This window comes from Limisphaera sp. VF-2, assembly GCF_049537125.1.
Lineage (GTDB): Bacteria > Verrucomicrobiota > Verrucomicrobiia > Limisphaerales > Limisphaeraceae > Limisphaera.
The window spans coordinates 1-57671 of sequence record NZ_JBMVQY010000003.1 but is presented as its reverse complement, the minus strand read 5'-3'; the positions used below and the strand labels follow the sequence as shown (position 1 = coordinate 57671).

40 protein-coding genes and 1 tRNA gene (1 of these 41 running past the window's edge) are annotated in these 57671 nt (G+C 65.5%); 22 read left to right on the top strand and 19 right to left on the bottom strand.

Translation table 11 applies throughout. The annotated features are described in order from the left end of the window. From mgtA to ACPDIT_RS10430, 3 genes are all read left to right on the top strand, one after another. Positions 1 to 2235 carry the 3' portion of a magnesium-translocating P-type ATPase gene (gene mgtA, locus ACPDIT_RS10440; protein WP_423443242.1) on the top strand. It extends 429 nt beyond the left edge of the window, so the window shows 2235 of its 2664 coding nt (coding positions 430-2664); the start codon falls outside the window, past its left edge; it ends in the stop codon at positions 2233 to 2235. Between the two features lie 1576 nt (positions 2236 to 3811). Further along, the gene (locus ACPDIT_RS10435; protein WP_423443240.1) at positions 3812 to 4783 is read left to right on the top strand and encodes a phosphotriesterase family protein; all 972 of its coding nucleotides are present in this window, start codon (positions 3812 to 3814) and stop codon (positions 4781 to 4783) included. A gap of 783 nt (positions 4784 to 5566) precedes the next feature. Continuing rightward, positions 5567 to 6133, top strand: a complete 567-nt coding sequence (locus ACPDIT_RS10430) for a GNAT family N-acetyltransferase (RefSeq protein ID WP_423443239.1) — start codon at positions 5567 to 5569, stop codon at positions 6131 to 6133. A gap of 264 nt (positions 6134 to 6397) precedes the next feature. Here the strand turns inward: ACPDIT_RS10430 and ACPDIT_RS10425 are convergent, their stop codons facing one another. Further along, positions 6398 to 7576 carry a class I SAM-dependent RNA methyltransferase gene (locus tag ACPDIT_RS10425; RefSeq protein ID WP_423443237.1) on the bottom strand — a complete coding sequence of 393 codons (1179 nt, stop codon included), beginning with the start codon at positions 7574 to 7576 and terminating at the stop codon, positions 6398 to 6400. 346 nt (positions 7577 to 7922) lie between these two features. After that, entirely contained in the window at positions 7923 to 9233 is a 1311-nt protein-coding gene (locus tag ACPDIT_RS10420) for an ATP-dependent 6-phosphofructokinase (protein ID WP_423443235.1), read from the bottom strand. Positions 9234 to 9632: 399 nt separating this feature from the next. On the opposite strand from ACPDIT_RS10420, the gene ACPDIT_RS10415 reads away from it, so the two are divergent. Next, complete coding sequence (locus ACPDIT_RS10415; protein WP_423443233.1) at positions 9633 to 10109, top strand: hypothetical protein; 477 nt, start codon at positions 9633 to 9635, stop codon at positions 10107 to 10109. Beyond that, the gene (locus ACPDIT_RS10410) at positions 10106 to 10936 is read left to right on the top strand and encodes a type II secretion system protein (protein ID WP_423443231.1); all 831 of its coding nucleotides are present in this window, start codon (positions 10106 to 10108) and stop codon (positions 10934 to 10936) included. Before ACPDIT_RS10415 ends, ACPDIT_RS10410 begins: the two co-directional genes overlap by 4 nt. Positions 10937 to 11584: 648 nt before the next feature. Here the strand turns inward: ACPDIT_RS10410 and ACPDIT_RS10405 are convergent. The 3 genes from ACPDIT_RS10405 to ACPDIT_RS10395 all read right to left on the bottom strand — a co-directional run bounded on the left by ACPDIT_RS10405 (position 11585) and on the right by ACPDIT_RS10395 (position 14548). Further along, on the bottom strand, positions 11585 to 13024 hold the full coding sequence (locus ACPDIT_RS10405) for a glycoside hydrolase family 71/99-like protein (protein ID WP_423443229.1): 1440 nt from the start codon (positions 13022 to 13024) through the stop codon (positions 11585 to 11587). Between the two features lie 125 nt (positions 13025 to 13149). Beyond that, the gene (locus ACPDIT_RS10400; RefSeq protein ID WP_423443228.1) at positions 13150 to 13911 is read right to left on the bottom strand and encodes a hypothetical protein; all 762 of its coding nucleotides are present in this window, start codon (positions 13909 to 13911) and stop codon (positions 13150 to 13152) included. Positions 13912 to 13966: 55 nt separating this feature from the next. Further along, positions 13967 to 14548 (bottom strand): PEP-CTERM sorting domain-containing protein, encoded by a 582-nt coding sequence (locus tag ACPDIT_RS10395; RefSeq protein ID WP_423443226.1) that lies wholly within the window; start codon positions 14546 to 14548, stop codon positions 13967 to 13969. A 217-nt stretch (positions 14549 to 14765) separates the two neighbouring features. Here ACPDIT_RS10395 and ACPDIT_RS10390 point away from each other — a divergent pair, with 217 nt between their 5' ends. The 3 genes from ACPDIT_RS10390 to ACPDIT_RS10380 are packed head-to-tail and all read left to right on the top strand — an operon-like array spanning position 14766 to position 18116. Beyond that, positions 14766 to 14933 (top strand): hypothetical protein, encoded by a 168-nt coding sequence (locus ACPDIT_RS10390; protein ID WP_423443224.1) that lies wholly within the window; start codon positions 14766 to 14768, stop codon positions 14931 to 14933. A 17-nt stretch (positions 14934 to 14950) separates the two neighbouring features. Further along, on the top strand, positions 14951 to 15577 hold the full coding sequence (locus ACPDIT_RS10385; protein ID WP_423443223.1) for a 6,7-dimethyl-8-ribityllumazine synthase: 627 nt from the start codon (positions 14951 to 14953) through the stop codon (positions 15575 to 15577). Then, positions 15522 to 18116, top strand: coding sequence for a TIGR03790 family protein (locus tag ACPDIT_RS10380; protein ID WP_423443221.1), 2595 nt, complete (start codon positions 15522 to 15524; stop codon positions 18114 to 18116). The genes ACPDIT_RS10385 and ACPDIT_RS10380 overlap by 56 nt, the downstream gene beginning before the upstream one ends. A 65-nt stretch (positions 18117 to 18181) precedes the next feature. On the opposite strand, the gene ACPDIT_RS10375 is transcribed toward ACPDIT_RS10380, so the two are convergent. Continuing rightward, entirely contained in the window at positions 18182 to 19150 is a 969-nt protein-coding gene (locus ACPDIT_RS10375) for a DUF7088 domain-containing protein (RefSeq protein ID WP_423443219.1), read from the bottom strand. A gap of 1460 nt (positions 19151 to 20610) precedes the next feature. On the opposite strand from ACPDIT_RS10375, the gene ACPDIT_RS10370 reads away from it, so the two are divergent. The 4 genes from ACPDIT_RS10370 (at position 20611) to sufU (ending at position 25475) form a co-directional block, all read left to right on the top strand. Beyond that, the gene (locus ACPDIT_RS10370; RefSeq protein ID WP_423443217.1) at positions 20611 to 21408 is read left to right on the top strand and encodes an NIPSNAP family protein; all 798 of its coding nucleotides are present in this window, start codon (positions 20611 to 20613) and stop codon (positions 21406 to 21408) included. 692 nt (positions 21409 to 22100) lie between these two features. Then, complete coding sequence (hflX, locus tag ACPDIT_RS10365) at positions 22101 to 23432, top strand: GTPase HflX (RefSeq protein ID WP_423443215.1); 1332 nt, start codon at positions 22101 to 22103, stop codon at positions 23430 to 23432. Between the two features lie 207 nt (positions 23433 to 23639). Further along, a complete protein-coding gene (gene sufD, locus ACPDIT_RS10360) occupies positions 23640 to 24989 on the top strand; it encodes a Fe-S cluster assembly protein SufD (protein WP_423443213.1) in 1350 nt (449 codons plus the stop codon). A gap of 30 nt (positions 24990 to 25019) precedes the next feature. Next, positions 25020 to 25475, top strand: coding sequence for a Fe-S cluster assembly sulfur transfer protein SufU (gene sufU / locus ACPDIT_RS10355; protein WP_423443211.1), 456 nt, complete (start codon positions 25020 to 25022; stop codon positions 25473 to 25475). Positions 25476 to 25528: 53 nt separating this feature from the next. On the opposite strand, the gene ACPDIT_RS10350 is transcribed toward sufU, so the two are convergent. Then, complete coding sequence (locus tag ACPDIT_RS10350; RefSeq protein ID WP_423443209.1) at positions 25529 to 26581, bottom strand: carbohydrate kinase family protein; 1053 nt, start codon at positions 26579 to 26581, stop codon at positions 25529 to 25531. 595 nt (positions 26582 to 27176) lie between these two features. Here ACPDIT_RS10350 and ACPDIT_RS10345 point away from each other — a divergent pair. Continuing rightward, complete coding sequence (locus ACPDIT_RS10345; protein WP_423443207.1) at positions 27177 to 27845, top strand: 3-keto-disaccharide hydrolase; 669 nt, start codon at positions 27177 to 27179, stop codon at positions 27843 to 27845. A 177-nt stretch (positions 27846 to 28022) separates the two neighbouring features. On the opposite strand, the gene ACPDIT_RS10340 is transcribed toward ACPDIT_RS10345, so the two are convergent. Further along, complete coding sequence (locus ACPDIT_RS10340; RefSeq protein ID WP_423443205.1) at positions 28023 to 28955, bottom strand: helix-turn-helix domain-containing protein; 933 nt, start codon at positions 28953 to 28955, stop codon at positions 28023 to 28025. A 128-nt stretch (positions 28956 to 29083) separates the two neighbouring features. On the opposite strand from ACPDIT_RS10340, the gene ACPDIT_RS10335 reads away from it, so the two are divergent. Further along, positions 29084 to 29893 (top strand): alpha/beta fold hydrolase, encoded by an 810-nt coding sequence (locus tag ACPDIT_RS10335; protein ID WP_423443204.1) that lies wholly within the window; start codon positions 29084 to 29086, stop codon positions 29891 to 29893. Here the strand turns inward: ACPDIT_RS10335 and deoC are convergent. Further along, entirely contained in the window at positions 29887 to 30597 is a 711-nt protein-coding gene (gene deoC, locus ACPDIT_RS10330) for a deoxyribose-phosphate aldolase (protein ID WP_423443202.1), read from the bottom strand. The genes ACPDIT_RS10335 and deoC overlap by 7 nt on opposite strands. A 725-nt stretch (positions 30598 to 31322) precedes the next feature. On the opposite strand from deoC, the gene ACPDIT_RS10325 reads away from it, so the two are divergent. Together ACPDIT_RS10325 and ACPDIT_RS10320 are read left to right on the top strand one after the other, a co-directional pair. Continuing rightward, positions 31323 to 31398 (top strand) — tRNA-Glu (locus ACPDIT_RS10325). Positions 31399 to 31414: 16 nt separating this feature from the next. Beyond that, positions 31415 to 31783, top strand: a complete 369-nt coding sequence (locus tag ACPDIT_RS10320) for a type II toxin-antitoxin system RelE family toxin (protein ID WP_423443200.1) — start codon at positions 31415 to 31417, stop codon at positions 31781 to 31783. Between the two features lie 366 nt (positions 31784 to 32149). Here the strand turns inward: ACPDIT_RS10320 and ACPDIT_RS10315 are convergent, their stop codons facing one another. Further along, the gene (locus ACPDIT_RS10315) at positions 32150 to 32770 is read right to left on the bottom strand and encodes an HNH endonuclease (protein ID WP_423443198.1); all 621 of its coding nucleotides are present in this window, start codon (positions 32768 to 32770) and stop codon (positions 32150 to 32152) included. 789 nt (positions 32771 to 33559) lie between these two features. Between ACPDIT_RS10315 and ACPDIT_RS10310 the strand changes: the two genes are divergently transcribed. Beyond that, a complete protein-coding gene (locus tag ACPDIT_RS10310; RefSeq protein ID WP_423443196.1) occupies positions 33560 to 34411 on the top strand; it encodes a hypothetical protein in 852 nt (283 codons plus the stop codon). 221 nt (positions 34412 to 34632) lie between these two features. On the opposite strand, the gene ACPDIT_RS10305 is transcribed toward ACPDIT_RS10310, so the two are convergent. Continuing rightward, a complete protein-coding gene (locus ACPDIT_RS10305; protein ID WP_423443194.1) occupies positions 34633 to 35502 on the bottom strand; it encodes an alpha/beta hydrolase in 870 nt (289 codons plus the stop codon). 457 nt (positions 35503 to 35959) lie between these two features. On the opposite strand from ACPDIT_RS10305, the gene ACPDIT_RS10300 reads away from it, so the two are divergent. The 3 genes from ACPDIT_RS10300 to ACPDIT_RS10290 all read left to right on the top strand — a co-directional run bounded on the left by ACPDIT_RS10300 (position 35960) and on the right by ACPDIT_RS10290 (position 40785). Continuing rightward, positions 35960 to 37336, top strand: coding sequence for an FAD-binding oxidoreductase (locus ACPDIT_RS10300; protein WP_423443192.1), 1377 nt, complete (start codon positions 35960 to 35962; stop codon positions 37334 to 37336). A 160-nt stretch (positions 37337 to 37496) separates the two neighbouring features. Continuing rightward, the gene (gene lpxD / locus ACPDIT_RS10295; protein ID WP_423443190.1) at positions 37497 to 38582 is read left to right on the top strand and encodes a UDP-3-O-(3-hydroxymyristoyl)glucosamine N-acyltransferase; all 1086 of its coding nucleotides are present in this window, start codon (positions 37497 to 37499) and stop codon (positions 38580 to 38582) included. Positions 38583 to 38640: 58 nt separating this feature from the next. Next, a complete protein-coding gene (locus tag ACPDIT_RS10290) occupies positions 38641 to 40785 on the top strand; it encodes an ATP-dependent DNA helicase (RefSeq protein WP_423443188.1) in 2145 nt (714 codons plus the stop codon). Positions 40786 to 41260: 475 nt separating this feature from the next. Here the strand turns inward: ACPDIT_RS10290 and ACPDIT_RS10285 are convergent, their stop codons facing one another. Both ACPDIT_RS10285 and ACPDIT_RS10280 read right to left on the bottom strand, forming a co-directional pair. Beyond that, on the bottom strand, positions 41261 to 43063 hold the full coding sequence (locus ACPDIT_RS10285; RefSeq protein ID WP_423443186.1) for an SLC13 family permease: 1803 nt from the start codon (positions 43061 to 43063) through the stop codon (positions 41261 to 41263). A gap of 696 nt (positions 43064 to 43759) precedes the next feature. Further along, complete coding sequence (locus ACPDIT_RS10280) at positions 43760 to 45151, bottom strand: MBL fold metallo-hydrolase RNA specificity domain-containing protein (protein ID WP_423443185.1); 1392 nt, start codon at positions 45149 to 45151, stop codon at positions 43760 to 43762. Between the two features lie 475 nt (positions 45152 to 45626). On the opposite strand from ACPDIT_RS10280, the gene ACPDIT_RS10275 reads away from it, so the two are divergent. Beyond that, a complete protein-coding gene (locus tag ACPDIT_RS10275) occupies positions 45627 to 46535 on the top strand; it encodes a glycerophosphodiester phosphodiesterase (protein WP_423443183.1) in 909 nt (302 codons plus the stop codon). A gap of 183 nt (positions 46536 to 46718) precedes the next feature. Here ACPDIT_RS10275 and hypE read toward each other — a convergent pair whose 3' ends face one another. From hypE to ACPDIT_RS10245, 6 genes are all read right to left on the bottom strand, one after another. Further along, complete coding sequence (hypE, locus tag ACPDIT_RS10270; RefSeq protein WP_423443181.1) at positions 46719 to 47771, bottom strand: hydrogenase expression/formation protein HypE; 1053 nt, start codon at positions 47769 to 47771, stop codon at positions 46719 to 46721. A 71-nt stretch (positions 47772 to 47842) separates the two neighbouring features. Further along, positions 47843 to 48946, bottom strand: coding sequence for a hydrogenase formation protein HypD (hypD, locus tag ACPDIT_RS10265; protein WP_423443180.1), 1104 nt, complete (start codon positions 48944 to 48946; stop codon positions 47843 to 47845). Beyond that, positions 48943 to 49206 (bottom strand): HypC/HybG/HupF family hydrogenase formation chaperone, encoded by a 264-nt coding sequence (locus ACPDIT_RS10260; RefSeq protein ID WP_423443178.1) that lies wholly within the window; start codon positions 49204 to 49206, stop codon positions 48943 to 48945. Before ACPDIT_RS10260 ends, hypD begins: the two co-directional genes overlap by 4 nt. A gap of 238 nt (positions 49207 to 49444) precedes the next feature. Next, complete coding sequence (gene trpB / locus ACPDIT_RS10255) at positions 49445 to 50683, bottom strand: tryptophan synthase subunit beta (RefSeq protein ID WP_423443176.1); 1239 nt, start codon at positions 50681 to 50683, stop codon at positions 49445 to 49447. A gap of 977 nt (positions 50684 to 51660) precedes the next feature. Continuing rightward, the gene (locus ACPDIT_RS10250) at positions 51661 to 52761 is read right to left on the bottom strand and encodes a tyrosine recombinase XerC (RefSeq protein WP_423443174.1); all 1101 of its coding nucleotides are present in this window, start codon (positions 52759 to 52761) and stop codon (positions 51661 to 51663) included. A gap of 30 nt (positions 52762 to 52791) precedes the next feature. Beyond that, positions 52792 to 55650 carry a DNA topoisomerase III gene (locus tag ACPDIT_RS10245; protein ID WP_423443172.1) on the bottom strand — a complete coding sequence of 953 codons (2859 nt, stop codon included), beginning with the start codon at positions 55648 to 55650 and terminating at the stop codon, positions 52792 to 52794. A gap of 240 nt (positions 55651 to 55890) precedes the next feature. Between ACPDIT_RS10245 and ACPDIT_RS10240 the strand changes: the two genes are divergently transcribed. Further along, positions 55891 to 57420 (top strand): SLC13 family permease, encoded by a 1530-nt coding sequence (locus tag ACPDIT_RS10240; protein ID WP_423443170.1) that lies wholly within the window; start codon positions 55891 to 55893, stop codon positions 57418 to 57420. Positions 57421 to 57671: the final 251 nt, after the last annotated feature.

Genomic DNA, 57671 nt, shown 5'->3' with positions numbered 1-57671 from the left:
CCCAACGCGCTGGATCCGCTGGCATCGGACATTCCGACATCCGAACTGGTGCCCGGCGACATTGTAAAGCTTTCGGCAGGGGATTTAGTGGCGGCGGATTTGCGGCTGTTGGAATCCCGCGATCTGTTTGTGACGCAGTCGGCCCTGACCGGCGAGGCAATGCCGGTGGAGAAGTACGAGCCGGAACGCAATCGGTCGCGCCCCGGGCCCGCCGACGAAGCGCCGCCAGCCGAGGTGTTGGATTCACCGCATCTGTTGTTCATGGGCAGCAGCGTGGTCAGCGGCACCGGAAAAGCCGTCGTGCTGGCCACCGGTGCGCGGACCTGGTTTGGGGCGATGGCGGCCGGGCTGTCGGCGCGTCGGCCGCCGACCGCCTTCGACCGCGGGGTGCAGCAGGTGACCTGGTTGCTGATCCGGTTCATGCTGGTGATGGCCCCGACGGTGTTTCTGATCAACGGTCTGCTGAAGCAGGATTGGCTGGATGCGTTTTTGTTTGCGGTGGCCGTGGCGGTGGGGCTCACCCCGGAGATGCTGCCCATGATCGTCAACGCCAATCTGGCGCGCGGTGCAATCGCGCTGGCGCGGCAGAAGACCATCGTCAAGCAATTGCAGGCGATTCAGAACCTGGGGGCGATGGATGTGCTGTGCACGGACAAGACCGGCACGCTGACGCAGGACAAGGTGGTGTTGATTCGACACGTGGATTTGTGGGGGGCTGACAGCCTTCGGGTTCTGGAGCATGCGTATCTCAACAGTCTGTTTCAAACGGGGCTGAAGAACCTGCTGGACCGGGCTGTGATCGAACGGGCCGAGGCGCTGGGTATGCGGGAGGTGGCCAAAAGTTGGTGGAAGCTGGACGAGCTTCCGTTCGATTTTGTGCGGCGCCGAATGTCGGTGGTGTTGTGGCGTTCGAAGCGGGAGCGGGTCTTGTTCTGCAAGGGGGCGGTCGAAGAGATGCTGGACATCTGCACCTGTGTGGAAGACCGCGGCCGCCGGGTCGAATTGACCGACGAGCTGCGCACGCAACTGAAACAATTGCGCGACCGGTTGAACGAGGATGGCTTGCGGGTCATCGCGGTGGGCTACAAACCGCTCGGCTCATGCCCGGAGCGCGTGCGCGTCGAAGACGAACGGGAGCTGGTATTCTCGGGGTTTGTCGCGTTCCTCGATCCGCCCAAGGAGACGACCGCCGGGGCATTGCGCGCACTGCGGCAACACGGGGTGCGCGTGAAGATTCTCACCGGGGACAATGGCGTGGTGGCGCGGAAGATTTGTCGGGACGTGGGTCTGGAGGTCGAACAGGTGCTGACCGGCGCGGAGATCGAGGCGCTGGACGAGGCGGAGCTGGCCGGGCGGGCCGAGCGGACGACCATCTTTGCCAAGGTCTCGCCCTTGCAGAAGGCGCGCATCGTGCGCGTGCTCAAGAGCCGGGGGCACACGGTGGGATTCCTGGGCGACGGCATCAACGACGCCACCGCCCTGCGGGAAGCGGATGTGGGCATCTCAGTGGACACGGCCGTGGAGGTAGCCAAGGAGGCAGCCGATATCATTTTGCTGGAAAAGAGCCTGCTGGTACTGGAGCAGGGCATTCAGGAGGGACGGCGCACCTACGGCAACGTGATCAAGTACATCAAAATGACGGTGAGCTCGAACTTCGGCAACGTGCTGAGCGTGTTGGTGGCCAGCGCATTTCTGCCGTTCTTGCCGATGCTGCCGGTGCAACTGCTGGTGCAAAACCTCCTGTACGATTTGTCGCAGATGGCGATCCCGTGGGATGTGATGGATGCCGAATTTCTGGCCGTGCCGCGCACCTGGGAAACGGACAGCATCGCCAGCTTCATGCTCTGGATCGGCCCAATCAGTTCGTTGTTCGACATCGTGACGTTTTGGGTGATGTGGCATCTGTTCGGCGCGAACACCGTGGCGAAGCAATCGCTCTTTCAATCCGGCTGGTTCGTGGTCGGATTGCTGACGCAGACGTTGATCGTGCACATGATACGGACCGAGAAAATCCCCTTCGTGCAAAGCACCGCCGCGCCGCTCGTGCTCGCGACGACGTCCATCATCATGGCGGTGGGCGTGGCCCTGCCTTTCTCTCCGCTGGCGGCGGGATTGCATTTGCAGCCGCTGCCCGGCGCGTATTTTCTTTATCTGCCGAGCGTTTTGCTCGCCTACTGCCTGGTGACCCAACTGGCCAAGGCGCTCTACATTCGCCGCTTCGGTCGCTGGCTTTGAACCCAGATCGCCGCTGAGCCAAGAGGGATCCGGGCCGGGGTTGAGGCCTTGAAATCCCCATGAAACGGCCTGCCGACTTTGGACACTGAGGCAGGGTCGCCAGCCGCTCCGGCTGACCATGGGGAGAAGGCCAGGCGGAGCGAACCTGAGACGGGGAAAGCAGCGTCGCTTGTTGCGTTCCGTTGGCGGGCAACTGGCATTACGGTGCAGTGGGAATGGGAGGTACTGCGCGTCCAAATCGGCAACACGGTTGCCACACCGAGGTGAGAGATTGTCCACGGGAGGCCCCCGCGAGGACGTGAGGATGGTGTTGCTGGAGCTGTTGTTCCCACCGGTCGGTTGGGGTTGTAGGTGCCATGCGGCACAGCCGACGAGCCGGGTCGCATGTTTGCCGCCTATCGACCGTGCAGAGGTTCCGGAGGCGCGATTGTTCCGGTTCATCCACCGGCCGAGGAAGTTTCTAGCCACAATTCCCCCTGAGGACCGGCGGTGGTGGATGCAGATCATGACCCAATCAAGGCGCGGGCGGGCGAGCTCCTGGGAACCGAGGATGAAAACATCTTTCTCCCGGTCCCACTCAGCGACATGCCAGTGCGTGGAATCGTTTGTGTGACAGAGTGTTGGAAAGGTCATTCTCAGCCGGGAAAACACCCGAGCATCCCGAGGTTTTCAAGGATCAGTGTTACGAAACGGCCTTTCTCGATACCCTGACGCAGACCAAGGACCGGGGCGCCCAAATCACCTGCGTTGCCGCTCCTTGTAAAGCTGGTCCCTTGTCGACACCCTGTCGGTCGGCCGATCACCTCCACATTTGGCCGAGATTGTTTGTGGACGAAGGACAAAGGCTGCAGCTGTCCGGTGGCTGCTGCAGGAATGCGGCAGGTGGCCTTCATGGTCGACGAGAACCTCCCCAATTCAATGGGCCTTTTGTTAAAGCTTTGCTGCCGGCCAGCCCTCGGCTGCGGTCTGGCGGGGAACTGCAGAGATCCTATTCCCAAGCGCTGCAAACGTCACATTCCCCAGGCAAAACTGAGCACGGCGTCGCTTCGGAAAAACCGTTTTGGGAAGGACCTGATTCTTAGCCTGCGAAACAGCATGTGAACTTCAGTGACGCGCGACGGACGGCGTTCGGGGCCCTGGCCGTTTTACCCGGTGCGGGTGGGGCCCACAACGTGGGAGATCGCATCGCAGCCGGGGGCGAGCCGGGCCGGCCCTCGCCATTTGAGAGGGTGACCGCCGGGGGTTGCGGCTCTCAGAAGCTTGTCAAGGGCGGGTTCGCAAGGGAGGATGCCGCTGGATTCGCGGTGTGGAATGTCGCATGTCAGGGAAGCTCTGGAGTCGGTTTGGACGGGATGGCGCCCTCTGCGAGCGCTTGTCGGGCACGCAAAGAAGCGGGGCGCCGGCGAGGGCGGGGGCACGGGTGCGGGAACTTGCGCCGGGGCACGGGGACAAACCCGGGGCGGCGTGGACACGTCGCGATTTCCTGCAGGCGTGCGTTCTGACGGCCGCATCAGGCGTTTTCAAGTTGCACTCGCAACGTGCGGCTGCGGCTGAGCCGGCCGGGGACGCTTCCGTCATGACCGTTCGCGGACCGGTGCCGGTCTCTCAATTGGGCCGGGCCCTGACCCATGAGCACATCGTGACCGATTTCCTCGGAGCGGCGCGGTGGGCCGGGCCGAGGTACGATCTGGAAGCAGCGGTGACCACGGTTCGCCCCCACCTCGAGGCGCTGAAGGAGCGGGGAGTGAGTGCGCTGTTCGAATGCACGCCGCAATACATTGGCCGGGGCGTGCGGCTGTTGCGGCAGCTGGCCGAGGCCACCGGCGTGCACCTGGTCACCAACACCGGCTACTACGGGGCGGCAGGCTACAAGTACATCCCGCAGCATGCGTACGAGGAAAGTGCAGAGGAGCTGGCCGAACGATGGCTGCGCGAATGGCGGGAGGGAATTGATGGCACCGGAATCCGGCCGGGATTCATCAAGCTCGGCACGGATCGCGGTGCGTTATCGCCGTTGCACGAAAAGCTGCTGCGTGCGGCTGCCCGGGTGCATCGAAGGACCGGGCTGACCATCTGTGGACACACCGGGGACGGGGTGGCCGCGATGGATCAGCTCCGGATCCTGGCCTCGGAAGAAGTGGCGCCGGAGGCCTTTGTCTGGGTGCATGCGCAGAACGGCACAGACGCCGACCGGATCGAAGCGGCACGGCGCGGGGCGTGGATCAGCCTGGACGGCTACAGTCTCGCCCCTGGCGTGCCGGAGCGGTATCTCGAGGCGTTGCTTGCGCTGAAGTCGGCGGGTTGTTGGTCGCGGGTGCTGGTTTCGCATGACGACGGCTGGGCCGTGGAGGGGGAATCGCCCCGGCAGGCGCCCTTGAGGTTGTTTGGCAACGGCAATCCGCAGCCGTATCGCTCGTTGTTCGAGAGGCTGCTGCCCGATCTGCGAAAGGCCGGTTGCACGGAAGCGGACCTGGATCAACTGTTGCGGGCGAATCCGGCCCGGGCATTCGGCATTCGGGTGCGGAAGTTGCATGCCAACTCCACCTGAGAGAGCGGGGAGCGAGTGCGGCAGACAGCCGGACTCGACAACCAAAGAGGTCGGCCACCCGACGGATCGCCCGGGGAATGCGCAAAACCTCCACCCCCACCCGTGAGCCTCCTTTGGCGGCATCCGGGAGGTTTTCGACCGTGGGGCCCTCCGCGTCTTTCAAGCTTCTCTGGGGGGCGTCCCGACCTGTGGGTTCACCCCGTGTGATCGGCAGCAGCGTGTTGCAAAAGGGCCATGCCTCCTCGAATCTGGCGCGCAAGTCGTTGACCGGGAAGGAGATCCTTTGAGGAAACGCGTTTTTCTCAACCCTGTGACCCGCGGCACGTGTCTGCGGCCTTTGCGGGGCGGGTCGGGCTCGGGCCGTGCCACTTGCGGTGCGTGAGGGAGTGCCTGTCTTGTGCCAAGATCCTTGAAATCAACCTGTTAGCAGCGGCCCTGGGGATCGTTCCCCGAGTCTGGAAACGGTGGGTCGGCCCCGGAGCATTCCGGGTTTGGGACACGGCCGAGGTTCGTCTGGAACGATTGCATCTTCTTGATGCCGAATGCGTTGTGGAGGATCCGCCCGGCCATTCCTTGACACCCTGTTCGTTCTGTTCGTAGCTTATCGGCGTGAATGACGATGCAACAGACGATGGTCCGAACCTTTCGTTCGGGGTAAGGGCCCGATTGTTGCTTCGCCTTCCTGCCCCGCGTTCAGGGCGGATCGTACCCTGAGCCGGCGGCCTTCTCCATGAACTTCGGTTTTCGAGATTCGTCGAAGCGTTTGCTTTTCCTTGGCTGGTTATGAAGAGCTCGACCGTGTCCCCGTCTGCCAAGCCGCGTCGGCGTCGGCGCCGTGCCGACTCCCCGGCCATTGAAATCCGCCAGATGCGCCTGGAGGACCTGCCGGCGGTCTATGCCCTGGGTCAGAAGCTGTTCACTGCGGAGAAATTGCCCACCTTGTATCGGTCCTGGGATGAGGACGAGGTGATGAAGCTGTTCAGCACGGAGCAGGAGACCTGTTTGGTGGCCGTGGCGGGGGAAAAGGTGGTCGGATTCGCTCTGGGCAGCCTGATGCAGAAGCGCGGCAGTGCCTGGCGGTACGGATGGCTCGAGTGGCTGGGGGTGGACCCGGAATGGAGCCGTCGCGGCGTGGCGACGCGCCTGATTCGGCAGTTGACCAGCCTCTTCATCGAGCGCGATGCCCGGATCATGCTGGTGGACACCGACGAGGCGAACGAACCTGCCCTGGCGTTCTTCCGGAAGATCGGGTTCGGACAGGAACTGAGGCACGTGTACCTTTCGCAAAACCTGGACACCCACCCGGAAGCCATTCAGCGTCGCGAACGCCTGTGGACCGAGGAGGAGTAAGCCGCGGCGTGGGTTTGGTTTTACAGGGACCGGACCTCCGACAGTGGGAGCCTGACGTGCGGGCCGAGATGGGTTGGGGTGCCGCGCAGGGCGGCTTGTCTGGTGGAACGCGGGTTCCGTCCCGGCTCTGCGTCATATCCGCAGGCACTGCAGCATCGCAGGATCGGCGACAAGCGGCATCTTCCCGGGCTGTTTGAGCTCCTCGAGTAGTTCCGCCGGCGGAAGCACTGCTCAGCCGCACGCTCTTCGAGGGGTGGGCGGGTTTCAGGCTTCGGGCTTCTCGGACTCCAACGGCGGCGTTCCCGGGTGGGTCACTCGGTTCGTAAGTTCCGCCACGCACTCCACGTGTTGAGTTTGCGGAAACATGTCGAGGGGCGTGACCCGTTCCAGGGTGAATCGCCCTTCCTGACAGAGGGCCCGCAGATCCCGAGCCAGGGTGGCGGGATGACAGGAGACATAAACGACTGCCGCGGGCGCGGCCGATCGCAACGCGTCAACCGCTTCGCCCGTAAGCCCTTTGCGCGGAGGATCGACCAGGACGGCCACGGAGTTCGGGGCGAACCGCTGCAGCAGCCCGGGCAGAAGTTCTTCCGCCTTGCCGGCCAGGAACTCCCCGTTCCGGATATTGCGCCGCGCCGCGTTCTCTTGCGCGGCCCGGATGGCTCTTCGGTCGTACTCCACGCCGACAAACGACTCGACGGCGTCTGCGAGTTCGATGCCGAAAAAGCCCACCCCGCAGTACAAGTCGATCAGGTGACGGGCCCCGCTGCGTTGCACGGCCTCACGGACCACTCGGACCAACTCGGGCAACAAATGAAAGTTGTTTTGGAAAAAAGAGTCCGGGGGCACGATCCAATCTTGCGGCGGCAGGCGCAGGACGACTTTCAAGCCGCTCTTGGGGGGTGGATGAGCCCGCACTTTTTGCAGTTCCTCGTTCAGGGCCGGCTCGGCAATCTTGCACTCCACCACGTCCTCGACCAACCCGCAGTCCCAACGCAGGAATCCCACGTTCATCCGACGTTCCGGCTTGTTCCACTGGCTGCGCACCATGATGCGGTTTCGATACCCGTACGGTCGAGGGCAACCGATCACCGGCTGGACCACGGAGGGATCGAAACCCCCGATGCGTTGGATCAGGTCGGCCACTTGTTTGTGTTTGATGCGCAACTGGGTTTCGTAACGCAGGTGTTGGTACTGGCAGCCCCCACAGCGACCGAAGTGCGGGCAGGCGGGCGGGACACGCTCCGGGGAGGGCTCCAGCACCCGCAGGAGCCGCGCGCGGGCAAAGTTGGCCTTGCACTCGGTGATCTCCACCTCCACCGTTTCGCCCACCGCGACGAACGGCACGAAAATCACCAAACCGTCCGCGCGGGCCACCCCTTCGCCCCCGAACGCCACATCCTCGATTCGCACGGACAACTGCTGTCCCACCGTAACCTTCACAAGCTCCAAGGTATGCGCCGGAGCGTGGGGAGCAATGCCGTCTCCGGGAGCAAAGGGGCCGCACTTGCCCACGGGTCCGGAGGCCGCTGACATCCGGAGGAAATGGGGAACGCCGCCCTGGGCCACCGACTCTCGTAGCCCCCTGGGCCGACACAAGTGCCCGGCGGCAGAATCAGGCGAATCCGGGGCGGGCAAAAGCTTCGGGATCTGAGCCGCGGGTAAGAATCGGACTTTCCCCGTCCACGGGGCCGGAACAAACGGGCTCGAATGCTGCGAACCCGCTGAAGGCGTGGTCTGAATTCCGGGCCGGATGACGAACACCCCGGCAGCGCTCCCGGTCCGGCTTCTATTCCCAGACTGCGGGTTGGCCGGTGCACGCCAGGACGCTTTTCCACAAAGCCCCGGCCGGATCCACTTGTTTCTTCCCGGAAACAGCCAGCGGGATGGGCACGTGGGTGAAAACGCCGTGCCACAACCCGATGACCACGTTGGTCTTGCCCGCCATGCCCGCATGGACGGCGTGCCGGGCCAGCGCATCGCAAAAGATGGCGTCTTCGCTGTTGGCGGGCACGCTGCGGATGAGGTAACTGGGGTCGAAGTACTTGACGTCCACCGGCACGCCGGCCTGACGCATGTGTCGCACAATGTGGTTGCGCAGGAACGGGCCGATGTCGGGCGGGCGGGGATTGCCGGAGGCGTCCGTCTCCGTGGGTTCGTCCCGTAACAGTTCTCGTCCCACGCCTTCGGCCACCACGACCACCGCATGATGACGCGCCATCAGTCGTCGCCGCAGGGTTTCCAAGAACCCCCGGGGTCCGTCGAGTCGCAATGGCACTTCCGGGATCAGCGTGAAGTTGACCTCCTGACTGGCCAGGGTGGCCATGGCGGCGATGAATCCGGCATCGCGGCCCATGACCTTGACCAGACCCACCCCGTTGTACGCGCTTTTGGCCTCGTTGTGCGCGGCATCCAGAACCTCGCGCGCCTTGTCCACGGCGGTTTGTACACCGAAGGTCCGTTCCACGTAGAGAATGTCATTGTCGATGGTTTTGGGCACTCCCACCACCGCAATGGAGAGCCCGCGCCGCAAGATTTCCTCGGCAATGGCCCGGGCACCGCGCAAGGTGCCGTCGCCGCCCACACACAACAAGAGGTGGATGCCGCGGCTGACCAGGAAATCCACCATCACATCCACCGGCTGGGGGCCGCGCGAAGTCCCCAGCATGGTCCCGCCCTCCTCGTGGATGGTGTCTACCAATTCCGGGCTCAAGCGCAATGGCGGCTCGCCCACCGCCGGGTTCAACCCTGCATATCCGTAGCGCAAGCCCAGTACTTCCGGCACGCCGTAGTTGTAGTGCAGTTCCAGAAACGCGGAACGGATCACGTTGTTCAAACCGGGACACAATCCGCCGCAGGTCACGATCGCCGCCCGGGTCTGGCGCGGATCGAAGAAGAGCTTTTCCCGCGGTCCCGCCTTTTCGAAACACACTTCGGCAGCCGGCTGGCCTTCCGCCTCCCATTCGACCTGAAACCGCACGCGGGCCCCATCCGGCACGAACCGTGGGAGTGCGGTGTCCGCCCGGCCCCCGAGACGCAGGGGCGAGGGAAAGGTGCACGGTCCGAGGGACGCAATGGCAGTGTCGTGAGGCGCAAGCATGGCACGGGTAGGGGTAGCTCCGCGACCATGGGCGGGTCAATCCCCGCTTTTGCCTGCGCCGTCGGGACGGACAGGAGTCTCCGGGTACACGCCTTACGAGGAGCGGGGGTGGGACTGGAAACCCGGCGTTCCGGTGGGCTCTGGGGAGCCGGGAGATGGAGGCCGCAAAGGCGGCGGGGGACGCTTGCGGTTTCTCGGGGCGGTCCCGGCTCGTCGCCGGTCGCAGGCTCAACTGGCAGGCATCCCCGGTTTCACAGGTCGCCCAAGCCCTCCCGGCCCGCTCGGGCGTGGCTGCGGCTTCGCGCACGGCGGGTCAGCGTCCCCGGCCAGAACTGGCCATGGCCCGGTTCCCGGTCCGAGATTACATTGCCATGCGGCATGGTGATGGACGAGGATGCCATGGACACGCAAGGAACGCGGTTGCAACCACGGGATGGTTGCCGGTCGGATATTCTGCGCTCGGCAGGGTGGTTGAGCTTGTGGCTCAGCGTGACGCTCGTGGCGTGCAGCCGGTCCGGCCCGAGTCCCGGGGCACTGGAAGAGAACGCGGCTGGCTCTTCTGCCCCCGGCCCCGCAGCGGAGATGGTCACTCCCGCCGACCCGGGACCAGCCTCCCGCGCTGCGCCGCCCCAAGACACGCTGGTCGATGAGGCCAAACTTCGTCAGGCATTTGCCGGCGCCTCCTCCGCGCACCAGCTTTTTCTGGAGGAAGCCCTGGCAGTCAGTCGGCTCGGGCACGGGCAGGATGCCCTGGAGCATTTTCAGAAGCTTCTCAAACATCCGGGGCTCACCCCCGAACAGCGGGCCGTTATCCAGGAGGCGATTGGCCGGTTGCAGGCACGCACCCGTCAGCGGCGAAGCCGCCAAAACTTATGAGGCTCGACGTCCTGATCCCTCGCACAAGCCAAACCGCGGGTCCCCGACCCCCCGAGGGCAGGGACCCGGCCCGGTTGGCAAACGGATTCACCCTCATCGAGTTGCTGGTGGTCATTGCCATTATCGCCATTCTGGCGGGCCTGTTGCTGCCCGCCCTCTCCAAAGCCAAGGCTCGCGCGCAGCGGATGGCCTGCGTCAGCAACCTCCGCCAGTTGGGCCAGGGCACCATGATGTACGTCCAGGACTTTCAGGGTCGGCTGCCCCCCTGGCGGGTGGGCCTGCCCAACGAGGATGATCTGAGTGCATCGCATTACAGTCGTTATGTGGTCAACGGCCCGCCCAGCTCGAAGGCACCTCAAAACATCCCGGTGCCCGGTTGGACCTGGCAGAACGGCGGGTATCTCTATCCCCTGAAATACACCGGCGATGGCACCATCTTCTTCTGTCCGGCCGTAAAAGAGGGACCTTTCAGCACGAGTTACTACGCGCCGCTCCTGACAACGGATGCGGGCGGCGACGTGCGGTCGAGTTATCTCTACAATCCGCGGACGATCAACGCGGGGAACCGACCCGGCCCCATCGACACGCATCGACGGTACCGACGCGAGAGCCAGCTGGAACCTCACAAGCTGTTTGCGGTGGATGTGATTCAGGGCGTCAGCTTCTGGGCGCACTATCGGGAGGGCGGCTTCAATGTGCTGTTCACCGACGGGGCGGTCAAATGGTCCAAGCATCCGGATGTGACCCGCTGGAACACGGACAACAGTTACCTGCAGGCCCGGATTCTGGACCTGATGTTCGATCGGCTCGAAGCCGCGGCGCGGTGAAGCGGCGACGGCCGGGCGCACGGGTGCAACGTGCGGTTTTTTCCGGTGGAAGGGGTTCTGAGGGTTTCTTCTCGAGAAGCATCAGCGTGAACTCAGGGCCTCTCCTGGTCAGCACACCTCTGCAGCGGGGCGTTTGCCCGCCGCAGCGCCGCAGCGGTCATTGGACTGCTGCCGCGGGGACGCAATGGTTACTCCACCGGGAAACTTTCCGCCGGCCTCCGCCGGCGGTTACGGAACTGGAAAGTTGGCAGCCGCCGCTGTGAGGCGGCGGATCCGGGATCTGAAAACGGACTCCCGCGCCCGATGTTAGTTGGCGCGGAGACGCGTTGGCCCCCGGGTGGATCCGTCCCAAGAGCGGATATGACTACTGCGGAGATGCGGCGGTTACTCCGTGGATGGACTTTCCGCCGACTTGCGTGGGCGGCTACCCTATTGAGTTGCTCAAGTTGCACTGATCCTCGCCCGGGGCTCCCGGCCGCCAAACCACTCGGCTGCGGCTTCGCCGGGAGCCGCGCCGATCGAATTCGCGGGGAGTTGTCAAAGGCCACGTTGATCACCAGCGCCTGCGGAAGTCGGTGATTTGAACCCGCGATTGTCCGAGGAAAAAGTTTGGTTCACGGCCCCAACATCGCTTCGACCGGGAACGGCTCAGCGGTTACGGGCGCGATAGAACCGGGGCGGGCCGGCCCGATCGATCGCGGCTCGGAAGATGGCCCTGTTTGTCCCCGCGGGCAACACTGCCACGGTTTCCCAGGGCCCGGTATAGGGATTGGTGCTGCACTGGATCTCCAGCCCCGCAGGGCCACGCCACCCCCCCACTTGGAATTCCAGGGATTCCCCCGCCAACGTCCAGCCATGAAGGACCGGCCGCTGAACCTCCATGGCTTCCAACAAACGTCCGGCACTGGGCAGTTCCCCATCCTTGACCAGCGAAAAAACATGATCCAACTCGACTTCGGCCAGCGGCTGTCCGGCAAATCGGCGTCGGAGTTGATAAAGCCGCCACGCCAGGGTCAGGTCGCCGGAGGTTCTCGAAAAAGCCGGGTCCAGATAACTCCGCCGGGCGTCCTGGATGATTTCCAAATCCCGGAAGCCGAACTCCCTGGTGGGCTCCAGGATGGTGCCTTCGCCATAATCGTTCCAGGTGACCAATTGGACATAGGTGGAGCGGTTGGTCAGGGCCCGGTGGAGGGTGGCACGGAAGACTTCCCCATCCGCGTCCTCCAGGCGACCGTAGGAAGGTCCCACGCCGGCCTCGGCATAGATGTCGTGGAACCGGGGGAAGGCACTGCTGATGTAGAGGGACCACGACAGGGCCTTTTGTTCGAAACCGTCCAAGTACGACTGCAAGGTCGCCATGGAGAGGCGTCCGTCATTGGTGCTGCTGGCCCACATGGGCGGCCAACTGAACGCACCGACGGCGCCCGTGACACGTCGGTCCAGTGTGAAAAAGACCGGCTGGTTGGTCGGCTGGAGCCCGGCAAAGATGGCCGGCCACTGGTCTGCGGTGAAATACACCGGGCCAAAATTCAGCAGGACGGGCCGCCCGTTCCAGCGGAGATAACCGGGATCGCTGAAGAAGAGGCGTTCCGCCTCCCGCAGCGTTTCCCGGGCGTGGGTGACGGCCTGGCTCGAAGGAAGAAACCCGGCTCCGATCATCCGCGCGATGGTGCGGTCCTCGTAGCAGAGGCAAAAGACGAGCCCCGCCCGTCGGGTCCATTCGAAGAGTCGGAGGGTGCGCTGATGAATGAGACCGTAGTCCAGGAAATCGTCTTTCCCATACCAGTCGGCGATGACACCGTCGATGCCGGCCAGTTTCATCAACAGGACCTGGTACTCGAGCACGACCGGATCGGCCGAGTCATAGGGCCCGGTCAGCGGATAATACCAGGAGGCGATCTGTCGTCGTCCCTCGGCGTCCTGTTGGTCGGGATTGAAATGCCCCATGGTCCAGTGCCAGCCCCATTGACTGCTGATCGGGGGAGCCGTGTACCAGGGCATGTAATGGGCCAGGAGGAGTTTCTCGCCCGCGGAGAGGGGGCTGACGTGAAGCAGCATCGAGGCCAGTCCGCAACGAAAAATACGCATGCACCAGGTTTTGCCGGGGCGCCGTCGCGGCTCTGGAAAAGGAAACCGGCGACGTGCGAGGCCGCCGGTTTCCATCGGTGTGGACGAGGTCACAGAGCGGTCTGGGACGCGAAAGGCCCGTTGGCTCAGGGCTGCTGCAGTACGCGGAGATAACCGGAGGCACCCGAGGGGAGCATCACGGTGTAGGTCACCTCGGTGCCTTCGGCGTAGATGTCGCTCACCAGGGGAGTGAGGGGCGAGGCCAGGTCGGGTGTGTAGAGCAGAGTGTAGAGTTTCCCGGCCTTGGCCTGCCACGTCAGTGTGAATTCGGAGGAGGCCGGGTCGTAACGCCAGGCGACGATCTGGGGACCGGGCGCACCCACCAGTCGAAAGTCATGCCAGATGACCGTGTACGCGCCCCCGCAGCCAAAGAATCCCGGGTCCAGCTGCAGGTGGAAAAAGTCGAGCTTCGCCAAATCCAGGCCCGGCACGGTGCCTGCACCGGACACAAAGGTCGGCTGCTGCACGTCCATGGTGAGTACATGACGACCCCGTCTCTGCCCGAACCAGGCGTAGTTGTAGAAGGTGCCATCGGCGTCCACGAGCGAAACAATCGGGCCCAGGTGGCCCTCCGCCTCGGGAGGGCCATCGAGGGTTACCGTGACCATCACCGTGGTCTCTCCGGATGCGTCCACGTTGATGTCTTTGTACCCGCTGCCGTAGCAGACGTCCGTAATGGAATAGCCTGTGTCGGTGGCGACGACGGTGGCGTCCGCCCACGCAAACAGGCCGTCCATGGTGAAAAGCGAGTCGAAGTTGGCGATGACCGTGTCCGCCCGACCCAGCGGGGCTGCAACCAGCAAACCGACGCAGGCGACCAGGTTCCACCAAGGACCGCACGGTTTCATAGAGACAGAAAACGAAGAGGCAGAAAACGACCGGGGAGAAACGACCCCATGAAGTTCACCGCTGCCGGCGGAGCCAGCCCAGGCTCAATCCTCCCCACAGGAGCAGGGCGAGCGCCGAAGGTTCCGGGATCAGACGCAGATCCTCGAAGGCCACGGTGTAGGTTCCGGCATAGCCACCCGGGTCCAACTGGAGGTGCAAATGGGTAAGGGTGGCCAGATCGAGCCCGGGAATGGATCCCGCCTCGGTCCATGTGGGCTGCTGGACGGGTTTGGTGAGCACGTGCGATCCCAGGGTTTGACCGTACCAAGCGTAATGATAGGCGGTCCCGTCGGCGTCCTTCAGCGTGACAATCGGACCCAGGAAACCATCACCGCCGCCGCTCAGGGTTACGGTCAGTTGGACCGTGTCGTAGCCGGTACCGTCAATGGTTCCCAGGTACTTCCAGTTACTTCCGTAGCCGGAAGCCGTAATGGTGTAGGCCGTGGGGCCCGAGACAATCGTGGCCGTGGTCCACGAAGCGTACAGCGCGTCGGAGGTGAAGTTGTCAAACGTACTGATGACGACGTCGGCGCGGGCGGGGCCTGTCAGTGCAAGTCCCATGGCAGCCGCCAGCCACATTGCATGCGAGGTTTTCATGGTTAGTCTGCAGTTCTGTTTCACCGTCTCCAGCCATCAGAAGACCAGAGGCCGCGGCAGGCGGCCAAGTCGCATGAAGTGGGGACACGGGGCAGACACGCAGTGGGCGCTGCATGGGGTCCGGCCTCCTCGGGATCAGAATACCTTGGGGTCTCCATGCACCCCGCCCGCAGCCCCGGGGCTGTATGGCAACGGTTCTACGGGGAGGCACGGCGGTATGTCGAGGGGATTGGTACGGGCGCTGCGGGCGTTGTTGGAGGCGGGGGGGGGCGGAAGTGGCGGTGGTACGGGTGGGCGGGCCCATGAGATTGTGTTGGGGGCGGAGCTGGTGGCGCGGAGCGGGTTTTGGGTCGGCGGCCGGCAGCCATTGTGTGTTTGGGGGTGATTTTGCGGGGCGAGACCATGCATGCGGAGCTGATCGGCCGGGCGGTCATGGACGGGTTGATGCAGGTGGGGTTGCGGCACGGGCTGGCGGTGATTCACGAGGTGTTGTTGCCGGAGAACGAGGCGCAGGCGCAGCGCCGGTGCCCGGACCGGCGTTACAACCAAGGTCTGGAAGCCGCCCAAACCGCCCTTCAAATGGCCCGCTGGGTTCAACGACTGACCCGGCAGCCAAAGCGTCCGCCGAACGACACGGCGGGCCCCACCTCGTCCGAGTCCCGCTCCGGACAGTGCTCGCAGGACGTGGTCCGCCCTGTGCACCCGGCGTTCCTGGAAGGTTCGCGATGCGTTGTTCCGCCCGGCTTCGAGCCACGGAGATTCACAGGGGTGGGAAGCCGCGAGGCTGCTGTCGCAGGCAGTGGCGGTCCTGCGGAACGAGCGAGCTCCCCGACCTGCGATGCCAGGAGGCGCTCGTTCGAAGGGCGCTTTGCGGTGAGACGCGCGAGGGGCGCATCGGAACCCGTTCGTGGAGGCTGGCCCGGAGGCGGCTTTACACTTGCCGCTCGGAATCCGGACAGGGAGATTCCCGCGGATGCGTGGAAGGCTTTGTGCTTTGTGGACCGCGGCGTTGTGGCTGGCCGGCCCTGATTTGGCGCGGGCCGGTGGCAGCGGCCTGAACGTGGTGGTGGTGGTCAACGAGGCCAGCGCACAGTCGGTGGAGCTGGGAAACTACTACTGCGAGCGGCGCATGGTGCCGCCGGAGCAGTTGTTCCGAATCCATTGGACCGGCAGCGCGGTGGAGTGGACACGGTCAGAGTTCGAGTCGGTCCTTTTGCGACCGTTGGCGACGTGGGTTCAAGCGCGGCAGCTCACCAACCAGATCGAGTATCTGGTCCTTTCGATGGACATTCCCTATCGCGTGGTTGAGAGCAACGGCACCAACGGGCTGGTGCGCAACAGCACCACCTCGGTGCTGTTTTACGGGTGGCAGCCGGACACGAATGCGCCGGGGAATCTCCCCCGATCCTGCAGTTTGCCTCCGGCCGTCCTGCACGCGTATGCCGGGAGCGAAATGCCGTTCCGTGCGGTGGCGAGCGGGTCTGCGTGGTCCAACTGGCTGGTCACCATGATCACAGCCTCCAATCTTGCCCAGGCGAAAGCCGTCGTGGACCGCGGTGTGGCGGCGGATGAATCGTGGCCAACGCAATCGGTGTACCTGCTCAAAAGCACGGATTCGGCGCGGAATGTCCGACATTGGTGGTTTGACGACGCCATTTTCGAGCAACGCGTGCTGGGTCGGGTGAGCATGGTTCCGACCAACGCCAATTCGCCCGCCGGTTTGGGATTGCAACTGGGCTGCCAAAGCGGGTTTTACGGCTTTTCCCTGCCAGCGAATCTGTTCGTGCCCGGGGCGATGGCGGACAACCTCACCTCCTTTGGCGGTTGGTTGTTCGAGGATGCGGCGGGCATGACGCGCGTGCCGGACTTTCTGGCTGCGGGAGCCACGGCCAGTTACGGGACGGTGGTGGAACCTTGCAACTGGACCGAAAAGTTTCCGGGGCCGAGGAACTATTTCTATCAGGCGCGGGGCTTCAACATCGCGGAATGCTACTACCAAAGCATCGCGGCGCCGTATCAGGGGGTGGTCGTCGGAGAACCCTTGGCGGCGCCGTTTGCGCGGCGTCCGCGGGGCGACTGGATTGCGCCGGCCCCGGAAGCCACCGTGTCGGGCCCGGTCCTCTTGGAATGGCACTTTCAGGCGGCGGATCCGGCGCGGCCCATTGGCCGGGTGGATCTTTTTGTGGACGGCCGTTTTCATGGGACGCCCTGGGAAAGCCGGCCGGCAGTCGGAAACCGGATTCGGTTGCAATTGGCCGGACACGAGGTGGCGTTTGAAGTGACCGAAGAACTCGGTCTTGGCGAGGTGGCGCAGCGCCTGGCCGATGTGCTCAACCGACCCGAACAGACCAACGCCACCGGGGTGGTGGCCGAGGCGATTGGCGACCGCTTGTTGCTGCGATCCACGGTTCCGGGCCGCCCCGGGGCCGCCACCCCGGCGCACGTCGAAACGCTGTCAGGAACCAACGCCGTCCTCAACCTGTACGCCAGGCTCGCCCAACCCGCCTTTGTGGACTCCACTGCGTTGGGGTTCCGCGGGTTTACCCTCCGCCGCGCGCCGGGTCCTGCCGACTGGCTGCAGCTGATCGTCACCAAAAGCAATGGCGTGCCGATCTCGATTGCCGTGACCAACGAAGCGGGCACCAACACTGCAGGTCTGGCGCACCAGCTTGTGGCGGCTGTCAATGCCCACCCGCAATTGCTGGGACCGGACGGACTGTCCGCCGGAGACCTTTCCGCGGACGGCGATGGAACGAATGTCAGCTTTGTGCTTCGGGCACGAACCCCGGGATGGACAGCCGCGGCCCTTTTGCAAGCGGAGCTGACGGCTTCCGAGGCTCTGACCGTGGAACCCACGGGCCCGCAAACGCTCGAGGAGAATCTCGAGGACCTGCAACCGCGGAACCATTTATACCTGGCCTGCGGCGCCCGCGAGCTCCCGCTGCAGTATGAGTTGGACACCACAACCTTGGCCGACGGGTGGCATGAATGCGTCGCGGTGGCGTACGAAGGTACGCATGTCGCCACGCAGGGGCATGTCACACGCCGGATCCGCGTGGCCAACACGACCCGCCAGGCCGCCCTGCGACCCTTGCTGGGTGGATCGCTGACCCGTGTGAGCCTGACGCTGCGTTGGCAGGTTTCGGCGGAGCCGACCGGGACCCTCCGCGTCGAGCTTTTCACTACGGGCGGTTCCTGGGACGTGGTGACCAATGCACCCCCGGTCGAGTTCGAGGTGCCCGGACCTCGATTGGGCCCGGGGTTGCATCCGTTTTACGCCGTGGTGACATGGCCGGACGGGTCCCGCTACCGAACGGAAACGCACTGGGTTCGGTTGGTACCGGACGATGCCTCTGCGGCGCCGCTCTGGGTGGAAGTCCAGGGGCCACCCTGGCAGTTGCGGTGGCCGGTGGTGGTGGGGCGCACCTACGCCGTGTGGAGCACGACGGAGCTGGACCAGCCGTTTCAGTTGCGGGCCGCGTGGACCGTAACCAATGCACCGGGAACCTGGGTGGAGCCGGATCCGACGGCCCCGGCCCGCTATTACCGTGTGAGCGAGCTGCCGTGACCAAATCGCCGGGCCGCCCCGGAGCCGGCCCTTGCCCGGGGGAATCGGATCGGGGTGGACCGACCTCAGCGATGCGGGCGGCCCGGAGCAGGTGTTGATTCGGGCCCGGTGGCCGACGGCGCACCCTCGGGGGACGGGGCGGACTTCAGACGTTGCCAGGCTTGGAGGTCGGACTGAAGGCGCTCGGCCAGGCGCTGGAGTTGGGCGGTTTGTTCGGCCTGGAGTTGACGCAGCTCTCGCAGCAGGGCTTGCTGCGCTCCGGCATCACCCTGCTGCTCCGCCTGCTGGAACCGGCGGCGCAGCTCGTCCTGCCGAGCCTGAAACGACTGCGCCAGCTGCTTGAATTCTTCGAGAGCCGCTTCCCGCAACCGACGGGCGCCTTCCTCGGGACTCAGGGCGTCCGGGGGACCCAGGGCTTCCCGGACCCGGCTCAGGGCAGCCTGCTCTGCCTCCGTGGGCGCAGGTTGCGCAGCGAGGAGCGGCCGGCTCACCTCTTGCGCCGCCCTCGCCACATCGAACTCCAGTGCCTCTTTCCACGCCGGATCGAGTCTGGGCAGTGTCTGCCGGCGATTGCCGCTTTCCAGCACCAATCCCAACCAGGCCGCAGCGCCGCGTTCCAGATGAAACGGTTCAATGCCGGCCTCGGCTGCGGCTTGCTGTTCTTCAGCAGTTCGCACCTCGTGCCGTTGGACCCGGAAGTTCGGGCCGGCCACGGTTGCAAACGCCCGGAGCAACTCCTCCACATGGCCGGCAAAGGCACGGTCTTCCTCGGGCACGCCGGCCTCGTGCAACCCAATGTACAGGTGTGCCACCACGGGTTGGGACAAATGCTCCAGGGCGGCGCGGGTCGGTGCCGAGAGCGAAATCGGGACTGTCCGGGACGGTTCGGTCCCGACCTGTTGGTAGAGCCAGAAGCCGGCCGCCCCCAGCACCACGCCCACGGCCAGCCCGTAACCCATCCCCGCCAGTCCCGTGCGACCCGAGCGGTCGGGTTCCTTGGACCGGTCCGAACTCTCCCTCGATGGTGCCTGCATGTTCACGACCAAACTCTAGGGGTTCGGCAGCGGGGCACAAGCGGCTTTCGATCATGGCAGAGAGTCAACCGCCGGTCAGCGTGGTGAGTCCTTTACGGGGCGCGGGGTCAGGCCCGCCTGAACCCCCGCGATCCCTCTCGCATCTGGTAGCGCGATCAGCATCACGGCCGGAGGCGCGACGACCGCCGGGCAACCAGACGAGGGCCTGTTGGCAAGTGCCGGGGGCGTCTGCGACCCAATTCCGGGCCTTTGTGTTGAAGCCGGCCGCTGCAGAACTTCCGACCATGCTCGCCCGGGCGGTTGTGTCCAGCCGGGCCCGGGCGTTGCCGACAACCCACAAGCGCGAAGCCGGTGCGCGCAAGCTTTTTGTTATGAAAACATTCGCCGCGCGCGAGCGTGCCGGGTCGATGGCACCGTGGCACCGGTGGCCCCGGAGGCGGTGCCCGCCTCGGGCACCAGCGACCAAGCAGCCGCGCCCTCGCAAGACCGGTTTCGGCAGCCGAGGGTGGAAGAGGAGCCATGATTAGCGAGCTTCGTGAGCTTCCCCAGCTCCGGATGCGAGTCGGATCCGAGTCAGACGCAGTGGCGCTGCGGCCGGGTCTGGAAAGCGAAGCCGATCCTGCGCTGAATTCGTTTGTGACGGGGGTGCATGTTCTTTCTGGACACGCGCCAAATTCCCGCCGGCGTTTCGGGCCTGCTCACGGCATGGCAAGGCCGAGGCAGAACTGCATTTGCCCGAGATTCTTGAATCCGCGGTCCAAAAGTCGAAATACGTTCTCCGCGCTCCACGGATCGCGCCGCTCCGTCCACGCGCCGAAGGCGCATCCCGTTCATCCGACCCTGGGCAACGCCTCCCGGGAACCGCGTCCACGGAGAACCTGCGGGCCCTCGAAAGGGCGCAACCCGAGGACGCCCATCGCAAGGGCCGGGCGCGCCCCTTCCGAATTCCGCCCCTGCAGAGCGGACTGCATGGCGGAATCCGGTCGCCCAGGGCGCTGCCCTGCGCTGGTGAATTCACACCCCGATGGAGCACTCGAACGTCGCGCGGGTGGCGCAGCCATTCACCCGACAGCGAGGCAGTCCGGTTGCCCCGGGAGCTGCCCTGAGCCGGTGCATCGACGCGCCGTAGGGGCAAACCCGGGCGCGCCGAAGGTGCGAAACTTCCGGCCCTGGATGGGTTGGGTGGGGATGGACTCGCGGGGAGCGGCTTTGCTTCATCGTCCCCTGCACGAGGGAGAGCCCCGGCTCAGCAGATCCACGGTCCGGCGCATTACGGGTTTTTGGGGACTGCCGAAAAGCTCGTCGGCCTCGGGCATCCATGGCCCGGGAGAAAGCTGCGGAAAAGGGACGTTTCCCGGGCATCTTTGAATCCGGGGCTCAAAAAACGGAAATGCGCCCTTCGGAGGCCCGGGGCGTGCAAAAACATTGCGCAATGGCAGGTTCTGTCCCAAGCTGCGCTTATGCAACGGCGTGAATTCCTCCAATCTCTCGGGTTCGCCAGTTTGGGTCTCTCCTTGTCTCCACTCTCCGCAAGGGCGGCCGAGGCTCCCCAGGCCCCGGAGCGCGAGTTCTACGAGTTGCGCCGCTACGAGTTGCGGCGAGGGCCCATGGTCCGCCGCCTGGACGAGTTTCTGGAACAGGCGGCGCTACCGGCGTGGAACCGCGTGGGGATTCAGCGGGTCGGGGTGTTCGATGTGGCCACCGGACCGGACAGCCCCACCCGCTACGTGCTGCTTCCCTGCCGCTCGCTGGCCCAGTGGTGGGAGGCGCAACGGGTCCTGGCCACGGATCCCCAGGTTCTGGCGCATCCGTTCACCCAGGCTCCGCCGGACAATCCCCCGTACGTAAGGTACGAAAGCTCCTTGATGATCGCATTCGAAGGAATGCCGCGATTGGAAGTGCCGCCCCAAACGCTCGAACGAAAGGGACGCATTTTCGAGTTGCGCATTTACGAGAGCCACAGCGACCGGGCCCACCGCAAAAAGGTGGAGATGTTCGACGTGGGGGAAACCGCCCTGTTCAAGCGGACCGGGCTGCGGCCGGTGTTTTTCGGGTCCACGCTCGTGGGCGCGCGTCTGCCCAATCTGACCTACATGCTGGTGTTCGATGACATGGCAGCGCGCGACGCTGCCTGGCGGACGTTTGTGGCGGATCCGGAATGGAAGAAACTGAGCACGACTCCGGGGTACACGGATGCGGAAATCGTGACCAACATTACCAATTTCTTCCTGCGCCCGCTCGGGTACTCGCAGATATGAGGAGCACCCAAAGGCATTCGAGCACCGCGCCCGCCACCGAGTCCACAACCGGGCGCCGGCTCTGAATGCCGGCCGGTCTGTCGAGAGTCTCGAAAGGTCCGTTCGCGATTGCACCCCCGGGGCCGGAGTGCGGTTCCAGAAGCTGCCTCACGCCGCAGTCACTCGAGCCCCCGTCGGTTGCCCAAGCCGAACCAGGGGCGGCTCGACGGGTTGTGGTGCCCCGCAGCAAAGCACCTGTCCGACCTGCGGGCTGGACGCCTGCCCCGTTCTCCGCGGGCGTTTGCCGTGGAACCGAGGCACTCGACAACGGGCCAGGCCGGCGTAATTTATAAGCGAGATGCGGAAGGCAGAGAATTTCAGCTGCCACGAACGGGTTTTCCCAGCGATGAACAAAGCAACGGCTCGGGGAGGGGCGAGCCCGGCCCGGGCTCGAGGCGCAGGATCCTTCCTGCGTTTGCCACCGGAGCGGTGTCTTCGGCGTGGACCATGGAGTGCGGGCCGGGGTTTCCCAGTCGACGGGCCCGGAGCCGGGTGAGATTGGCAGCATTCATGGCCATCCGAGGGGGCATCTTCCCGAATTCTGCGGAACGGGTGGCATGTGAATTCCCATGTCTTTATCGCAAGCTGCGCTTCTTGGTAGGTGCTGACTTCGGACAGGAGTCCCTCCCCTTTGGGCCCGGGTGGTTGAAACCTTGAAAGGACTCATCGAAACACAACAACGACGTATTGAACGCGTTTTCCTGGTGGCCGCGGAGTTGAAGCACCGCGCCAACGGTTGGGAAACGCGGGATTCTCTGGAAGAACTGGCCCAACTGGTGACCACCGCCGGCGGGCAGGTGGTGGGCGACGGTGTACAGCGCGTGGAGGCCATTCACCCGGCCACCTTCATCGGACGGGGCAAGGCAGAGGAATTCGCCGCGTGGTGCCGCCAGAACCAGGTGGACACGGTGGTGTTCGACGACGAGCTCAGCCCCGCACAGAGTCGGAACCTGGAAAAGGTGTTTCAATGCAAGGTCTTGGATCGCACCGCGCTCATTCTCGACATCTTTGCCCAGCGCGCCCGCACGCGCGAGGGAAAGCTCCAGGTCGAGCTGGCCCAACTGCAGCACCTGCTGCCCCGGTTGACGCGGTTTTGGGGACATTTGTCGCGCCAACGCGGCGGCATCGGGATGCGGGGTGGCGAGGGTGAATCCCAGCTGGAAGTGGACCGGCGCAAGGTCCAGGACCGGATTGCTCGCATCCAGCGGGAACTGGAGGAAGTGCGGCGTCAGCGTGCCATCCAGCGGGCCGCGCGGCAGCGCCACCAATTTCCGCTGGCCTCGATCGTCGGTTACACCAACGCCGGCAAATCCACCCTGCTCAACACGCTGACCGGCGCGGGGGTTCTGGCCGAGGACAAGCTGTTCGCCACGCTGGATCCCACCACGCGGCGGCTCCGGCTGCCGACGCGTCAGGAGGTGCTCCTGAGCGACACGGTGGGCTTCATCCGGAAGCTGCCCCACCAACTCGTGGAAGCCTTCAAGGCCACGCTGGAGGAAGTGACCGAGGCCGACCTTCTGCTGCACGTGGTGGACATCAGCCACCCTCTGGCCGAGGAACAGATGGCCGCGGTGGAGGGCGTGCTCAAAGAGATCGGCGCCGATGACAAGCCCACCATCATCGTGTTCAACAAGGTGGACCGGCTGCCGCGACAGGAGGTGGCGGCCCGGTTTTATGAGCGGCATCCCCAGGCCGTCGCCATCTCCGCCCTGACCGGACAGGGCCTGCAAAACCTGCTGGAGGAAATTGCCCGACAGTTGCGCCCGTGCCGGCAATGCGTGCGGGTGGCCATCCCTCATGAGCGAGCCGATTTGATCGCCCGGCTGCACGCCGTGGGCCAGGTGGTCGAGCGTCGGTACTACCCCAGGACCGCCCGCTTCCGGGTTCATCTCAGTCCGCAACATCAACAGGAATTCGCGGCTTACCTGGTGGAGGACGCCGGGTCGGGCAACGGCGAGAAAACCGGTTTGCCTGCCGAGCCATGAACCGGCGGACCCCTGGGCCCTTCCCTCACGTGCCGGGGCTGGACGGCAGGTCGTTGCCGCCCCGAAAACTCGCGACGAAAAGCCCGGATTTGTCTGTGCAGCCGGTCGTGCTAACGTAGGGGCGTTTCGGAATTGCGATCTTCCCACCTGGGTGGGAGATTGAACAGCCCGGCCGCGGTGCCGGAGTCGCGACACGGATTCAGTCTCATGACGCAAGCAGCGGTTGAAACCAAGCAAACCGTGGAAAAGTACGTGAGCCGATTTGACCGGGTGGTGCAACTGTGGGACCAGCCCGAGTGGGTGGTGGACCGCCGGCGCACCGCCCTGGAACGGTTCCAGTCCCTGGGCCTGCCCACGCTCAAGGACGAGGACTGGCGTTACACCAACGTGGCGCCGATTGCCCGGATGGCGTTCCGGCCCGCGCTGGAACCCGGAGCCGGGGACCTGCCGCCGGAGGTGCTCGACTCGTTGTGGTGTGCCCGCCTGCCGGGTCCGCGCCTGGTGTTCGTCAACGGCCATTATCATCCCCGGCTTTCCCGGCCGGATCCGCTACCGGCGGGCGTCCGGTTTGGCAGCCTGATCCCGGCCCTGACGCGGGACGGGGAAGCCCTCCGGCCCTACTGGGACCGGCTCGTGGGTGCCGCGGACAACGGGTTCACCGCCCTGAATCAGGCGTTCTTTGCCGATGGTGCCTGGATTTGGATTCCCCCCGACACGAAGTTGACGGAGCCCCTGAGCATCCTCCATGTCGCCACCCCGGCCGGCGAAGGTCTGACCTTCTGCCCGCGCAATCTCGTCGTGGTCGGAGACCGCAGTCAGGTGACGATCTTGGAGAGCTACGTACACGCAGGGGCGGCGCGGTATTTCACCAACGCACTGACCGAGCTGGTGGCGGGCGATGAGACCTTTGTGGAGCATCTGAAATTCCAGGATGAGTCCCCCGAGGCATTTCATGTGGCTGCGTTGCATGCATCGCTGGGGCGGGCCTGCCGGGCCTGGATTCACTCGTTTGCCCTGGGGGCGCGCCTGTCCCGATACAACCTGCGGGTGCGGCTGGCCGGCGAGGGGCTCGAGGCCATCCTCAACGGCCTGTACCTGACCCGGGGCGAACAGTTGGCCGACCACCACATGATCGTGGAACACGCCCAACCCCACTGCGCCAGCCACGAGTATTTCAACGGCATCCTCGACGACAAATCGCGCGGCGTCTTCCACGGCCGCATCCTGGTCCGGCCCGGAGCCCAAAAAACCGACGCCAAACAGACCAACAAGAACCTGCTGCTGTCAGACGAGGCGGTGGCCAACACCAAGCCCCAGCTCGAGATCTACGCCGACGACGTCAAATGCACGCACGGCGCCACGGTGGGCCAACTCCAGCGCGAGGCCATCTTTTATCTGCGCACCCGCGGCATCGGCCCCGAAACGGCCCGGCGCATGCTGATTCATGCCTTTGCCGGGGAGATCATCGAACGGGTCCAGTACGAACCGGCCCGTGAAGCCCTCGACCGCCTGGTCTGGGACCGATTGGAAACCAGTCCGCACCTCGTGGCGGCCTGAGATCCACTCCGGCCTGCCCGGCGCCCCACCATGTTCGACGACATCCAAGACCTGTACCAGGAGGTGATCCTCGATCACTGCAAGCATCCCCGGAACTTTCATGAGCTCCCCGAGGCCACCTGCTCCGCCCACGGCCACAACCCCCTCTGTGGGGATCAACTCAAGCTCTACCTGCGGCTGCAGGACGACTGCATTCAGGACATCAGTTTCGTGGGCTCCGGCTGTTGCATTTCCAAGGCGTCGGCTTCGCTGCTGACGGAGTTTGCGCGCGGCAAGACGCGGGCCGAGGTGGAACAGATGTTTCAAGTGGTGCACGACATGGTCACCACGGGAAAGGTGGCTGATGGCGTGGGCAAGCTGGCGGTGTTTGCCGGGGTGCACAAGTATCCGGCCCGCGTGAAGTGCGCGATTCTGGCCTGGCACGCCCTGATGGCAGCCCTGCGCGGCGAAAAGACCCCGGTGTCGACGGAATCGGAAACGATCTGAACCCCCGGGCCCGGCGCCCCGACCGGCTTCCCCGGGCCGGGGTTTCACGGGTCTCAATCCTGCGGTTCCAACGGAGGCCGGAAGCCGAAGCGACGCACCAGGCCCAGGGCGTGCTGCAGCGACTTGACCCCGGCCGTGCAGGTGGCGTCCGAAAGCGAGGCGGCGGCCAGACACACCCCGGTCAGCAGACACCGTTGCAGATCCCAACCCTCGTGCAAGCCCCACAAGACGCCGGCACAAAAGGCGTCTCCGGCCCCGGCGGTGCCCATGATGTAGTTTTCCGGCAACCGCAGCGACATTTGCCAGACGTCCTCGCCCTTGCGGGTGCGGGCAAAGGCGCCTTCCGGGAAATGGATGACAACCAGTTCTCGTACTCCCTTTTGGAGCAGGGCCCCCGCTGCATGGCGGAGAGCCACCGTGTCCAGCGACCCGTCCGGCAACCGAATCTTGAACCCGGCGGTTCGCCCCGCCTCGAGTTCGTTCAGGATACAATAGTCCACATACTGCAGAGCCGGAGTGACAATGCGGCCGAACCGATCGCTGTCCTCGCTGACCACGTCCACACTCGTCTTCAAGCCGGCCGCCTGCGCTTCCGCCAGCAATCGCGCCGCCCGGGTTCCGTACTTGGCGTCCGGCTGATCCAGCGCGTCCAGCAACAACAGGTAGCCCAGATGAAAGAGCCGCGCCTTGATTTTGCGGAAGTCCAGATCCTCCCCGCGCCAGAGGGCGTTGGCCCCGCGCGAGTGAAAAAACGTGCGCCGGCCCGTCTTCTGTTCCGTCATCACGTCGGTGTACGAGGTCGGGGCGCGTTGTGTTTTGCCGAGGTATTGGGTGTTAATCTTGTACTGCCGGCAGGTCTGCAAGATGGAACGGCCCAAATCGTCGTCGCCAACCAGGCCCGCCCCCCACAACGGAAACGGGGCACCCGCGCGGGCCAGGTCCACCAAAACATTGTAGGGAGCCCCTCCGGTGCCCTGGGACTGGCTCAAAATATTGGCCAGTTGCTCCGGTTGCGGCCACACATCGATGATCTTGACCTGATCGACAATCCAGTTGCCCCCGGCCAGCAAACCCCGCCGGGCCGGCGCAGACGGTTTGGTTTTCATGGCGGTGGACCTCAGTATTTGCCGCTCAGTGAACATCTGGAAACCCTTCTCATGCAAGCCATTTTCACCACTGGCGAGCGTTTGCCCGGCTTTTCCGCCCATCGCCGAACCACCCGGCGTCACGCACACATACAAGGGACGTTGAGCTCCGCACCCAGAACCTCCGGGCAGAGCCACCCGGACGAAGCCACGGAGGCCGGCACCGCCTCAGGTCCACACCTGCGGGGCCGCTCCGATGAGTGACTCATGACCCGGCCCCGACCGGGTGAACTCCCTTACGAACCTCGCGGCAACCGGGCAACCCGTTGCGCGGGGCGGGAGCGGCGTTGGCAGGGTCGGCGCGCGAACCGGGCTCGGCGGACCCCAAGGACGACCGGGACCCGAGGATGCCGCCGGGACCGGCGTCACGATGGTTTCTACCGCCTGCCTTAAAACCAAAGCCGAAATCGCGGCGGCACCCCGGGCAGCCGGTCCGGCTTCAGGAGCCTGCAACTTTCCATCCCCTGCCGGGCACCGAGCAGTTCGCGGTCGGGGTCCGAACGCTGTCGCTGCCGCGCAGTTGACAGAACCATTGCCGTCTCGAATGCTGCGGGTCATGAAAACGTATTCTCGGCGGAAGACCCCGGCGGTGCGATGGGCAGGCTGGACCGCGGTTTGGGCCCTGACAGCGGGCGTGCTCGGCGTGCAAGCGGTGGACGCCATTCGCCCGCAGCAGCGCATCGAACTGTTCAATGGCAAGGACCTCAGCGGATGGGTCTTGTTCGTTCCGGGCGCCGACCCGGCCCAGACCTGGTCGGTGCGCGACGGCGTCATTCATTGCACGGGCAAACCGGCCGGGTACATCCGCACCCGCGATCAATACCGCGATTACAAGCTCACCGTGGAATGGCGGTTCCTGAAGCCCGGCAATACCGGAGTGCTGGTGCACATGACCGGACCGGATCGCGTCTGGCCGCGCAGCATCGAAGCGCAGGGCATGCACGACAATCAGGGGGACTTCTGGGTCATCGGAGGCACCACCTTCAAGGAACACGGCGGCAAGCAGGACCGGCGCGTGCCCAAGCAAGGGCCCTCCCGGGAAAAACCGGTGGGCGAATGGAACACGTACGAGATCGTGTGCAAAGGGGACACCATTCGGCTGTACGTCAACGGGCATCTGATGAACCAGGCCACCGAGTGCAGCGACACGGCGGGCCACATCTGCATCCAGAGCGAGGGCAGCGAAATCGAAGTTCGGCGGGTCACATTGGAACCGGTGGATTGAGCAGCCCCGGCAGGGGTGCGCGGCCCACCTGTCGTCGGCGCGGACACGACTCGGTGCAGGCGGTCCGTGGGGGCGCGGCGCGTGGGTTGAAAAGCCGTTTTGTCGGCAAGAAGCTGTGCGCGTCTCCTCGAGAAATCGAGGGTGATTTGCGAACGTCCCCGCCCTGTCAGAAGCCTCCTAGCCGGACGCACTCAGGGTCACGGCCAGGGGAACCTTGTTGCGACCCAACCGGGTGGTGCGATACGCGGTGGGGGTCATGCCCGTGTACTTCTTGAAGCTCCGGTTGAAATGAGGAATCGAACCAAAGCCCACCGCGCTGGCCACCTCCGCGACGGACAGGGCCGGGTTGAGCAACAAATCCTTCGCCCGTTCCAGCCGCATGCGCGCAAGGTACTCGGTGAACGTCATGCCCATGGAGCGATGGAAGAGTTTGCAAAAGTAGTACGGGCTGAGGTTGACCCGCCGTGCCACCTCGCGCAGAGGCAACCGCTCCGGCAGATGCTCCTTGATATAGGTCAGGGCCTGGGCCAGGGCGCAGGGACGGCCCTGACGATCCGCCAACACGCGACGGCTGGCCAGGTCACCCAGGTACTCCGCGTAAATCCGGAGCAGGCGGACGACTGCTTCCAGCTGGGGAGGCGTCAGTACGACCAGGTCGCGCAACGCGGCCGCGATGGTCTCTGCCGTGGCCGGTGCCCCCCAACCGCGCAGCAGGCGCACCGCCGCTTCTACATCCTCCGGCCCGACCGGGCGCAGGAGCAACCGGTTCGTGTGGAGCATGGCGGCAGGCTCGCCGCACAGCCGCACGGGCACCGCCAGCACGGTCAGCCCTGCCAGGCAGGTGACCGGTTCCAATGGGCGGCCGGACTCAATGAGACGCCGCAAGCGCATCTGCATTTCCCGGCAGACGGCGCTGCCCGCAGCCGTTTGCACCGCCAGGCGGCATACCGGATTCTCTTCCGGCAGAATGCCGACCCCTTCGCCCGGGGCCGGCAAGGGGCGCAAGCACACGGTCAGCCCGGTTGCCTTGCGGAAAGCGGCTTCGAACCCTTGCGCCTCATGCACTTGCTGAAGCACGCGGTAGGCCAGCTCGCGCGAACCCTCTGTCATAAGTGATTCACTATCCGTATGTATCGTCAACTGACGAAAACTAAACGTCAAGCGATTCTTGCGACCTGCGCCACCCACCAGCTCAGTGGCGTCAGCGACTCCGGATTGAGGGCCCGACGCTACCGTCCATGATGGAGCTGCCTCTCCCGGCCCACTGCATGGGGCAGGGCCCCGCCGTGGTTCTGCTGCACGGCCTGCTGGGGTCGGGCACGAACTGGCTGGGCGTGGCACGGGCGCTGGCCGACGCCTACCGCGTGTACGCACCGGACCTGCCGGCTCACGGTCGTGCGCCTGCCCCGGGGGAGCTGACGTACCCCGCCCTGGCCCGTGCGGTGGCTGCGTTTCTGGATGCCAAAGGCCTGACGTCGGCTTCTGTGGTGGGCCATTCCCTGGGCGGCAAAGTGGCCATGCAACTGGCCCTTCAGTTTCCGGCGCGCGTGCGGCGCCTGGTGCTGGTGGATTGTTCGCCCCGCCGGGCTCCGCCGCGCCATGCGGCCCTGTTGGATCTGCTTGCCCGCGTGCCCATCCGCAATTTTCGCCACCGATCGGAGCTGGATCGGGCCCTGGCCGAAAGCATCCCGGAGGCGCGGCTGCGGTGGTTTTTGTTAAAAAATGCCGTGCCGGGTCCGGATGGATTCCTCCGGTGGCAGATGGATCTGGCCGCGATCCGTGCGCACTACGCCCGCTTGTTGGAACCGGTGGCGGGCGGCCGACCCTTCGAAGGCGCGGTGTTGGTTCTCCGGGGCGGGCGCTCGGATTATCTGGAGCCGGAGGACTTGACGGCATTACGCCGCTGGTTTCCCAGGGCCGAAGTGCGCACCCTCCCCGGGGCGGGTCACTGGGTTCATGTGGACGCGCCCCAAGCTTTTCTGGCTCACCTGCGGGAGTTCCTGGATGCGGACCCGCGGGACGTCTCGGCGCGCCCTTCGGTTCAGTAGTCTCCCCCGGGGCCACCAGAGCCGGCGGCGCGGAGGCCGCGGACAATCGCCACGCCGCTCGATGTGCCCAACCGATCCGCCCCGGCTCGAATCATGGCCAGCGCAGTGGCCGTGTCCCGGATGCCGCCCGCGGCTTTGACTCCGAAATTCGGTCCCACCGTTTCCCGGAGAAGCTGCACGTCCTCCACCGTGGCGCCCGCCGGACCAAAACCCGTGGAGGTTTTCACGAATCGCGCTCCCGAGTCCAAAACCAGCTGGCAGGCCCGAATCTTTTCTTCCCGCGTCAACAGACAGGTTTCCAGAATCACTTTCACCGGTCGCTCGTCCGCCGCCTCCACCACGTCCCGCAATTCCCGCAGCAGCGCAGCGTTCTCCCCGTCCTTGAGTTTGCCGATGTTCAACACCACGTCCACTTCGTGCGCCCCGTCGTCCACGGCGGCCTCCGTTTCGTAGCGTTTGACGTCCGCACTCATGGCGCCCAGGGGAAAGCCCACCACGGCCACCACCCGGACGTCCGATTCTTCCAGGCAGTATCGCGCCAGTTCCACGCGCGATCCGTTCACGCAAACGGCATAAAACCCGTACGTGCGCGCTTCTTCGCAAAGCTTCTCGATCTGGGCCCGGGTGGCCTCGGGTCGCAACAAGGTATGCTCGATGTACCGCGCCAGTTCTGCGGCGGATGGAATGGCTCCATTGTCGTTCATGGCCGTCAAGGTGCGCCGACCCTCACAGAGTCGCCAAGTGCAGAATGGTCCGTCGAGGCGACAGGCTGCATGCAAGGGTACCCCCAAGGGGCGATGAGCGGGAGAGAGGAGGCGTGGCGAGGAGCTGCAGAAGGGCCGGTCCAACAGGGTCCCGACCGGGCCGGGGTCTGAGTTCGCAGGTTCTGCAGCGGCCAGGGCCATGGCATGCCACGGTGCAGAGACCCGAGGTTGAAGCAGTGGCGCCAGCGGGGCGTTCGAAGAAGGACACAGGCGCGAACCGCGGTCCGCCCAAGTCGTTCGGCAGCCCATGTTCCGAGGGAAACGCTGGTCGTCAGCCTGTGAGATAGCGATCTTGTGCACATGTGGGCAGGGGTGGCGAAGGGCAAGGGCGCGGGCGGACAGTGTGGCAGGAGCAGCCGCACTGGCGGAGGCGGTTATGGGCCACGGCACCGGGCGCAGGCAAAGAGCTCTCGGGAGACCCGTGGCCGTGGGTATGCATTCGGCAGAGTTCCCAGAAGCCCGTTCGAGTCCGGGGAGGATGGCTCCCGTGATCCGGGGGGTTGCGCCGCGCAGGCAGAAGGTGCTGCGGATTCTCTTTGTACCGGACGCTCGGGATGTTGAGGTCCACGACCGGGGGCACGACGGACACCGGCCTTGCCCGAAAACCAGTGCTGTGGGTTGACATTCGCAAGGGGCACGGTACGATGAGGAGGCGAGTTCAAGACGGCGCGTTCGTCTATCGGTTCAGGACGCGGCCCTCTCAAGGCCGAAAGACGGGTTCGATTCCCGTACGCGCCGCCAAACTGTTTTGGTCCCGATGATTCCGTTCCAGATCATTTTCACCCCGGCGGCGGCAGCGGATCTGTCGCGCATGCCGCGCGACTTGCAGTTGCAAATTCTGGGCGAGTTCCGGGGCCTGCCCCGTCAGGTCATCGGGACGGAGTTGGATGCTTTTGGCAAGCTGGAGCGCGGTGGCCGCATTCTGCATCGGTACCGACTGGGCGATTACCGGGTGTACTTCGAGCGACACGAGTTGGGCGTTCTGGTGCATCGGATCCTGAATCGGCACACGTTGAAGGACTTCTTGTTCCGATCGGGCTTGAAGGTTCCGGAGGACGAGGCGCTGCAGGAGAACCCGAAGTTTTGGGAGATGATCGAAGCGGCGCGGCACTCGACGCGATCCTGATCCGGGCCCCGGATCGAGATCGTCGCCGCCGGCGCGGCGCGAGCGCGCGAAGTGGTGGTCCGGGAAAAGTTCGAGCTGGCGCGTTCAGCCCACCCAATCGGGTGAATGGAAAGGCTGGCAACCTTGCGGCTGGCCGGTTGAGTGTCTCCAACTCGTCTGCCGAGCGGCCCGGCCACAACACGGCGTTTTCGAGCCGCCTGCTCCCACGACTCTCCGGACAGAGGGCGTCTGGCTCTCAACACCGCACAGGAACCAGCAGTCGTCGGAAAGACGAATCTCGAGCTGCCGGCTCCCCCGCGGGGTTGCCCGATTGATTCCGGCGCCCTCGTCCGCCCGTGGATCAGCGGCGCAAGGAGTGCCGGAACGCTAGTCCTTGTCCTCGCCCAGCTCGACGTTCCAATAGGCGAGGTCGATGAAGTGTTTCCAGCTGTCGTGGTGCTGGAACCCCACCGTGATGTGCAGAAACGGCCGCCACCGGGGCTTCTTGGGCTTGCGGATCAGACGCATGCCGGCTTCCTGGGGGGTGCGATTGCCCTTGCGGGTGTTGCACTCGATGCAGGAGCAGACGATGTTCTCCCAGGTCGTCGGCCCGCCCCGGTCCTTGGGGATCACGTGGTCCAGGTTGAGGTCCTTGCGGTCAAAGACCCGCCCGCAATACTGGCACGTGTTCTTGTCGCGCTCGAAGATGTTGTGGCGGGTGAAGGTGACCTCCTTCTTCGGCACGCGATCGAAGAACAGGACCAGGATGATCCGCGGAATCCGGATGCGGAAACTGACCGTGGCGATGCTGTCCGGACCGGGCTCGGCGCGGGAAAAGTCACTCCATTCGTTGAAGTTGAAGGTTTGGTAGGTGCCGTCGGGGCGGCAGAGGACCGCCTGGGCATGCCCCTGGAAAAGCAACGTCAGCGCCCGCCTCGCAGAACAGACATTGACGGCCTGCCAGAGGCGATTCAACACCAGAACGGGCTGGTTCAACAACGAAGCCATACCTGCCTAACGGCGTGTGCACCTTAACACGACCGCGGAAGTCAAGTCAACGTGTCGCTGGACCACGTTGCACCCGGGTCGTCCTTCCAAGAGAGCCAACCGTGAAACTCGGGGCCTCTGTTCCATTGGACCCGTCTCAGGAGCGGCGATCCTGGGGGGACGTGGTTTCGTGGACCGGGGCGCTGCGGCGGGCGCGGCAGAGTCTCGGGCCGACATGGTATGTGGCGCTGTGGCGGCCGGGACCGTGCTTGGCATCGGCTGCAGGATCTGGCCGGGCGGCTCGGGCCGCGTTGGCACTCCTCCGGCGGTGCGGACCCTGTCCACCCGCGCAGGCTCCATGATCGGCGCGGTCAGGCCCGGGGGCACCTGACGGCCTCTCGGCTCGCAACCTTGCCCGTTCCGGCATCCGGAAGGCCTTTTCATCGCCGCGGACATTGCGCTCAGGAGTCTCCGTCTTATCCAGAGTGTGGGATCCCCTCACACGGAATGCATCTAACACATTGGTTTGCAATGTGTTGCAGCACTTTCCGGACTGCGGAATGCGACGGTCTCGTTCTTGACGGGCTTCGAGATCACGAGGCGGAGGCTGGGCGGGTTCCAAATTTTTCCGGGTGTGCATCCAAACGCACAGTTGGCGGCTTGGTGGAGTGCGCTAGAGTGCACTCGGTTTGAAGCGACCGACGCGCCTGGCGGTCCGGATGGCTGGAACGGTGGACAAACTGGCTGGCGCAACGCGTGAAAGGCTGCGGCCACCGGACAGCCAGGCGCAGTCGCCCCGACAATCAGACCGTGACACCTGCACAGACTCCAACCAAGGAAGCGCGGCGGCTAGCCCGCCAGCAGCTGGAAGCCCTCGAGGCCGCGCTGCGGACCGGACCGGGCCTCCAAATGGCGCAGATTCGTCAGTTCGCCGAGTTCCTCCGGGCGCACGGGTTTGCCCCCAACAGCAGTTATTTTGTCCGCCTGGCACAAATCGAGGCCTTTGTGCGGTCGCATCCCGCGCCCCCCGACGCCAGCAAGCGCGACTATGCGGGCTACGCCGCGGGATGCTGGATGCAGGTGCAGTCCGTGTACGATCACGTGATCCTTTCGGTCTGTTACGAGGGTGAGTTCCGCGGCCAGCGCGGGCGGATCAAAATCTCGCATCGCTTCAACCGCGCCGGGCGGCTCGATTTTGTCGAGGCGAAGCTTTTGCGGTCGTTGGTACCGCTCCTGGACGGGGCGCTGCGGAAACTCTTGACGGTTCGCGAATTCCCCAGTCTGCGTCCGGACTGGTGGACGGCCGGTGCGTATGCGCTGCGCGTGTTGCCCCGAGAGTTGCTCTTTTTGCATCCCGAGATCTTCCGCTATCCGCGCGAGCAGATCCTGGCCTGGCTGGTCAACATCGGGCATCGCACCGTGGCCGACCTGGTGGCGGAACTCGAGCCACTTTCGGACACGACCGACTCCCGGCCGAGGGGTCGGCAATGGCCGGTGGCGTGCCTGCGGCGGGATGCCGTGGCGTGGCCGATTTTGCAGCAGGCGGCCCTGTTGGAAGCTTCCGTGGACCCCGGCGACTCTCCCGACGTGTTTCAGATCCGCTACCTGCGTCGGCTACCCGTGCCCGACGCCCTGCGCAGGGAAGCGGTCGAGACTGCCTGAGCGACGATCGCGCAGGAGGTTTGTCCCTCCGTCTGCGTCGGGTGGAGCCGCCGGGGTTTCATCTCCATCCTGACGCATGGCCGCTCGGATCGAGGCGATGCACGCTCCCTGGGCGTGGGGCGGGACTCGATTGCCGCGCAGCCCGACAAACCGAAGTACCGGGCGTGGTTCCCGGGCAGGTGCCCAAGGGTTGCCGGATGAGCTGTCCGACCATCGGCACGTCAGGGACGCATCCAGCCGTTCATGTCCAGCCAATCCGCAAATCGTTCGATCCAGCGATCGCTGGGCAGGTTCTGGCGGCGCATGCCGAATCCGTGACCGCCACGGGCGTACAAATGGAGTTCGGCCGAATGACCGGCGCGGGTCCAATCCTGGTAGAGCTCCACGCTGTGCGGGGCCAGCCGGAGTTGATCGTCCGAGGCCGCCACGATGAACATGGGCGGGGCGTCGGTAGGCACGCCCCGGTCCTTGATGGTCCAGTGATAGGCCAGGTAGATGGGCGCGACGAAGTCGGGTCGGCTGCCGGGGTCGTAGTTGTAAGCGACCGAGGCGGCCACCGTGCCGCCGGCCGAGAACCCCAGGATGCCGATGCGCCGCGGGTTTACGCCGTATTCGGCGGCGCGCTCTCGCACGTGCCGCACCGCGGCCAGTCCGTCGGCCATGGCCAGCTTCACCACCGGCGCCACGACGGCATCCAGCGGTCCTCGTGTCATGACTTCCCGGGTGGGGTCGTCGGTTTCGCATTTGACGAGGCGATACTTCAGGACAAAGGCGTGCACGCCGCGCTCGGCCAGCCAGCGTGCCACGTCGCGGCCCTCGCTGTCGATGGACAGGGCAAAGAACGCACCGCCGGGGCAGATGATGACCGCCGTGCCGTTGGCCCTGGCCCGGTCGGGCGCAAACCAGGTGAGCGTCGGACGCGACACATTGAAAACGACGCGCGTGTTCCAGAGGTTGGAGACGCTTTCCCGTTCGGAGTGGGTCCAGTCTTCCGATCCGGGTGCCGGACCGTCGTAGAGGGGAATCACCTTTTCCTGAGCGGTCAGGGCGCAGGCCGCCAAACCGAGCGACGCGATCCAGAATCTTTTCATACGCTTCCTTGTCTGTCCGTGGATTGAGTGGGGGACGCATCCGTCCCGACCCGGCCGCGGCTTCGCGACCGGGGCCGCTGACAGGGCTCGCCCCGCGGTTTATTGAACGGGGACGCGGCGGCCGACACCACTTCAAAATCCAGCGGAACGGCTGCGACGGTTTCAGAGCGCTGCGGCGCGGTCGGGACGGTTTGGATGTGGACTGCGCGCCTGGGCCACTCAGGGTCAGTGCCAGTGATCTTCTCATGCTCCCCGAAATCTCCGGCATGCGATGGGCTCAACGCTTCAGCGTCATGGCCGACCGGACCGGTTGTGTCGAAGCGGCCGACGACCGCACGCAGGGAGGAGAACCGAGAACGGCGGGCCTCATCCGATGGGCCGGTCTTGACGCGTCGTGCAACGGTCGCTTGCCGTGGAAACGGCTTTGACCGATGCTGGCGCGCGTTGTTGTATGGGCATGCCACAAGAGGTGCTGAGCGCGTTGCGCGAAATCGTCGGGCCGGATCAGCTGCTCACCGCCCCGGAGGACCTCATTCCGTACTCTTTTGACGGCACGGCGGCATTGCAGCAAATGCCCGGTTGCGTGGTCTTCCCCCGGCAGACGGAACAGGTGGCGGCCATTCTCAAGCTGGCCCAGCGAACGCGGACGCCCGTGGTCACGCGCGGCTCCGGCACCGGGCTCAGCGGCGGCAGCGTGCCGGTCCCGGACTGTATTGTCCTGTGCCTGGCCAAGATGGATCGCATCCTGGAACTGGACCGTGCCAACCTCACCCTGCTGGCGGAGGCGGGCGCCACCACGCAAGCCATCGCCGACGCCGCCGCTGCGGCCGGGTTGTTTTATCCGCCGGATCCCGGCTCGATGAAGATTTCGACCATTGGCGGTAACGTGGCGGAGAACTCCGGCGGCCTGCGCGGCCTGAAATATGGAATCACGCGGAACTACGTGATGGGTTTGGAGATTGTGCTGCCGGACGGTGAGGTGTTTTTCACCGGCAACAAGTGCGTCAAGGACGTGGCCGGGTATTCGCTCAAGGATCTGTTCATCGGTTCCGAGGGGACGTTGGGCGTGATCACCAAAGTGTTACTGCGGCTGATCCCGCAGCCCCCGGCCAAGAAGACCCTGCTGGCCACGTACGACCAAATGGAGGCCGCGGCTCAGACGGTGTCCGACATCATCGCAGCACAGATCATTCCCTGCACCCTGGAATTCCTGGATCGCACCACCATCCACTGCGTGGAAGCTTATGCGCATGTGGGCCTGCCCTTGGACTGCGAGGCGTTGTTGTTGATGGAGACAGACGGGCATCCGGCGGCTGTCGAGGAGGAGGCCGCTCGAATGGCGGAGATCGCGCGACGCAACGGGGCACGCGAGGTCCGCGTAGCCCGGGACAACGCGGAGGCCCTGCGCCTGGCAGCGGCGCGGCGCAACGCCTTTTCCGCCCTGGCCCGGGTGTCGCCCACCACCATTCTCGAGGATGCCACGGTGCCACGCAGCGAATTGGCCCGCATGGTGCGGTTCATCCAGGCGGTGGCCCGGAAATATCAGTTGCGCATCGGCACCTTCGGCCACATGGGCGATGGGAACCTGCATCCGACCTTTCTGACGGACGAACGGAATGCCGAGGAGATGCACCGGGTGGAAGCGGCGGCCCGGGAGATTTTCGAGGAGGCGGTTCGCCTGGGCGGCACGATCACGGGAGAACACGGTGTGGGGCTGGCGAAAAAGCCGTTTCTACCGATGCAGGCCGGCGCCGTGCAAATGCGGGTGCTGCGAGAGATTCGGCGCGTGCTGGATCCGCAGGGGATTTTGAATCCCGGCAAAATGTTCGACTGATCCGGTGCCGGGGCTCGGGCCCGGGTACCGGCCAGGGTGTGCCCTGGTGAGGGGCACCCTGACGGGCCCGCAGTGGCCGAACTTCGCATTGAATTCGTGGCCGGAGTTCTTCATAGTCTGCCACCGGCCCGGAGCGTGCACGGATCCGGGACGGTTTCCTATGCCTTTCACGGCGGCTGAAATTGCGCGTCATGTGGGTGGCGAGGTCATTGGCGACGGTTCGGTCGTATTGCACCGGTTTGCCCCGGCGGATCGGGCCGAGCCGGGCGATTTGACCTTTGCCGAAAACGAAGTGTTTCTGGCCCGGGCGGAACAGGGTCGGGCCTCGGCGATCCTCGTCGATCGCCCCGTGACGTCGGCCAAAACGTTGATCCGGGTCCGGAATGCCCGCATCGCGTTTGCCAAGGTGCTGCCCCTGTTTTTCCCCGAGCCGCAGTTTGCCCCCGGGATTCACCCCACGGCCGTGGTGGACCCGAGTGCCCGTGTGGATTCGACGGCGCACATCGGGCCCGGATGCGTCATCGGCGCCGGGGCGGTCATCGGGCCGCGCTGTGTCCTCTGGGCGCAGGTCTTTGTGGGGGAGAATTGCGTTTTGGGAGAAGAGGTCTGGTTGTTCCCCCATGTCACGCTCTATCCGCGGACCCAGGTGGGATCGCGCGTGCGCATTCACGCCGGCAGTGTGATCGGGAGTGACGGGTTCGGGTATGTGCAGGACGGCCCCGTCCACTTGAAAGTCCCGCAGGTGGGCAATGTGATCATTGGCGATGATGTGGAAATCGGGGCCAACGTGACCGTGGACCGCGGCGCGCTGGGCCCGACGGTGATCGGCCGCGGCACGAAGATCGACAACCTGGTGCAGGTGGCCCACAACGTGAGCATCGGGGAGCGGTGTTTGATCGTGGCGCAGACGGGCATCGCCGGCAGCACGCGGTTGGGCAATTATGTGGTCCTGGCCGGCCAGGTGGGTCTGGCGGGTCACTTGAAAATCGGCGATCGAGTGAGCGTCGCGGCCAAATCCGGGGTGATGCACGACATTCCCGACAACCAGAAGTGGTTCGGCATTCCCGCTCAGCCGGATCGGCAGGCCAAGCGCCAGATCGTGGCCCTGCAACAGTTGCCGGATCTGCTGCGACGAGTGGCGGAGCTGGAAAAGCAACTGGCGGCGTTGCAAAGCGGCCGGGTCACGGCCGAGAGCGGCCCTTCGGCCGGAACGGGCGCGACCCCCGGGGGCCCGCAGGGGTCGTGAACCCCGGGGCCGCCCTGTACCCGAGGCTCGCCATGCTTGCCCGGATTCGGTTTCTCCCATGATTTCCGTTCTCGATCCGCAGCCTGCGGGCAATGACCTGGTGTCGCAGGTGGAGACGTTCTTCTCGCCACATGGCCTGCTGGCGCGGGCGCGGAACTTCGAGTATCGGCCCCAGCAACAGGCCATGGCGGTGGCGGTGGCGCGCGCACTGGTCAACGGGCAGAGCCTGATTGTGGAGGCGGGGACGGGCGTGGGCAAAAGCCTGGCCTACCTCATCCCGGCCATTCTCCACGCGGTGGCGCAGCGCAAGCGGGCCATCGTGTCCACCCATACCATCAATTTGCAGGAGCAGTTGATCCAGAAAGACCTGCCCCTGCTGGAACGGATCCTGCCGGTGAAATTCACCTACACCATGCTGAAGGGCCGGGCCAATTACCTGTGCACGCGTCGCCTGCACAAGGCCCGCGAACAGGCCCAGGCCCTCTTCACCTCCCCCGAGCAGGCCGAACTGGAACGCTTGTACGCGTGGGCCCAGCGCACCGAGGATGGCAGCCTTTCCGATCTGGATCCCCAGCCGGATCCGAAGGTCTGGGACCAGGTGTGCTCCGAGCGCGGGCTGTGTGCCCCGAAGCTCTGCGGGCCGCACTCCGAGTTCGCCAAGCTGCATGGCGCGTGTTTTTACCAGCGAGCGCGGCAGCGCATGCTTTCCTCGGATGTGCTGGTGCTGAACCACACCCTCCTGTTCACGCTGCTGGGCGGCTGGGATGAGGAGCCACCGGAGGGCGGCGTGCTGTTCAAGAATGACTTTGTCATTCTGGACGAGGCCCACACGGTCGAGAACGTGGCGGCCCGGCACATCGGACTGAGTCTTTCTCACGCCCAGGTGCGTTACACGCTGCAGCGACTGTGGAACCCGCGGACGCAGAAAGGTCTGTTGGCGACGCTGCGCAAGGGCGCCGCCGTTGCGCTCGTGGCCGACGCGCTCAAGGCGGCCGACGCGTTTTTCGAGCAGCTGGAAGCGGCGTGCGAAACCCTGGCGCGGGTCGCCCGGCCCGGCGAGGGCAGCCCCGAAGAAGAAACCGGGGCCGGCCCTTCGGTGCGGAACTGGACGGAGCTGCGCATCCGCCAGCCCGACTTCGTGCCCGATTTGCTGACCGGGCCGTTGCAACGACTGCGGGAGGCGCTCAGCGACCTGATCAAGACCAGCGAGGATCGGGAGATCGGCGAGGAACTGGCCGAGTGCAATCGGCGCCTGGGCGAGCTGCGAGAGGCCGTGGCAGCCTTTTTGAACCAGAGCGCGGAGCATTACGTGTACTGGGTGGAACGCGCCGGAAAGACACAACAGAATCTGACCCTCAATGCGGCCCCCGTGGAGGTGGCCGATTACCTGCGCGCGCGCCTGTTCGAGAGCGGCACCAGCATCATCATGACCAGTGCCACGCTCGCCACCCGCCGGGTCGACGACCCGGAGCCCGCACCGGCAGGAAACGCGACGCCCGAGCGGCGCACTCCAGGGCGCCCCCCGGCCCGGGGTCTGGATTACTTCGCCAAACGGGTCGGCGGAGAATCCGCGCTTCAACTCCAGGTGGGCACCCCCTTCGATTACGCGCGGCAGATGAAGGTGTACGTCGTGGGCAAGATGCCGGACCCGCGCGATCCCGCGTATCGACCGGCCCTCGAACACTGGATCGAACATTTCGTCCGGCTGACACATGGCAAGGCCTTCATCCTGTTCACCAACGCACGACTCATGCAGGAAGTGGCCGCCGCGCTCCGACCCCGGCTGGAGGCACTGGGCATTACCTGCTTCGTACAGGGCACCGGTGCGCCGCGGTCCGTGCTGCTGGAGAAGTTCAAGGAAGACGTGGACTCGGTCCTCTTTGGCACGGACAGTTTCTGGCAGGGCGTGGATGTTCCGGGGGAAGCCCTCAGCAACGTGATCATTACCCGTCTGCCTTTTGCCGTGCCGGATCATCCGTTGATCGAGGCGCGCATCGAAGCCATCGAAGCCCGCGGCGGCAACGCCTTTCAGGAGTTCTCGCTGCCGGAGGCCATTTTGAAATTTCGCCAGGGAGTGGGCCGTCTCATCCGGACCAAGACCGACACCGGGATCGTGGTGGTGCTGGACAATCGGATTCTGACCAAGCGCTATGGCCAAGCCTTTCTTGACGCCCTCCCGCGGTGTCCCCTGGAGATCGTGTGACCATGGAGCCTTTGGAAGGGGGTGGCCCGACTCAGGCCACTTCTTCCGGGGAGCACGAGGGACCCCAGCGATCCCCCTGCCCTTGGCCGTGCTCAGAAACCGGGCGGGAGCCCGAGGAGGTAGCCGTCGACGGAAGTCGGCGGTCCCCTCGGGGTCCGCCGCCGCGCCGTCATGGATAACCTCCCGGATGCGAGTCTTGCTGACATCCCCGGTCCGCCGCCAGAGGGTGGCGGTCACCACCGATCCGTAGCCGTCGACGGAAGTCGGCAGAACAGCCACGCGCGACCACTTAGCGTGTTTCTGCAGCCGCCACGGAACAGCGACGACATCGAGCCTTTGTGCGCAGGCAACGCCGGGCCAAACCTGGAGCAGGGTCCGCCGCTTTAAAGACGGGCCATCTTTGCAAAAAGCGCCCGCGCATGGGGTCACGGTCGAAAGGAGATCGTTCCGAAGAAAACCGTTTTTCAGTGCCGCGTTAAAACGGCCAGAAGCGGGGAATCAGCGCCACCGAGACCGCCCAAAAAATCAGGTTGAGGGGCAGTCCCACCCGGACGAAATCCGTGTAGCGATAGCCGCCGGGGTGATAGACCATGGTGTTGGTCTGATAGCCCAGAGGCGTGGTGAAGCTGGTCGAAGCGGCGAAGCATACGGCCATGATGAACGGCTTGGGATCGACTCCCAGGGAAACGGCGGTGGAGATGGCGATGGGCGTGAGCAGGACTGCGGTGGCGTTGTTGCTCAGGAATTCGGTCAACAGGGCGGTCAGACCGTACAGGATGGCCAGGGCCAGCCACGGATTGGCCTCGCCTGCCAGCCACAGTGCTGCCTGCGCAATCCCGGCGGCCGCTCCGCTTTTTTCCAGGGCCAACCCCAGGGGCCAGGTCCCGGCCAGCAGCATGATGACCCGCCAGTCGATCGCCGCGTAAGCCTCGTCCAAGGAGATGCACCGGCATGCCACCAGCGCAATCCCGCCGATGATGGCGGCCACCATGACCGGTAAGAGGTTGAGTCCGGCCAGCAACACCACACCGGCCACGATGCCCACGGCCAGGGGCATTTTGCGTCTGCGCAAGGCCGGTTCATCCACCGGCTGCAGGACCAACAGGTTCCTGTCGCCGCGGAGCCGGTTCAGCGCCTCTTCCGGTCCCAGGACCAACAGGGCATCGCCCACGCCCAGGCGCACCTGCTGGAGGCCCTCCCGGACGGTGCGGCGCCGGGCACGCACGGCCAGCACCAATGCTCCGTAACGGTGCATGAAGTCCAGCTCGCCGAGAGCGCGGCCCTCCCATGCAGATCCCGGGGGAATCAAGACCTCGGCCAGTTTCAAATGTTCGCCCTCGAGGACGGCGTCGGTGACCTCCAACCGCCGCACCGGTTCGAGGCCCCAAGTGGCCTGGGTTTCCATCAGCTCGCGCGGGCCGGCCCGAACCAGGAGAATGTCTCCGGGCTGCAGCTTCTCCGACAGGGGGGCAAACAAGTGACGTTCGCCCCGGATCACCTCCAACACCGTGACTGTATCGCCCCGACCCAACGGGGTGTCCGCAAGGGTACGTCCCACCAGGCGCGAGTCGTTACGGACCTGCAGTTCGGCCAGATAAGGCCCCAACTGGTAACTTTCCACCCGTTGCCCACTGCCGCGGTCCGGCAGAAGCCAACGGCTCACCACCAGCAGATACACCGTGCCAATCCCCAGCAGCACGGCCCCCAGCGGGGTGAATTCGAACAACCCCAACGAGCCCAGGCCCGACCGCTCCGACAGGGCGCTGACCAACAGATTCGTGGAAGTCCCCACCAGCGTGCAGACGCCCCCCATCTGCGTGGCAAACGACAGCGGAATCAACAACCGGGACGGCGCCAGGCCGCCCCTGGCACAGGCCCCGAGCACGGCCGGCAAAAACATGGCCACGACCGCCGTGTTGTTGATGAAGGCCGAGATGACCCCTGCCAACACCATCGTGGCCAGCGTCAGCAGCCACGGGTATCGAGCCAGTCGTTCCAACCACCGCGCTGCAAAGCCGATGGCTCCGGTGCGCTGCAGGCCCGCGCTCAACACAAACATGGCAGCCACGGTCAACACCGCCGGATTGCTGAACCCGGACACGCCATCGGCCGGACGGATCCAGCGACCGTCCCGGCCCCAGCCCAGAAAGTCCAGGAGCAGCCCAACGACGATCAGGGCGGCCATCAACATCAAGGCCACCAGGTCCGCCCGGAACTTTTCGGCGGCAAACAACCAGATGGCCACCCCTGTGAGGCACAGCACCAGGGCGATTTCCATTGCGCATCCAAGAAATGAGAATCTCCCATGTTCTGACAATGCCAAGATTCTCCGAGGTTCCCGTTTTCATGGCGCCCCGCCAAGCAAGTCGGCGCCCGGCTTGCGCGGACCGTGGCGGAGGGTTGCAGGCCGACCGCATGAGCCCTGGCCGCACCTTCATGGAACCGTGTCGCAGGGGAAATGGCCGGGCCCAACCGGGCAATCCGCACGGGCTGGGGAGTCGCGATGCCGCTGGCGGCAACCGGGGTCGTGGCACCCGCTTGGCCCGGGAAACAGGGCCGGCGCACCGGGAAAAGTCTTTGGGCCCGGGTACGGAGCCGGCCTTGGTGAAGGGGATTTACCGCCCGCTTGCCGCGGGAGCCCGAAGCTGTTTGCAGGGCGCAAGCGCCCTCCGTGAGGTGGATCCGGAAAGCGCACGGCAGCCGGCCTCTTGGCACGTCAGAGCCCATGACGCCCGCGAAGGTGGCTCCCCGGTCTTGCAGGTTTGCCGCCGGCCGCCGGCACCGCGCAACCCGCCAGCACGGCCGCGACGAGGCCCTCTGCCGGAAGCCGAGGGCCGTGCCGGCGGGGTCCCAATCCATCGAACGTTCACGGCTTTTCGGCAGACTCTCCGCGGGTCGTTACCCCGACGCCCCAGCCCGCGGAAGCAAACCCTCGGTTCCCCGATCCCTGCACCCTCGGGAGCTCCGGGTTCCGTCAAAACTCGAGCTGCTGACCCGGCCCGGGCAGGTGAACGGTCAACCCGAACCGTTCCTGAATGAGGGCAGCCAGCGGATTCCGAGCCCGGGGTTCGCCGTGCGTGAGCACCACCCGGGGCCGCGTTCTTGCCAACGGCTCCAGCCAGCGCAGCAGGGCCGATTGCCCGGCATGGGCACTGAACCCGTTCAGGGTGTGAATCTGGGCGCGCACCACGATTTCCTCGCCGAGAATGCGCACACGGCGAGCACCGTCCACCAATTGGCGGCCCAGCGAACCTTCGGCCTGATACCCCACGAACATGACCACTGTCTCCGGCCGCCAGAGTCCGTGTTTGAGGTGGTGCAGAATGCGTCCGGCGGTGCACATGCCGGAGCCGGCCATGATCAGGCAGGGGCCCGGCGCATCGTTCAACCGCATCGAGTCGGCGGCCGTGGGGGTGGGAATGACGTGACGGTGCGAACGAACGATTTCACAGGAGCGTTGCAGGGCCCGGGCCTCCTCGTCGAACAAATCCGGGTGCCGTGCGTAGATCTCCGTGGCTTCGATGGCCATGGGGCTGTCCAGGTACACGGGAAAAGGGGGCACCACCCCGGCGCAAAACAGCTCGTCCAGATGATACAGAATCTGCTGCGTGCGCCCCACGGCAAACGCCGGCACCAAAATGCGGGACCGGGCCTGCACGGCTTTCTCAATGATCCCGCGAAACTCCGCCAACGTTTCGGCGGGGGACTTGTTGTCCCGATCTCCGTACGTGGACTCCAGAAACACCACCTCGGCCGGTTCGGGCTCCACGGCGTCCGGCACCAAGGCCAGACCCGGGGGGCCGACATCGCCCGAGAAGACCACGCGTCGTCTTCGTCCGGACTCGGTGATGGCGAGCTCGATGCTCCCGGAGCCGAGCATGTGTCCGGCGTTCACCCACCGGGCCTGCACCCCGGGCGCAACCTCGATCCATGCCGCGTACTCCACGGGTTGAAACCGGCCGAGCACTTCGTGAACCTCGGCCTCCCCATAAAGGGGCTCCAGCAAGGGTTTGCCGGCCCGCTGCCGCTTGCGGTTGAGTCGCGCCACGTCGTGGGCTTGCACCTTTGCCGCGTCCCGCAGCACCAACCCCGCCAGTTCCGCCGTGACCGGATGCGCGTAAATCGGGCCGCGAAACCCCGTACGCGCCAGCAGGGGCAGTCGCCCGACATGGTCGAGGTGCGCGTGCGTGACCAGAACGCCGTCCAGGGTTTCCGGATGCAAGCCTCCGGGGACCCCATTGCGCCGCTCTGTGCGGGCATGACCCTGAAACAATCCGAAATCCACCAACAGCCGGGCTCGATCCGTTTCCACCAGGTAGGCGGAGCCCGTGACCTCGCCCGCAGCACCGTGCAGCGTAATTCTCATGGCTGGAACAGTGGAACCCTCATGGCCAGGGTCCCTTCCGCACGGATCATCCCGAAGCCGGCCCGCGAATGGCAAGCCCGTCTCATGGACCATGACGCCCCTGGCTCCCACATTGCGTTCCTGCGCTCCTGCCGGCTGGTTTCGGCCGGCCCTCAAAGCTGCGCGGGTGCGATGCTCCCGGAGGAGCGCCGTCGCGGGAGATGCCTCCCCATGCGGCTCCGGCCATGTTCCAGAGTTCGACTTCGACAGGTTTGGGCCGTGTGTGGCGGCATCCTCCTCCCGGCCTTCGGCGGCGGCAGACCCGGGCCGCGGATGATCGAGTTCTTTCGCTCGCAGCTTCGAGCTTCTCCTGCTTGAAGGGACGTCCGGCTGGAGTGTTTCTGGAGGTGGAGGCACCGGAACATCGAAGCCGCGGCTGGATTTCTCGCGACTTTTCCGGTCCGGCTTTTTGTCCGAAGCTGAAGGCGGAACTGCGATGAACAAATCACGCGCACTGTTGACGGGGGCCGGCGTGTGGGTTTGGCTGAGCCTGTTTGTAATGCCGACTCCGGCCCAAAACCGCGTCGCCGAAGTGATCCAGGCACCCCGGACCCTGGTGATCGCCCACCGGGGGTATTCCGGCCTTGCCCCGGAGAACACCCTGCCGGCGTTCGAGCTGGCCCTGAGCGTGGGTGTCGATCTGGTGGAGTTGGATACGCACCCGTCCCGCGACGGCGTGCCGATGGTGATCCATGACGCGACGCTCGACCGCACCACCGACGCCGTCGAACGCTGGGGGCGGACCAGGATTCCCGTACGCGCCCACACCGCCAACGAGCTCCAAGCCCTGGACGCCGGCCGCTGGTTTCATGCGCGTTATGCGGGCACGCGCCTGCCCACGTTGCTGGAAGCCCTCCAGACCGTGCGTGCCGCCGGGGGTTGTGTGCTGGTGGAGTGCAAGGAGGGCGATGCGGAGACCCTGGCCTCGTTGATCCGCGCGCACGGCTTTGCCGAGCGCGTGGTGATGCAATCGTTCAACTGGGAGTTTTTGGCCGCGTTCCATACGCGGGCGCCCGAAGTGCAGGTGGCGGCGTTGGGTCCGCCGTCCCGGTTGGTGGACGGCACACGACCGGATCACCGGCCGGAGGGCCTGGGCCCGGAATGGTTGGCGGAGGCCCGTCGCACCGGCGCCCGGCTGGTGGTCTGGAGCCAGAAGCACCTGACCCGCGCGGGTGTGGAAGCTGCCGTCGCGCAAGGGTTTCGGGTGTGGGCCTACACGGCCAACACGCCCGAGCAATACGAGGCGCTGCGGCGGTGCGGCGTTCACGGGATCATCACGGATCATCCCGGCCGGCTGTGGCGGTGGCTGGCCCTGCGGCAGTGGACGCCCGAGGGAAGCCCGTGAGGTCGGCACAGCGCCCGGCACCTCGCGGAGACGGGCGGCAGACGTGACGGCCGCGGGCGCGCTTTTCAGACCCCTCGGCGGGGGTGGGCCCGTTCCCCGGGGACGCACACTCGCGCTTCGCCCTCCCAACCTCGGCCGCAGAGGGCGCACGAACCCGAAGTTCGGGCTGCAGGCCGCAGCGGCTCAGCAGATCCGCGGCAATTGTTCGCCGCTGAACATGTCGAGGATGCGAGGCGCACCGATCCGACTGCGCAGGGTGACCCGACCCTCGCCGGGGCCGCGCACCTCTCCGATGACCGCGGCCGGCAGTTCCGGGGCCGCCTCGCGGAGCAGGGTGAGGGCCCGCGCGGCATCCGACGCAGCCACAATGGCGATGAACCGTCCTTCATTGGCCACGTGCAACGGGTCGAGCCCCAGGATTTCACAGGCTCCCTGCACTTCCTCGCTGACAGGCACGGCCGCTTCGTCCACAAGCAAATCCAAACGCGTGGTTTCGGCGATCTCCACCAGGGCACTGGCCAGACCGCCCCGGGTCAAGTCCCGCAGACAACGAACCTGAATGCCGCCGTCCAGCAGTCGGAACACGGGCTCCACCAGGGGCGCACAATCGCTCGTGAGGGTGGTTTCAAAGGCCAAACCCTCCCGCGTGGCCATGATCGCCATGCCGTGTCGGCCGATATCCCCGCTGAGGAGAATGCGGTCGCCGGGTCGAACCTGAGCCGGGCTGATCTCGCGGTCCACGGTGACGCGTCCGATCCCGGTGGTGGTGATGTACAGGCCATCGGCCCTGCCCCGGTCCACCACCTTGGTGTCGCCGGTGACCAGGGGAACGCCCACGGCGGCAGCCGCAGCGCGCATGGACTCGACCACCCGCTGCAGCGTCGCCACGGGCAGGCCCTCCTCCAACACGAAGGCCGCCGCCAGGGCCACGGGGCGTGCGCCACACATGGCCAGGTCATTCACCGTCCCGTTGACGGCGAGGGTGCCGATGTCGCCCCCCGGGAAGAAGAGCGGGCGCACCACGTAGGCATCCGTGGTGACGGCCCAGCGTTGACCGCCCAGATCGAGGCAGGCGCCATCGTGTCGGGCCGCCAGGGCCGGGTTGTCGAATGCGGGCAGGAAGATCTCCTGCAGCAGGCGGTGCATCAAGCGGCCGCCGCCGCCATGGGCCAGCAACACATGTTCATACCTCTGGATGGGTGTTGGACAAACCAGGCCTTGTGGGGAGTCGTTCATGGAAGGGACGCAATTGGGGGCATTGGCCAGTTTCCCAGCGGCTCTCTTCGCATGTTCCTCTTGGAACTCCGTCACGCCGGCACCGCGCCGGGCTGGCGCCGGTAACGGTAATACGCTGCACATGCGCCCTCGCTGGAGACCATGGTGGCCCCCAACGGATGCTCCGGGGTGCAGCGCGTCCCGAATGCGGGGCACTCGACCGGCTTTTTTCGACCCTGCAGGACCAGGCCGCTGATGCATTCGCCGGATTCGGCCACGGTTTGCACGGGGAGGTCGAACCGCAGCTCCGCATCGAATGCAGCAAATTCGGGCCGCAGGCCCAGGCCGCTGGCGGGAATCCTACCCAGGCCGCGCCAGTTGCGATCCACCACTTGAAACACCTCCTGCATGATTTTCTGCGCAGGTCGGTTGCCCTCGGGTCGAACGGCGCGGGCGTAGGCGTTTTCGACGCGGGCCTGGCCTCGTTCGAGCTGTCGCACGCAGAGCAGGATGCCCTGAAGAATGTCGAGGGGCTCGAAACCGGTCACCACCATGGGCACCCGGTGGCGGGCGGCCAACGGTTCGTATTCGGCCGTGCCCATCACCGTGCAGACGTGGCCGGCGGTCAGAAAACCCTGAACCCGGTTTTCAGGGGAGCTCAACAACGCCTCGATGGCCGGCGGGACCCGGACATGTGACACCAGCAGCGAAAAGTTCCGCAGGCCATACCGCTTTGCCTGGAGCACCGCCAGCGCATTGGCCGGGGCCGTGGTCTCGAAACCGACGGCAAAGAACACCACCTGCCGATCCGGATGCTTCCGCGCCAGCGCCACGGCGTCCAGCGGGCTGTAAACCATGCGAACGTCGCCCCCGGCAGCCTTCACCGCTAACAGATCCTCTTTCGAACCCGGCACGCGTAACATGTCTCCGAAGGAGCAGAAAATGACCTCCGGCCGCCGGGCCAGGGCCACCGCCTTGTCGATCAGTTCCACGGGCGTGACGCAGACCGGGCAGCCGGGTCCGTGAACCAACGTGAGCTTCGGCGGCAACAGCTCATCCAGACCGAATCGCACGATGGCGTGCGTTTGGCCGCCGCAGATCTCCATGATTGTCCACGGACGCGTCACCTCGCGGCGGATCGCTTCCGCCAAACGCTGCACGCCCGCGGCGTCCCGGTACTCGTCCACGAATTTCATGGCGGGGATCGTTCCGGAGGACCCACCTCCTCCAGTTGATCCATTTGGCGAAGGTACTCGAAGATCTGACGCGCCTCGGCCTCGTCGATCACGCTCAGTGCCATGCCGACATGGACCAGGACGTGGTCCCCGGGTTTGGCCTCGGGCACACAAGCGAGGCTGACCTCCTTGATGACGCCCCCGAAACTGACGCGGCCGGTCCGCTCCAGAGGGTCCTCCCCGCTCACGCTGAGCAGTTTTCCTGGTACTGCGAGGCACATGACACCGTATGTCTAGCGGAGACCGGCCTGCCTGGCAAACGTCTCCTGTCTCCTCGCGGGGCAGGGTTCGCCCCGGCGCGATCGAGACCCACCCTGTGCCCGGGCGACTCAGGCCGGGGTCGGCTCCCGGCATTGGACGGGGTCAAAAGTCCGGGTCAGTGCCCAAACCCTTGCACCGGGCGAGCGTTTGCGCCCGGCCCCGGCCCACCGCCGAGGGCGAAAGCGAAGCATCGCGGCGTCAGTGCGATGGTACCGATTCCAGTGACACCGGCAGGGAGAGCTTGCGCCGCGCGGCCACCTGGGCGACGTCTTTGTCGCCCCGTCCCGAGAGATTGACGATGATGATTTGATCGGGCCGCATGGCCGGGGCGCGTTTGATCGCTTCGGCCACCGCGTGGGCGCTCTCGAGGGCGGGCAGGATGCCCTCGGTGCGGGCCAGCCGTTCGAAGGCCTCCAGCGCCTCTGCGTCCGTGGCATAGGTGTAGGTCACCCGGCCCTGGTCGCGCAGCCAGGCGTGCTCGGGGCCCACGGCCGCGTAATCGAGGCCGGCGCTCACGCTGTGGGTGAGCTGAATCTGGCCCCACTCGTCCTGCAGCAGGTACGAGCGTGTGCCCTGTAAGACGCCCAGCGATCCACCCTGAAATCGGGCTGCATGTTTGCCGGGTTGAATCCCCTCGCCGCCGGCTTCCACGCCGACCATCTGAACCTCTGCATCCCCCAAAAAGGCATGGAACAGACCCATCGCGTTGGACCCGCCCCCCACACAGGCAATCAACAGATCCGGCAGTCGCCCCTCTTTTTCCAGGATTTGGCGACGGGCTTCCTCTCCGATGACGCGTTGGAAGTTTCGGACCATGAGAGGGTAGGGGTGCGCGCCATACACGGTGCCCAGGATGTAATGGGTGGTGCGCACGTTGGTCACCCAGTCACGCATGGCCTCGTTGATGGCCTCCTTGAGTGTCTGCTGGCCGGCGGTGACCGGCACCACCTCCGCCCCCAGCAGTTTCATCCGGTAAACATTCAGGGCCTGTCGGGCGCAGTCCACCGCCCCCATGTAAATGACGCATTCCATGCCGAACATGGCGGCCACGGTGGCCGTGGCCACGCCGTGTTGTCCGGCGCCGGTTTCTGCAATCACGCGGCGCTTGCCCATCCGCCGGGCCAGCAAGGCCTGGCCGATGCAGTTGTTGATCTTGTGAGCGCCCGTGTGCAGCAGGTCTTCGCGTTTGAGGTAGATGCGAGCGCCGCCCAGTTGGCGAGTCAGACGCTCGGCCAGATACAGCGGCGTGGGCCGGCCGCAGAATTCGCGGAGGTAGTATTCGAATTCGGCCTGGAACGCAGGGTCTGCGCTGGCCTTTCGATATTCGGCCTCGAGTTCTCCGAGCGGATGCATCAGGGTTTCGGGCACGAACCGACCTCCGTAGGGTCCGAAATGCCCTCGTGCATCCGGCAGGCTTTCGACGGTGCTTGCTTCCATGGCGGGCAAAACTAGACGCTCGCACCGGCGCCGTCGAGTCGTGAACCCGGCGTGCCTTGCGGAGGGGCGCATTCACCGGGCGCCGAATGCAAGCATTCCCGGGAAACGCGCTTTTCCCTCGGCTCTTGGGTGCGGAGCACCTCCCAAATGCCGCCGGATTTTTGGCTGTCTTCGACACCGGAAAGCGCAGGGACCGCGGATTTGCGGTGCCAGGGAGCCCTGTCCCACACCAAAGATCCACGCCTCGATCCTCCCAAACAGCCCTTGCAAGATCTACCCCCAACAAGCCCATCCAGGGTCGGAAAGGTTCCGTGCCTTCGCCGTGCCGTGGGTTTGCCCCGAGAGGGTGCGGACGCGCCGGTTCAGGGTAGCGCCCCGGGCCACCGGACCACTTCGCTGCCGGGGGAATGTGCGTGCCGCCAGCGCACTGAGTGATTGTCCCAACGGGGCGAAAACTCACCAGCCCGGGGCAACGCCCCGGGAAACCGGGTCGCCGCCATTCATCCCGCCTGAGGGCGGGATTCGGCGGGACACACCCATGCGCCGCTCGCAGGAGCTTGCGGAGGCATGCCCGGGAGCGGTCGGAATGGCGAGGTTGTCCCGGTTGCAGGACCCGGCCGAGCCGTACACTCGGCGCGGCGGGGTCGAGTTGGAAAACGGAGCGTCGCGCACTGTGGGCACGTCAGGGACAACGGCCCAAGGGAGTCGAGTGGCTGCCCGGAACTTGGGATCGGGTCTGCCCGACCCGTAGCTGTCCACGAAAAGTCAGAAGGCCCGGCGGGTGGTTGTTCCCGCGGCTCGCGCTTCGAGATGCTCCGGTCAGGCGCGGGCCAAGCGGGCTCGAGAGCACGGGCTCTGTTGCTGCGAGTGCTTCGACCCCCTCAGCACCACAAGGCTCATCGATCCAACCCGACGGCCGATGTGGAATTGGCGTGATCCGGGGTTTCTGTCGGCCCACGCCCCCTTCTGTCAGCCGTTCAGGCGCGCGGATGGGACTGGTCGTACACGCGTTTGAGGCGGTCGGTGGTGACATGCGTGTATACCTGGGTGGTGACCAGGTGGGCGTGGCCGAGCAGTTCCTGCACGCTGCGGAGATCGGCGCCGGCTTCCAACAGGTGCGTGGCGTAACTGTGCCGGAGTTGATGGGGCGTAATGGCGGGGTCGAGACCAGCCCACACGAGATACATTTTCAGGCGGCGCTGCAGCAGGTTGGCCGTGATCGGGGCGGGGCCGGCGGAGGAGGAAGGCCGCCGACGCGAAGGCCGCCCTGCGCGGGGCGAGTGGGATTGGAACACGGGGTGATCCGGGGCCGGCGGCTCCGGCAGGAGATTCCAATAGGTTTGAATCGCCTCCAGGGCCGGCTCCCCGATGGGGACGAGGCGTTCTTTGCGGCCCTTGCCCCGGACGCGGACCAGGGCCTCCTGCCAGTGGATGTCGCCAACCCGCAGGCCGCAGAGTTCGCTGATACGCAGGCCGCAGGAATATATCGTCTCCAGGATGGCGTAATCGCGGTAATACGCCACGGCCAGGGGCGGACGGCCCCGGCGGGTCTGGGCCCGGGTGGTCGCGGCTTGCAGGGCCTGGAAAGGGGCGCGGAGCAGTTGAACCAGTTGCTGGACGGTCAGATGGCGGGGGAGCCGGCGCGGCAGTTTGGGCAAATCGAGACCGTGCACGGGAGAGGCCGCGGCGCGGCCGCGACGGACGAGAAACCGGTAGAAGCTGCGCAGCGCACTGAACCAGAGCCGGATGGTGGCGCGTCCGAGGTTCTGGCGGCCCAGATGCCGCAAAAAAGCGCGGAAGTCATCGCGGTGGAGCCCGGCCCAAGCCGGGAGCATCTGTCGCGTTTCGCGGTACCAGCGGCGGAAGGCTTCGAGGGCGGTGCGGTAGTTGCGACAGGTGTAGGGCGAGGCACCGCGTTCCGTGGCCAGGTACTCCAGGAAAGCCTCCAGATCGGCGTCCGGGTCGGACGCCCCGCCGGGGGGCGGTGTCGGAGGCCGGGGTGGGGCAGGAGAGTCTTGAGTCTCGGGCTGGGGATTGGAGCGGGCCGGGCGATCGGAAGAGTCGGGATCGGGCCACATGGGAATGGGGACCGGTGCGGGTCGGGTCGTTCAAGCCGTGGTTGGCTCCCGAGTTGTGTCGGGGGTCTCTCGTTCGGGGAATTCGAATTTGACCTTGCCTTTGGGGCCCAGCACGAGGAAGGCGGCGAACGGGCGCCCGGTCTTTTGAGACACAAACCGGTCGAGTCGGTCGGTGCGGCCCTCGCTCAAGAGCTTGCGGACCTGCTCGGGCGGCAGCGGTTGCTGAAGAATGGTTTTGGCCAGGCGAAAGGTGCAGGGTCGCGTGGCGGCCTGGGTGTTTTCACAGCGATAATCCTCCGGGGTCTCGAAGACGCGGCCCTTGCATTTGGGACATGAACCCAACGGCGTGAGGCCGGAGAGATCCACCGGGGCCGGGGGGGCGGCGGTGGCGCGCACCCGGCGCGTCCGGGCGCCGGGTTCGCGAGGGGCGAATTCGAACTTCACGTCCCCGTCTTGGAGAACCAGGTAGGCTTCGAACTTTCGGTGGTTGCGATTGGAGATGAAACCGGGCAGCAAATCGCTTTTCCCTTCGGTGAGGATCTTGCGCATCTGGGCGGGTTCCACCGGCTGTTGGAGGATGACGCGGCCGACGCGGAAGGAACAGGCTTTGTCCGGCCCCACCGCTTTGGCGCAGACATAATGCATTCCGGCTTCGTACACCGGGGCGCCGCAGCGGGGGCACGGCCCCAGGGGCTGCTGCTGGGAAAAGTCGGGAGGCGGCGTATCGGCCGCACCGCCGGCGTCGGAGGCGGTGGCCTGTCCGAAATCGAATTCGACCCGACCCGCCGGGCTGAGGCGGAGGATGGCATTGAACGGACGGCCGGTTTTGCTTCGGAAGCCCTGCAGGGGGCCGACCTGTTTGTCGCGCAACAAGGCTTCCACCTCGTCCAGTTCGAACATTCGGCCCCCGAGGATCTTGGGGATGGCAAAGTCGCAGCCGGGCCGTACGCACTGGTAGGCCTTGTACTTTTCATGGATTTCGCCGCCGCATTTGGGGCAGGGCGCCTGCAACACGCCGAAATCACCCGGGATGGTGTCGAGCTCGTACTGTTTGGCGCGTTCCACGATGCGCCGGGTCATTTCGCGGATGCCCTGCATGAATTCCTCGCGGGTTTTCTGGCGGCGCTGGACCTGGCGCAGTTGGTACTCCCAGTCGCCGGTCAGTTCCGGTTTGGTGAGCTCGGGGATGCCCAGGCCGTTGAGCAGCTCCATCAGCGCGAAGGCCTTGGCAGTGGGGACCAGCTCGCGCCCCTGCCGTACGAGGTACTTTTCTTCGATGAGACCCTCGATGATGGCCGCGCGGGTGGCCGGAGTACCCAGGCCCTTTTCGCGCATGGCCTCGCGCAACTCGTCGTCTTCGACAAGTTTCCCCGCCCCCTCCATGGCCGTGAGCAGCGTGGCCTCCGTGAAGCGGGGCGGGGGCTTGGTCTGGCCGGCCTTGATTTCGATTTCGCGGGTGTGAACGGTCTCGTCGGGCCGGATCGGCGGCAACCGGGGGGTTTCCTCGGCGCCGGGGGCTTCCTTGCCGTAAACGACCATCCAGCCCGGCTTCACCAGCACACGTCCGACACTCTTGAACGGCTCTCCGGCCACGCGGGTGATGCGGATGGTTTCGAGGAATTCGGCCGCCGGGTAGAACACGGCCAGGAAGCGGCGGGCGACCAGATCATAGAGCTTTTGCTCCGCCTCGTTGAGATTCCTGGGCGGCTGGGGCGTGGGGATGATGGCAAAGTGATCGGAGACCTTGGCATTGTCGAAGACCCGCTTGTTGGGGCGGACCCAGCCCTGCTCCAGGATTTCCGAGGCGAACGGACCGTAGGCGGTCTGGGCGAGCGCTTGCAACGTGGTGCGGACGGTCTCCAGGTAGTCCTCGGGCAGCGCTCGCGAATCGGTGCGCGGGTAGGTCAACACTTTGTGTCGTTCGTAGAGGGCCTGCGCCAGCTGGAGCGTCCGACTGGCGCTGAAACCGAACCGCGCGTTGGCCTCGCGCTGCAGGCTGGTCAGATCGAACAACAACGGGGCCGGCTGGCTGGAGGGTTTGCTTTCCTCGGTGACCGTGCCGGGCTGGCCCAGACAACGGGCGCGAAGATCCTCCGCCCGCGCCAGCTCCCACAACCGTTCCGGTTTGAGGTCCGGATCCGCGTCCCGTCCCTCCGGCTTGACGAACTTTTCGTCGAACCACCGACCGGTGTACGAGCCGGCCGCGCAGGTGAAGGTGGCCACCACCTCCCAGTAAGGGCGCGGGACGAACCGCCGGATCCGGTTTTCGCGTTCCACCACGATGGCCAGGGTGGGGGTCTGAACCCGGCCCACCGTGGTCTTGAAGAAGCCGCCGGACTTGGAATTGAATGCCGTCATGGCGCGCGTGCCGTTGATGCCAACCAACCAGTCGGCCTCGGCACGACTGATGGCAGCCTCGGCCAGCGGCTGCATTTCCTCGTCCGAACGCAGGTGTTGAAACCCCTCCCGGATGGCGGCGGGGGTCATCGATTGCAGCCACAGCCGCCGGATCGGTTTGCGCGTGCCCGAATAGCGAATGATGTTGCGGAAGATCAGTTCGCCTTCCCGCCCGGCATCGCAGGCGTTGATGATCTCCTCCACGTCCGGCCGCTGGATCAGCCGGATCAGATGCTTGAGTCGGGCCGCACTCTTCTCGATGGGCTGCAGATCAAAGTGGTCCGGCAACACCGGCAGGTGATGAAAACTCCACTTGCCCCGGGCGGGCTCGACCCCTTCCGGCGGTGTCAATTCCAACAGGTGGCCGACCGCTGACGAGATGACGTACCGGTCGTTCTCGTAGTGGTCGCCCACTTTTTTGCAGCCACCCAGGGCGCGGGCGATGTCCGCCGCCACGGAGGGCTTCTCTGCGATGACCAGGGCCTTGCCCATAGCGTGAACCATTAACGCCAAGAACCCGCCCCGCGCAACCCCAACTTCCGAGCGTGCTCGTCGAAGTGTCGCGCCGGAGGCGGCCCTGCGCCACAGCTTTCGCAGCCCCGGCGCGCAGCCCGGACCGGCCCCGGCGGGCCGGGACGAGGGCTTCAAGAACCGGCCGGCCGGCGCAGGATTCGGACTTGGCAAAGCCCGGGGATTTGCAGATTAAGCGGAAGCGTGCACGAGGATGCGGCCATGGCGGAGCCTGCAGCGCCCCCATTGCCCACCTTTGAACGGTATCGCCGGCGAGGAGGATGGATTCTGGCCCCCGTGGTGTTTGTCGGGCTCTGGGCCTGGCCGTTCGACGGTCTGCCGGAGCCGGCCCATCGCATGCTGGCGATCCTGGGCCTGGTCATGGTGCTGTGGCTGAGCGAGGCGTTGCCGCTGGGCGCGACAGCGCTGTTGGGCCCGTGTTTGTGTGTTTTGTTGGGCGTGGGCGAGGTCCGGTCCGTGTTCCAGAGTTTCGGTCATCCGGTGCTGTTTCTGTTTTTGGGCAGCTTTCTGTTGGCCGCCGCAATGGTCCGGCACGGGTTGAGCCGACGCCTGGCGCTGGCTTTGATGAGCCTCCCCGGCGTGGCGGATCGGCCGGCGCGGCTGCTGGCGGCCTATACCGTCACGTGCGTGCTGCTTTCCATGTGGATCTCCAACACGACCACGGCGGCCATGATGTTTCCCATGGGAGCGGCCCTGCTGCGGGAAATGGCGCGCCGACAGAGCGTCCTGACGAGCCAACCCGTGGACCCGGCTGACCTCCCGTACACAAAGGCGCTGATGCTGGTGACCGCGTTCGGAGCCTCCATCGGTGGGATGGCCACACCCGTCGGGTCGCCGCCCAACCTGATTGGGATGGCCCTTCTGCGCGAGCAGGCCGGGGTGGAAATCTCCTTCCTGCAGTGGGTGGCCCTGTGCCTGCCCATCGCCCTGGTGCTGGCAGGGTTTCTGGTTGTGTATTTCCACCGGGTCTGCCCGGCTCCGAACGGGGCGTGGAGCAATGCGACCACCTGGCTGGCAACCGCCCGCGCCCAATTGGGTCCGTGGCGGCGAGGGGAAATCCAGGTGCTCGCGGTGTTCGCGCTCACCGTGACGCTCTGGTTGCTGCCCGGACTGGCCGGTCTTTTGCTGGGCCCCGATACCGCCGCCTCCCGATGGTTGCACCGGCATTTGCCGGAGGAAATCTGTGCCTTGCTGGGAGCGTTGCTGCTGTTTGCCCTGCCCGCAGGAGACCGCCGGGGACAATCCACGCTTTCATGGGAGGACGTCCGCACGGTGGATTGGGGCACAATTCTTTTGTTCGGAGGCGGGCTGGCGCTGGGCGAGAGCGTGGTCTCGAGCGGCCTGGGCCAATGGATCGGCCAGCAGCTGGCAGCCGCCGTGCCGAATCCGGATCCGTTCACCCTGACCGTGTTGTTCACCGGGATTGCGGTGTTGCTCACGGAGACCGCGTCCAACACGGCGACCGCGAACCTGGTGGTGCCCATGGCCCTGGCCGTGTCGGAGGCCGCAGGCGTGTGGCCCGTGCCCCCCGCGCTCGGGGCTTGTTTGGGGGCCTCCCTGGCCTTTATGCTCCCGGTGTCCACGCCGCCGAACGCCCTGGTGTATGGATCCGGTTGGATTTCGTTGGGAACCATGTTGCGGCATGGGCTCGTCACAGACCTAGTGGGTGTCGTGGTGGTCGTTGCCACGGTCACCCTTTGGCTGCCCTGCGTGCTGAGGGGCGCTGGCTGAGCCGGAGCCCGCCTTTATGGGCGGTCGCGCTTTGGGGAAAGCCCGGCCCCCCAAGATTGATGCGCCCCATTCTCGAGACCCGCGACCGCAACAATCGCATTTTAAGAACCGCGACCGTGAGGGCGCCCGTTGTACCGCGAGGCCACGATGACATACCACCCCCCGGACCCCCGTACCCGTGCTGCTTGCCGCCTGCGCAACATCCCCGCCCCCTCCCCTCAGAGCCAGTGGCCCATCTTCTGCCGCTTGGT

Excerpts from the sequence above, each read along its gene's own strand:
- ACPDIT_RS10435 (WP_423443240.1), top strand. The coding sequence starts at position 3,812 with ATGACCGTTCGCGGACCGGTGCCGGTCTCTCAATTGGGCCGGGCCCTG.
- ACPDIT_RS10430 (WP_423443239.1), top strand. The coding sequence starts at position 5,567 with ATGAAGAGCTCGACCGTGTCCCCGTCTGCCAAGCCGCGTCGGCGTCGG.
- ACPDIT_RS10420 (WP_423443235.1), bottom strand. The coding sequence starts at position 9,233 with ATGCTTGCGCCTCACGACACTGCCATTGCGTCCCTCGGACCGTGCACC.
- ACPDIT_RS10415 (WP_423443233.1), top strand. The coding sequence starts at position 9,633 with ATGGACACGCAAGGAACGCGGTTGCAACCACGGGATGGTTGCCGGTCG.
- ACPDIT_RS10410 (WP_423443231.1), top strand. The coding sequence starts at position 10,106 with ATGAGGCTCGACGTCCTGATCCCTCGCACAAGCCAAACCGCGGGTCCC.
- ACPDIT_RS10405 (WP_423443229.1), bottom strand. The coding sequence starts at position 13,024 with ATGCGTATTTTTCGTTGCGGACTGGCCTCGATGCTGCTTCACGTCAGC.
- ACPDIT_RS10400 (WP_423443228.1), bottom strand. The coding sequence starts at position 13,911 with ATGAAACCGTGCGGTCCTTGGTGGAACCTGGTCGCCTGCGTCGGTTTG.
- ACPDIT_RS10395 (WP_423443226.1), bottom strand. The coding sequence starts at position 14,548 with ATGAAAACCTCGCATGCAATGTGGCTGGCGGCTGCCATGGGACTTGCA.
- ACPDIT_RS10390 (WP_423443224.1), top strand. The coding sequence starts at position 14,766 with ATGTCGAGGGGATTGGTACGGGCGCTGCGGGCGTTGTTGGAGGCGGGG.
- ACPDIT_RS10385 (WP_423443223.1), top strand. The coding sequence starts at position 14,951 with ATGCATGCGGAGCTGATCGGCCGGGCGGTCATGGACGGGTTGATGCAG.
- ACPDIT_RS10380 (WP_423443221.1), top strand. The coding sequence starts at position 15,522 with ATGCGTGGAAGGCTTTGTGCTTTGTGGACCGCGGCGTTGTGGCTGGCC.
- ACPDIT_RS10375 (WP_423443219.1), bottom strand. The coding sequence starts at position 19,150 with ATGCAGGCACCATCGAGGGAGAGTTCGGACCGGTCCAAGGAACCCGAC.
- ACPDIT_RS10370 (WP_423443217.1), top strand. The coding sequence starts at position 20,611 with ATGCAACGGCGTGAATTCCTCCAATCTCTCGGGTTCGCCAGTTTGGGT.
- sufD (WP_423443213.1), top strand. The coding sequence starts at position 23,640 with ATGACGCAAGCAGCGGTTGAAACCAAGCAAACCGTGGAAAAGTACGTG.
- sufU (WP_423443211.1), top strand. The coding sequence starts at position 25,020 with ATGTTCGACGACATCCAAGACCTGTACCAGGAGGTGATCCTCGATCAC.
- ACPDIT_RS10350 (WP_423443209.1), bottom strand. The coding sequence starts at position 26,581 with ATGAAAACCAAACCGTCTGCGCCGGCCCGGCGGGGTTTGCTGGCCGGG.
- ACPDIT_RS10345 (WP_423443207.1), top strand. The coding sequence starts at position 27,177 with ATGAAAACGTATTCTCGGCGGAAGACCCCGGCGGTGCGATGGGCAGGC.
- ACPDIT_RS10340 (WP_423443205.1), bottom strand. The coding sequence starts at position 28,955 with ATGACAGAGGGTTCGCGCGAGCTGGCCTACCGCGTGCTTCAGCAAGTG.
- ACPDIT_RS10335 (WP_423443204.1), top strand. The coding sequence starts at position 29,084 with ATGATGGAGCTGCCTCTCCCGGCCCACTGCATGGGGCAGGGCCCCGCC.
- deoC (WP_423443202.1), bottom strand. The coding sequence starts at position 30,597 with ATGAACGACAATGGAGCCATTCCATCCGCCGCAGAACTGGCGCGGTAC.
- ACPDIT_RS10320 (WP_423443200.1), top strand. The coding sequence starts at position 31,415 with ATGATTCCGTTCCAGATCATTTTCACCCCGGCGGCGGCAGCGGATCTG.
- ACPDIT_RS10315 (WP_423443198.1), bottom strand. The coding sequence starts at position 32,770 with ATGGCTTCGTTGTTGAACCAGCCCGTTCTGGTGTTGAATCGCCTCTGG.
- ACPDIT_RS10305 (WP_423443194.1), bottom strand. The coding sequence starts at position 35,502 with ATGAAAAGATTCTGGATCGCGTCGCTCGGTTTGGCGGCCTGCGCCCTG.
- ACPDIT_RS10300 (WP_423443192.1), top strand. The coding sequence starts at position 35,960 with ATGCCACAAGAGGTGCTGAGCGCGTTGCGCGAAATCGTCGGGCCGGAT.
- lpxD (WP_423443190.1), top strand. The coding sequence starts at position 37,497 with ATGCCTTTCACGGCGGCTGAAATTGCGCGTCATGTGGGTGGCGAGGTC.
- ACPDIT_RS10290 (WP_423443188.1), top strand. The coding sequence starts at position 38,641 with ATGATTTCCGTTCTCGATCCGCAGCCTGCGGGCAATGACCTGGTGTCG.
- ACPDIT_RS10285 (WP_423443186.1), bottom strand. The coding sequence starts at position 43,063 with ATGGAAATCGCCCTGGTGCTGTGCCTCACAGGGGTGGCCATCTGGTTG.
- ACPDIT_RS10280 (WP_423443185.1), bottom strand. The coding sequence starts at position 45,151 with ATGAGAATTACGCTGCACGGTGCTGCGGGCGAGGTCACGGGCTCCGCC.
- ACPDIT_RS10275 (WP_423443183.1), top strand. The coding sequence starts at position 45,627 with ATGAACAAATCACGCGCACTGTTGACGGGGGCCGGCGTGTGGGTTTGG.
- hypE (WP_423443181.1), bottom strand. The coding sequence starts at position 47,771 with ATGAACGACTCCCCACAAGGCCTGGTTTGTCCAACACCCATCCAGAGG.
- hypD (WP_423443180.1), bottom strand. The coding sequence starts at position 48,946 with ATGAAATTCGTGGACGAGTACCGGGACGCCGCGGGCGTGCAGCGTTTG.
- ACPDIT_RS10260 (WP_423443178.1), bottom strand. The coding sequence starts at position 49,206 with ATGTGCCTCGCAGTACCAGGAAAACTGCTCAGCGTGAGCGGGGAGGAC.
- trpB (WP_423443176.1), bottom strand. The coding sequence starts at position 50,683 with ATGGAAGCAAGCACCGTCGAAAGCCTGCCGGATGCACGAGGGCATTTC.
- ACPDIT_RS10250 (WP_423443174.1), bottom strand. The coding sequence starts at position 52,761 with ATGTGGCCCGATCCCGACTCTTCCGATCGCCCGGCCCGCTCCAATCCC.
- ACPDIT_RS10245 (WP_423443172.1), bottom strand. The coding sequence starts at position 55,650 with ATGGGCAAGGCCCTGGTCATCGCAGAGAAGCCCTCCGTGGCGGCGGAC.
- ACPDIT_RS10240 (WP_423443170.1), top strand. The coding sequence starts at position 55,891 with ATGGCGGAGCCTGCAGCGCCCCCATTGCCCACCTTTGAACGGTATCGC.